The sequence below is a fragment of the Novosphingobium sp. 18050 genome (assembly GCF_902706195.1).
Lineage (GTDB): Bacteria > Pseudomonadota > Alphaproteobacteria > Sphingomonadales > Sphingomonadaceae > Novosphingobium.
On the sequence record NZ_CACSJO010000004.1, the window covers coordinates 1 to 55459 of the forward strand.

Genomic DNA, 55459 nt, shown 5'->3' on the forward strand with positions numbered 1-55459 from the left:
CTTCAACCCGCAAACCTCAATCACCCTCAAATCCGGCTCATCTCCGGCAATGACGCTACGCGCCCGCCGCCTGCCCAAAATCCAAATCTTGGCCTGCGCTGACCAACACGATGAATTTTCCGGGCTAGGTCGTGGAGCGCACCTTCGGTTGAATGATGCGCTGGAAACGGCTCGTTCGCGATTACGAGCAGCGGATCCATGTCTCCGAGGCCATGAGCCATGTCGCTCTCGGCAGCCTCATGCTCCGCAGAATTGCCCACCCATAAGCATTCTCAAACGGAATTTAGGTAATTACACAGAATTGATAAAAATTTATTCTTCCCACAAAGAATGACGAAGGGAATTTATTTGGGCCCAATGATCAAGATATATTTGAAATTTCTTACAAATTACCCGGAAATTACGATCAATAAATAATAAAATAAAAATCATCATATCATCGAAACGAATATTTGCAGGAGGCAAGTTGAATGGCAATCCGGAATTGGCGCCACAAGATCAACCACCGCCACTACTTGAGTACTGCACCTCTGGCCCTTCTTGCCAATAGCCCGCGAATGACGTCGCGCTGCGCACGATCCGCGATATTTGCTGCTGCAGCCGCCGGCATCGCGGTTGGCGCAAATGTAGCGAGTGCTCATACCGATGCTTTGGGCTATCTCGTATCCGACGGCTCGGCGGCCGGCTTGTTCAATGTCCAGATCATCTATGGGAGCTGGCATTCTGGTATCGTCTCGGCAGAAGGCGCTGTGCAATTAAATCGGGCCGATAGCTCGACAGTCGGTACGCAGGCGTTCTCCATCCTGCTGAGCAACGCTCCCGACGGCGCGCTCCCCGCCGGCCTAACGCCTGGACAGAACTTCTTCTACGTCAGCGCAGACGGCAACTCACTGGTTTCGACTCCAAACAACGCCGTATATAATTTTCAGGCTGCAACCTTCAACGATGTCGTCACTGGCACTTATACGTTCGCTTATGCCAGCACGAGCGGCCTGACCCAAGTCTGGACTCCGGCTGGAAATGCTGTTTCGTCTGGAACTTTTACCGTGACTTCGAACGGCGGTGTGACCGTGCCGGGGCAAGCAAACGATATCGACACTGCAAATTCAAGCTATGGTTCGAGCAACCTCGGCACATCGGTGAACCCGAGTTTCACGGGTGGTACTCTCCTGATCGATCAGGTTGACCAGACCTATTCGAACAATTTCTCTCTGGACAGCACAGCTACAAACACGCTCGACATGAACGGCAACGCGACCGTGCTGTCGGGCGCCTTCTCGGACACTGCAGCGGGAACGCCGGGCGTCATTACCTATGAGGATTCCGGTAGCGGTGGCCAGGTGACACTCACTGGTCCCGGGACGTACACGGGAACCACTACGCTCAACTCCGGCACACTCATACTCGCCGGAACCGCAACGCTTGGCGCAGATGGCGCTTCGACCATAGTGAACGGCGGGACGCTCGACCTCGGTGGAACCAGCCAAGTGCAGGCTTCGGTGACTCAGGCTGGCGGCATTATCGAAAACGGAACATTCACTGTCGGTACTTACACGCTGACGGGCGGCACGCTGGCAAGCGGCGCAGTTATTGATACCGCAGCCACGATTGATGCGCAGGCCGGCGCGGTCGATGGTGCGCTTACCGGAACAGCCGGGCTTACAAAGAGCGGCGACGGCACCGTAACGCTGGCCAGCGCCAACGACTACACCGGCGGCACTGTCGTCGATGCCGGGACATTGGCGCTGAGCGGCACGGGAACGCTGGGTTCGACCAGCGGGACGACAACGCTCAATGGCGGAACGCTTGACCTGGGTAGCACGAGCCAGACCCAGACTTCGCTGACGCAGACCGGCGGAACCGTCCAGAATGGCACTTTCGCAGTAGGCAGCTACACTCTGACCGGGGGCACGCTGGCTAGCAATTCGGTGGTCAATGCCGACAACACAATCGATGTACAGGTGGGGAGGATCAACGGCACGCTGACCGGAACTGCCGGTCTCGCCAAGACAGGCACCGATGGTGTCGAACTGAGCGGCGCCAACAGCTACACCGGCAATACGGTCATCGAAGACGGGACATTAGCGCTGAGCGGCGCAGGTACGCTGGGATCTGCCGATGGCAGCACCACCATCAATCGCGGAACGCTCGACCTTGGAGGAACAAGCCAGATACAGGCATCACTGACGCAAGGCAGTGCAACAATTCTGAACGGAACGCTGACCCTCGATAGCTACACGATGTTGAACGGAACTCTCGCGAATACCGTGGTCGCCGATGTGCGAGATACCATCGACGCGGAGTCGGGGATGATAGCTGGCACACTGACCGGCACGGCCAGCCTCACCAAGACCGGCGGCGGCTTGCTCACGCTGAACAGTGCCAACAACTATAGCGGCGGTACTACCGTGAATGGGGGCAGTTTGGCACTCGGCGGCAGTGGCAGCATCATCTCGTCGGTTGCCGTAGGCACGCAGGGCATATTCGACATCAGTGCCGCGGACGGGGATCGTGCGCTTACAACCATGACGGGCGCGGGCGGGATCGAACTGGGTAGCAATACCCTGACGCTTACGCAGGCCAGCGGCGCCTATGCCGGATTGATTAGCGGCGCAGGCGGGTTGATACTGTCCGCGCAGCAGGGCTACGCACTGGAAGGTGCCAGTACCTATTCCGGCGGCACCTCCCTTCTCGTCGGCACCCTCTCGCTGGGGCACAGCAATGCGCTCGGCACAGGCACACTAGCCATGAGCGAGTTCACCGCGATCAATCTGACCCAGAGCGATATGGTAATCGGCAACGCCATCACCGTGAGCGGCGATCCCACGATCGACGTGGCCACGGGCATCGCCGCAACCGTCGCCGGGACGATCGCCGATGGGAACGAACCGGGCGATATTGTCAAGACAGGCGGCGGTACGCTGATCTTCACCGGCAATAACACCTATTCCGCCGGTACGACTATCTCCGGAGGCACGCTTCAACTCGGCAATGGCGGGACAAGCGGCGCAATTGTCGGTAACGTTCTCAACAACGCGGAACTGGCATTCAACCGCTCCGACGTGGTTACTTTTGCAAGCACGATCTCGGGCACCGGAGCGGTCGCGCAGACCGGCACGGGAACCACGACGTTTACAGGCGTGAACACCTACTCGGGCGGGACAACGATCTCCGAAGGGACCCTGATCGGTTCCGTGACGAGCTTCGGAAGCGGTGCGATCCTCAACAACTCTGTTTTGGCCATAAACCAATCGACCGACGCGAATTTCGCGAACGCGGTAAACGGCACCGGCACTTTCAACAAGCAGGGTGCGGGCGTCGTTACTCTGACAGGGACGAGCGGCCTTTCAGGCGTGACGAACGTCGCGCAGGGTGAACTGAACGTCATGGGTTCCCTCGCGGCATCGCGGGTGACGCTCGCTGGCGGGACCAAGCTTTCCGGCACGGGCATCGTTGGCGGCATCACCGCGTCATCGGGATCCACGATCGCGCCGGGTGGAGCAACCGTCGGTACGCTTGCCGTGAACGGCAACGTCGCGCAGCAGGCGAATTCGACCTACGCCGTCCAAGTGACTGCCGGAACTTCACTTTCGGACCGCATTGCCGTATCGGGCGCCGCCGCTCTGGCTAACGGCGCGGCATTGGTCGTGGTCAGGACGAACCCTGGCACGCGCTACGCACTCGGTACGCGCTATACGGTACTCACCACGGCGAACGGTGTAGCCGGCACATATACGCTGACGGGCGATACGGCGGTATCGGCCTTCTATAATCTCGTCGCCGGTTATGACGCCCGCAACATCTACCTTGATGTGGCGCAGACCAGCAGCTTCGTCTCAGCCGGGACTACGCCCAATGAGCGTAGCGTCGCCGGTGCTCTGGATGCGCTCGACGCGGCAGTCGGCCTGCGCAATGCCTTGGGCTACGTCCAAACCTTCGAAGAAGCACGAGGCGCCTTTCGGCAGCTATCGGGTGAAATTCACTCCTCCGCCAAGAGCGCTTTGATCCAGGATAGCCAGTATCTGCGTGATGCAGTATCGGCACGGCTACTGTCCGAAATCGATGGGAAGAAAGCCGAACGTCCCGGCGTCTCCATCTGGGGCAATGGTTACGGCTCGTGGGGCTCCCTCGCGGGTAACGGCAACGCTGGCGTCCTGCATCGCTCGGCCCGAGGCTTGCTGGCCGGCGCGGACATATCGCTCGGCGATACGGCGCGAGGCGGCGTGATGGGCGGCTACAGTCGCTCGAAGTTCAATACAGCGCAGCACCGGGATTCCGGCGAGAGCGACAATTACCATCTCGGGGCCTATGCCGGGGCCAATGTCGGGCCGTTGAACCTGCAGATCGGCGCAGCCTATACCTGGCACAAACTCAATATCGATCGCTCGGTTCTGTTCGCCGGCTTCAGCGATGATCTGGCATCACGGTACAATGGTAATACCGCGCAGGTGTTCGGCGAGGCGGGGTACCGCATCAGCGTAAATAGCGGTTACTTTGAGCCGTTCGCACAGGTCAGCCACGTGAGCCTTCATACCGATGCCTTTACCGAAAGAGGCGGAGACGCAGCACTGGCTGGGCGGTCCAGGAAGACCCAAGTCACCTTCTCGACCCTGGGCCTGCGCGGCAATGTCGATGTAGCGAATGAAGGAGCGCTTCGACTGTTCTGGTCGACCGGGTGGCGCCGCGCCTTCGGCAACCGGACGCCGTTCACCGACATGCACTTCGACGCAGGTACGCAGGTCTTCGGGATTGCGGGCGCGCCGTTAGCAAAGAACGCAGCCGCACTGCAGGCGGGGATTGAAGCCTCGGTGGCATCGGGCATCAGCATCAGCGCGTCGTATTCCGGCCAGACCGGGCGCAATGTGCAGGATCATGGGGTGAAGGGTAACCTGACGTGGCGCTTCTGACGATGCATGTGCTGAATATCCGCGAAGGCCTTTGTGCGTGAAGGTTGAATTTGGCGGAGCCGTACACTTCGTGCGCGTCGGCGGAGGGATAGTGGCCGGGTTTCTGGCCGCTGGAGCAGCCGCGGCAACGAACAGTCCCACGCCAGCACTGCATGAGCGCTTCGGCGATTGGGAAGTGACCTGTGTTCAGGTGGAAAAGGCGACAAAATGCTCGATCCTCCAGCAACAGGGTACAAGATCTGCGTCAGGCGAAGGTATCCAGCGAACGATTGCCGTCGAAATCCAGGCTGTACCGGACGGCGCCGTCGGCACGCTGCTGACGCCGTTCGGCGTGGATCTAGCCAAAGGCGTCGTTCTACGTCTCGACAGGGCCGGACCGCCGCTGCCTTTCAAGACGTGCCTGCCGTCTGGATGCGTGGTGCCACTGCAGTTCGGCAAAGAGGCAATTCAGGCTCTCCGCAGCGCAGCCCTGCTTCACATCTCCTTCGCAACCGCAGGGGACGGGCGGACGATTGACTTTCCGATTTCGCTTGGCGGGTTCGGACAGGCCTTGGATCGGATTGCAGTGCTGCAAAGCACGAAGAAAGTATCTCAGTTTGGGAATCAAAACTGACGGCAACAAAGATTTTCGGGAAGGCGGATTTCACGGCTCAGATCAACCCGCCTCCATCGGTCAGGGCAGAAGCAGTGACGAATCGCCGTAAGAGTAGAAACGGTAGCCATTTTCGATGGCGTAGGCGTAAACCGCCTGCATCCGTTCCAGCCCCATCAGTGCCGACACCAGCATAAACAGGGTAGACTTGGGCAGATGGAAATTCGTCATCAGCCCGTCGATCGCCTTGAAGCGGTAACCGGGGGTGATGAAGATCGAGGTGTCGCCCTCGAAGGGCTGGATCACGCCGTCCTCGCCGGTCGCGCTTTCGAGTGCGCGGAGGGAGGTGGTTCCTACCGCGATCAGCCGTCCACCAGCTGCGCGCACGGCGTTGAGGCGGTCGGCGGTGGCGGCGTCGATACGCCCCCATTCGGCATGCATCCGGTGTTCTGCGGTGTCATCGGCCTTGACCGGCAGGAATGTGCCCGCACCGACATGGAGGGTCAGCGTCTCGCTTCCGATCCCGGCGTTGGTTAGTGCCTCCATCAGCTCCGGCGTGAAGTGCAGCGCGGCTGTGGGCGCGGCTACGGCACCTTTTTCCCGGGCGAACATGGTCTGGTAATCGCTGGCGTCCGCCTCGTCGGTGGGTCGTTTACCGGCGATGTAAGGGGGCAGCGGCATCCGGCCCGCGCGTTCAAGCAGCACTTCGACGGGCTCGTCCCCCTGGAAAGCGAGGGTCCAGCTGCCGTCGTCATGGCGCTCCTCGGCCACAGCGGTGACCTCGGCCGGAAAGGCCACGACGTCGCCTGCCTTCAGGCGCTTGCCATTGCGCACGAAGGCCTGCCAGCGGCGCAAGTCGATGCGCTTGTGCAGGGTGGCGCCGATCTTTGCCTCGCCCCGAATGCCTTCGAGCTGGGCCGGGATGACACGGGTGTCGTTGAACACCAGCACGTCGCCCGCGCGCAAGGCGCCCGGCAGATCGCGTACATGGCGGTCGGAGAAAGGACCCTGCCCGTCCACCACCAGCATCTGCGCCGCATCGCGCGGACGCGCCGGGCGCAGGGCTATGCTTTCAGGGGGAAGGTCGAAGTCGAAAAGGTCAACGCGCATGGCGCGGCGGGCTAGACCAGTGCGGGCCCTTCGACAAGCTCGGGGTGAGCAGACGGCGAGAATCCCGCCCTGCTCACCGCGAAACTAACGAAGTTCAGTTCGACTTGGAGTTGTTAAGCTGCGCTGCCGTCGGCACCGGCGCTACAGGAGCGACCGCAGGTGTCGGGGCGGGGGCCGGCTTGTTCTCCGAAGCCAGCGAGGCCTGGATCACCTTTGTCGGGTTCTCGGGCGGTTCACCGCGCTGGATCGCATCGACATAGTTCATGCCCGCGATCACGCGGCCGAACACGGTGTACTTATGGTCCAGCGCAAAGCGCGGGTAGAACACGATGAAGAATTGGCTGTTCGCGCTGTTCGGCTCGTTGGTGCGGGCCATCGACACCGTGCCGCGCAGGTGCGGCATCGAATTGAACTCGGCTTCGAGGTCAGGGAGGTCGGAACCGCCCTGCCCGGTACCGGTCGGATCACCGGTCTGCGCCATGAAGCCGTCGATCACGCGGTGGAAGATGACGCCGTTGTAGAAGCCGCGCTTGGCCAGCGTCTTGATCCGCTCGATGTGGTGGGGAGCCCACTGCGGCATCAGGCGAATGGCAACGCGGCCGCCGTCCGACAGGTCCAGCAGGAGGACATCGTCGGGATCGTGGGTGATGTCGGTATCGATCAGGGTGGGCAGCGCGGCAGGTGCCGGGGTGACCGGCTCCTTGTCCTTGGCGAACGCCGGCGCAGCCACGAGCGCAGCGCCAAACATCAACGCAGTCAGGGGGAGGCGAAACTTCATGGATTACTCACAGGCCAATTATTTCTGGATCCGGCCGATCCCAGGCTTTGCGCGATAGAGCGCGGCCGCTGTCGACACAATGAACGAATTTCCGGTCGGCCCGCCAGCCCGCACAGATCAGTAGTCTCCCAGAAGACCGTTCTGGGCAATCCGTGCGACCACGTCCTCGCGCGCTGCAGGACTGACGAACTTCGCGATATCCCCCCCGAACATCGCAATTTCCTTCACCAGCTTGGAAGCAATCGGCTGCAGGCCCACGTCCGCCATCAGGAACACCGTCTCGATGGTGGAATTGAGCTGCTGGTTCATGCCGGCCATCTGGTATTCGTATTCGAAGTCCGCAACAGCGCGCAGGCCGCGCACTATCACGCTAGCGCCCTGCACTTGCGCGAATTTCATCAGCAGCGCGTTGAAGCCGACTACTGACACGTTGTCGATCCCCATCGTCGCCACTTCGCGCGTGACCATGGCCATGCGCTCGTCCGGCGTGAACAACGGGTTCTTCGACGGATTGGTGGTCACGCCGATAATCAGCTTGTCGACCAGCTTGGCGCCGCGCCGGATGATATCGGCATGCCCCAGGGTGATCGGGTCGAACGTGCCGGGGTAAACGCCGATGCGTTCTACAGCCATCAGTGATCCCTCTCGATGATATAGCGCGCAAGGCTGCGCAGCAGGTCTGCCTCGCGCCCGTGCTGGGCAAGGTGGCCAACAGCCTGCTCGACGAGCATTCGGGCCTGGTCGCGCGCGCGGTCCGGGCCGAGCAGCGAAACGAAAGTTTCCTTGCCGGCCTTCGCATCCTTGCCCACCGCCTTGCCGGCGACCGAAGCATCGCCTTCGTGGTCGATAAGGTCGTCGGCGATCTGGAAGGCCAGGCCGATATCGCGCGCGTAGCCGCGTAGATGGCCCCGCCCTTCCGGCTGCACACGGCCCAGAATAGCGCCCATTTCCACCGCCGCGCCCAGCAAGGCGCCGGTCTTGAGCTGCTGGAGCCGGGTGACGGTCTGCAGGTCGAACTCGCTGGTTTCGGCGACGAGGTCCATCATCTGGCCGCCCGCCATCCCCTGTGCGCCGCTGGCAGCGCCAAGCGTGCGCACCAGTTCGATGGCGGTGAAAGGGTCCGGGCTGGTGACCGGGTCCGACAGAACTTCGAAAGCGAAAGCGTGGAGAGAATCGCCCGCCAGTACCGCGGTCGCCTCGTCGAAGGCGATATGCAGCGTCGGCTTGCCATGGCGCAGGGCATCATTGTCCATGCACGGCAGGTCGTCGTGGATCAGGGAATAGACATGGATCGATTCGATGGCGACAGCGGCGCGGATCGCCGCCTCGCGCTGGACGCCGTACATCTCTGCGACGGATGCCAGCAGCAACGGCCGCAGCCGCTTGCCGCCGCCGATCGCGGCATAGCGCATCGCCTCGATCAAGCGCGCGCGGGCATCGTCAGGAACGGGAAGCAGCGCATCGAACGCGCTGTCGATCTCTTCGGCGATGCGCGAAAGGCCGTCAGCCAGCAGCGAATCGGGGACGCCCACGGCGCTCATGCGTCAGCGATCCGGCGCATCGAAAGGCTGGGTGCCGACGGCAGCGCCGTCGGGCCCGGCAACGATCTTCTCGATCCGGGCCTGCGCCGCATCAAGGCGTTTCTGGCAATGCTGGCGCAGCTTCTCACCCTTTTCGTAGAGCGAGATCGAGTCCTCCAGCGGCACGTCGCCGCTTTCCAACTGGCGCACGATGGTTTCCAGCGCGCGCAGGGCGTCTTCAAAGCTGAGGGGATCGATGATTTGCGTCTCGGAAGCCATGCCGCAGCAATGGCGGGCCGGATTGGGCCGGTCAAGGTGGCGCCCGCGAAATTACGGTGTGATCGCCCGGCCGGACCGCCACCCGCACAATCGCGCAACAAGCCATCTAGCGCGCGCGCATCGACATGGCTAAGGCGCGTGCCATGAGCACGATCACCGCAGAAGTCGTCGAGGCGCATGGCCTCAACCCCGAGGAATACGCGCGCGTCCTGAGCGCGCTGGGTCGAGAGCCGAACCTCGTCGAACTCGGCATCTTCTCGGTCATGTGGTCCGAGCACTGCTCGTACAAGTCGAGCCGCTTCCACCTGAAGAAGCTTCCTACCGAAGCGCCCTGGGTGATTTGTGGCCCTGGCGAGAACGCCGGCATCATCGACATCGGCGACGGACAGGCCGCCATCTTCAAGATGGAAAGCCACAACCACCCGAGCTACATCGAGCCCTACCAGGGCGCGGCGACGGGCGTTGGCGGCATCCTGCGCGACGTGTTCACGATGGGCGCGCGCCCGGTTGCCAACATGAACGCGCTGCGCTTCGGCCGGCCCGATCACCCCAAGATGAAGCATCTGGTCAAGGGCGTGGTCGCGGGCATCGGCGGCTACGGCAACTGCGTGGGCGTGCCCACCGTCGGCGGTGAGACCAATTTCCACAAGGCCTACGACGGCAACATCCTCGTCAACGCGATGACCGTGGGCGTGGCCGATACCAACAAGATCTTCTACTCTGCCGCCACCGGCCTAGGTAACCCGATCGTCTACGTCGGATCGAAGACCGGCCGCGACGGCATCCACGGCGCGACCATGGCAAGTGCCGACTTCGGTGACGACATCGACGAAAAGCGCCCGACCGTGCAGGTCGGCGATCCGTTCGTCGAGAAGCTGCTGATCGAGGCCTGCCTCGAACTGATGGCGACCGATGCCATCGTCGCGATCCAAGACATGGGCGCAGCGGGCCTGACATCCTCGTCGGTCGAAATGGCCAGCAAGGGCGGCGCCGGCATTCGCCTGAACATGAACATGGTGCCCTGCCGCGAAGAGGCGATGACGCCTTACGAGATGATGCTCAGCGAGTCGCAGGAGCGCATGCTGATGGTCCTCCAGCCCGGCAAGGAGCCGATGGCGGAGGCTATCTTCAAAAAGTGGGAACTGGACTTTGCTGTGATCGGCGAAGTCACCGACACCGGCCATATGGTGCTGGAATTTGACGGCGAAGTCGTTTGCGACATCCCGCTTGGTCCGCTGGCCGACGATGCGCCGGAATACGAACGTCCTTACGTCACGGCTGAGGAATACAAAGCGTGGGCCGCCGTTCCGGCGTTGGGCGATGTGCCTGCAACGACTGACATCGGCGCGGACCTGCTCAAACTGATGGGCGGCGCGGACCTCGCATCTCGCAAGTGGATCTGGGAGCAGTACGACAGCCAGGTCGGCGCCGACACGATGCAGAAGTCCGGCGGTGACGCTGCGGTGGTGCGCGTGCACGGGACGCAAAAGGCGCTGGCGATCAGCACCGACTGTAGCCCGCGTTATTGCTACGCCGACCCTTATGAGGGCGGCAAGCAGGCCGTTGCCGAGACGTATCGCAACATCAGCGCCGTTGGCGGTCTGCCGCTGGCGATCACCAACTGCCTCAACTTCGCGAACCCGCAGCGTCCCCAGATCATGGCGCAGATCGTCGGCTGCCTGAACGGCATGGGCGATGCGTGCCGCGCGCTCGATTATCCGATCGTCTCGGGCAACGTGTCGCTCTACAACGAATCGAAGGCCACCGGCGGCGGCTCGGCGATCCTGCCGACCCCGGCGATCGGCGGCGTCGGCCTGCTGGCGGACCACGACAAGATGGCCACCGTTGCGTTCAAGGCAGAGGGTGAAGACATCTTCCTGCTCGGCGGCGAGGGCACGCACCTTGGTCAGTCCCTCTGGCTCAAGGACATCGGCGAGCGTGAGGGCGGCGATGCGCCGGTGGTCGACCTCAATGCTGAAGCCGCCAATGGTGCGACTGTGCGCGGCTGGATCGGCGAGGGCAAGGTGACGGCCGTCCACGACGTGAGCGACGGCGGCCTCATCGTCGCGCTTGCTGAAATGGCGCTGGCGAGCGGCCTTGGCTGCATCCTCGATGGTGATCTCACCACGGCGCAGGCATTTGGTGAAGACCAGTCGCGCTACGTGCTGACGGCGGCTGCGGGCACCGTGCTTCCAGGCGCAGTGAAGATCGGTTCTGTCAACGGCACCACCGTTGCAGGAGTCGAAATCGCGGTGCTGCGCGAAGCCAACGAAGCCTTTTTCAGGGATTGGATGGAAGCCTGATCTTTCGCCGCCCTGAACCAAATTCGGGGCGGCGTTACCCCGGTCCGGCGCCCGCCAGCACGTTCACGCTCAGCGCCAGGATGCCGAGGTTAAAGGCAAAAGCGAACAGGCCGTGAAAGGTCGAGACGCGGCGCATCGAGGTCTTCGTGATCGCGATGTCCGCGGTCTGGCACGTCATTCCGATGACCAAGCCAAAGTTCACAAAATCTGAGAAGTCCGGCGTGCAATCACCCGGAAAATCAAGACCTTCATGATCCCCTCCGGAGCGCGGCGAGTAATATAACCGCGCATAGTGGAACGCGAAGATCAGGTTGGTGAAAGTCCAGCTTGCCACCAGCGTGAGCACCAGCAGGGCGATCCCGCCCGCGCTCAGCGCGCCCTTGTCGAGTATCAGCAGGCTCAGCGCGACCAGCACCACACTGCTGATGACGCCGCTGAGGATAAGAACCAGGAACTGTCCGGCATCGTCCCGCAGCGACTGGCACCGCATGATTTCGGGGGTGCCCCTGATCCAGAGCGGGACGCACGACGCAGCGAAAGCGAAGACCGCAAGGTCGAAACCGGCGATCACCGCTTCTGCACCGCGCAGAAGCAGGGTGAAGGCAGGCGCCGCCAGCGCGAATACGGCAAGGAATAGCAGGTAACGAGGGTGGCTGAGGCGTACCGACATCTCTGCTCCTGCATTGGTCTCGGTGGACTAACGCATGGAACATAATGCGGTTCGACAAAAACGTCGTCCCGAATCAAGTCCGGGACGAAGGGATCACATGACCCACTGGCTCTCCGGGATTCCCAGGAGGCGCAGCACACTTGTCAGGTCGCCGCGGTCGATCCAGCCATTGGCAGCGATGCGCGCCTTGGGCTTGGCATGATAGGCGATACCGTAAGTCGCCGCTTCCAGCATCGGAATGTCGTTGGCGCCGTCGCCGGTGGCGAGGCAGGTGGCGCCCTCGCCCAGTTTCGCCATTTCGGCAAGCAGCGTGGCCTTCTTGACCGCCGAGTCGACGATCCCGCCCTCAAGCCCGCCGGTGAGCTTGCCGTTCGCGACTTCGAGGCGGTTACCCACGACGCGCTCGAAACCAAGCTGCGCAGCAACGGGATCGGCGAAGTGGTGGAAGCCGCCAGTGACCAGCACGGTACGACAGCCCAGCTTCTTCAGCGTCTCGACCAGGGTTTTGGCCCCCGGCATAGGGCGGATACGGGCGGCCAGGCATTCGTCTATAGCGCTGGTGGACAGGCCCTCCAGCAGGCCGACGCGCTCGTACAGGGCCTGCTCAAAGTCCAGTTCGCCCTGCATGGCCCGCTCGGTGATCGCAGCAATGCGCTCCTTGAGGCCGGCGAAATCGCCCAGTTCGTCGATGCATTCCTGCCCGATCATGGTCGAATCCATGTCCGAGATGAACAGGCGCGGCACGATCGGCTCCTCTGCGGTCACAAGGCCGTCGGTGGGCTGGAAGTGCGCGTCGAGCGCCTCGCGCATGGCCGCAGCATCATCGTCAGGCGAGTCGATCTGCATGGTCTGGCCGCAGAAATCGAGCATGGAAGCATCGGCAATCCGCACCCCTGCCTGCTGCATCTGGGCCTTCGCGGCTTCGAGTCTTGCCGAAAGGTGGTCCGGTTCTGCTATCAGCCGCGCTATGAGCACTGCGAATTCCCTTGATACGCCATACGATATCGACGCCGGAGACCGGCCGCCGCTGGCGCTCATTGCAGGGCCGACCGCCAGCGGCAAGAGCGATTGTGCCGTCGCGCTGGGTCAGGAACTGGAAAGACGCGGGCGCCGCGCAGTAGTCATCAATGCCGACAGTTCCCAGGTCTACAGCGATCTTACCGTACTGAGCGCCCGCCCGACCCGTGAAGAAATGGGCGGAATCGATCATCGTCTGTTCGGCGCCTGGGACGGTACTCAAGGTTGCTCCGCCGCCGATTGGGCGAAGGCCGCACGCGAGACCATCGCCGACGTTCACGCCTCCGGCGCGGTCCCGATCCTCGTCGGCGGCACCGGACTTTATATCCGCACGCTGCTGGACGGCATTGCCCCGGTCCCGCCGATCGATCCCGAGATACGCGAGGCCGTGCGCGCCCTGCCCGTGGACCGGGCCTACTCCGCGCTTCAGGTCGAAGACCCGGAACGCGCGGGCCGCCTCGCCCCCGCCGACACCACTCGCGTGGCGCGCGCGCTGGAAGTCGTTCGCTCCACCGGGCACGGACTTGCCCATTGGCAGGCGCAGACCAGCGGCGGCATCGGCCACGCCTTGGCTATCCACCCAGCCATCCTGCTGCCCGAGCGTCAGATGCTGTTCGCCCGCTGTGACCTGCGCTTTCAGCGCATGATCGAGCGCGGTGCGCTGGCCGAGGTCGAGGCGTTGATGGCGCGCGGCCTCGATCCCGACATGCCGGTGATGCGCGCCATCGGCGTACCCGAACTCGCCGGAGTGGTGGTCGGAAACTGGACCATGGAGGAAGCCGCCGCGCGCGGAGCGCAGGCCACCCGCAATTACGCCAAGCGGCAATTCACATGGCTCAGGCACCAGCCACCTGCCGAATGGACTCGAGTCTCGTTTCAAAATTACAATGCAGAGACTTTGAATGACATTTTATTTCGCGTGATGGGGTTGACCTGACATATCCGCTTGCCTAGAGCGCCCTTCTACCTTGCTGATTGGAAGTATGCAGGGAGGAGAGGGACGGCCCGGTACGCCATTGTCGTGCCGGGTCGGTTTCATTAGAGAGCGCACCGGGGTTTTCCGGTCTGCGAAATCCGCCGGAATCAATGATTCCAGACGGAAGAAGCGCTCTCAGGACAAACGGCCGCCACCGCTTCGGATACGTATTCGATGGCTGCCGACGGAATTGAGAAGGAACGTGGTGTGAGTGAAGAGCGCAGCGGCGCGAACATCCTGGTCGAAAGCCTGGTCCGACAGGGGGTCGAATTCGTATTCGGCTATCCCGGCGGTGCCGTGCTCCCGATCTATGACGCCCTGTTCGGCGACGAGCGCCTGCGCCACATCCTCGTGCGCCATGAAGCCGGAGCGGGCCATGCCGCCGAAGGCTATGCGCGTTCCACCGGCAAGCCCGGCGTCGTGCTCGTTACGTCCGGCCCAGGTGCGACCAACGTCATTACCGCCATCGCCGACGCGTTCCTCGACTCGATTCCGCTCGTCGTCATCACCGGGCAGGTTCCGACCGCACTGATCGGCTCGGACGGGTTCCAGGAAGCTGATACCGTCGGCATCTCGCGCCACTGCACCAAGCACAACTACCTCGTGAAGGACCCGGCCGAGCTGGCTGCGGTCATCGACGAGGCGTTCCAGATCGCCACCACCGGCCGCCCCGGCCCGGTTCTGATCGACATCCCCAAGGACGTCCAGATCGCATCCGCCGCGTGGACCGACGGCCCGACCCAGCGCCGCCAGCGTTACGCGCCGCGCACACAGGGCACGAGCCAGGAGATCGCGCAGGCCGTCGAGATGATCGCGGCTGCCAAGGCTCCGGTGTTCTATACCGGCGGCGGCGTCATCAACGCAGGGCCCCGCGCCACGCAGTTGCTGCGCGAGCTTCAGGCCAAGACCGGCGCACCGGTCACCTCGACCCTGATGGGTCTGGGCGCCTTCCCGGCCGACCACGCCGACTGGCTGGGCATGCTGGGCATGCACGGCACGTACGAGGCCAACCTGGCGATGAACCAAGCCGACCTGATCGTCTGCGTCGGTGCCCGCTTCGATGACCGCGTGACCGGGCGCCTCGACGCCTTCGCGCCCAATTCGAAGAAGATCCACATCGACATCGACCGTTCCTCGATCAACAAGATCGTGCGCGTCGAACTGCCGATCGTGGGCGACTGCGCTGTCGTTCTGGAACAGATGCTCGCCGAGTGGGGCAGCCGCAAGGGCCAGGATCTGACCGAATGGAAGGCCCGCGTCGACACCTGGCGCGAGAAGAAGAGCCTCTCCTTCCCGCTCAACGACGATGCGATCATGCCGCAGCTGGCGATCCAGCGTCTGTTCGAACTGTCGAAGGACAAGGACCCGATCATCTCGACCGAGGTCGGCCAGCATCAGATGTGGGCCGCGCAGCACTTCCCGTTCTTCAGCCCGAACAAGTGGCTGACGTCGGGCGGTCTGGGCACCATGGGTTATGGTCTGCCTGCCGCCATAGGCGCGCAGTGCGGCAACCCGGATAGCCTCGTCATCGACATCGCCGGCGACGCCTCGATCCAGATGAACATCCAGGAACTGGGCACTGCCACGCAGTACCGCCTCCCGGTCAAGGTCTTCATCCTCAACAACGAGTGGATGGGCATGGTCCGTCAGTGGCAGGAACTGACCTATGAGAGCCGCTTCTCGAACTCGTACTCGGACAGCCTGCCGGACTTCGTGAAGCTGGCTGAGGCTTACGGCTGGAAGGGCATTCGCATCGAGAACGAAAGCGAACTCGACGCGGGTATCCAGGCGATGATCGACCATCCGGGTCCGGTGATCGTCGACTGCCTGGTCCACAAGGAATCGAACTGCTTCCCGATGATCCCCTCGGGCGCATCGCATGTCGACATGATCCTTTACGGCGACAACGTCGCCGGGACCATGGACGACGAAGCCAAGGCGCTGGTCTGAGAGGCACGAAGACAATGATGCACATCCATCAAGAGGCCGAGGAACGCCACGTCCTGACCGTCACGGTCGACAACGAGGCGGGCATTCTCGCCAAGATCGCCGGGCTGTTCACCGCGCGCGGCTACAACATCGACAGCCTGACCGTGGCTGACATCACCGACAATCACGAGGTGAGCCGGATCACGATCGTGACGCATGGTCCGCCCAGCCAGATCGACCAGATCCACGCCCAGCTCGAGCGACTGGTCCCGGTGCACAAGGTCGTCGACCTTACCGAACTGGGGCCGCACGTCGCGCGTGAACTGGCGCTGGTGAAGGTGGCCGGCGTCGGCGACAAGCGTGTCGAGGCGCTGCGCATCGCGGAAGTGTTCCGCGCCCGCCCGGTCGACACCACGACCGAGAGCTTCATTTTCGAGATGACCGGCGCACCGGACAAGATCGACAGCTTCGTGGCGCTGATGCGCGACCTCGGCCTTGTCGAAGTTGGTCGCACCGGGATCGTTGCAATGGCGCGGGGCCCCGAAGAAGCCTGAGTTTTTAAGTTTGCCCTCCCACGGATCGCCGGGCGGGGCATGATCGACAGCGGTCCCGGATGACCTCCGAGACGACCAGAAGGAAGACCGATGAAAGTCTATTACGACGCCGACAGCGACATCAACCTGATCACCGACAAGAAGATTGTCGTGCTCGGTTACGGCAGCCAGGGCCACGCCCATGCTCAGAACCTGCGCGATTCGGGTGTCAAGGAAGTCGCCATCGCGCTCCGCGAAGGCTCTGCCACTGCCAAGAAGGCTGAGGGCGCAGGCTTCAAGGTCATGTCGAACAAGGACGCGGCTGCCTGGGCCGACATCATCATGATCCTTGCTCCCGATGAGCATCAGGCTGCCATCTACGCCGAAGACCTGCACGCCAACATGAAGCCCGGCGCCGCGCTTGCCTTCGCCCACGGCCTCAACGTGCACTTCGGCCTGATCGAGCCGCGCACCGACATCGACGTGATCATGATCGCGCCCAAGGGTCCGGGCCACACCGTCCGCAGCGAATACCAGCGTGGCGGCGGCGTGCCCTGCCTCGTCGCGATCCACCAGGACGTGACCGGCAATGCGCATGACGTCGCCCTTGCCTACGCTTCGGGCGTCGGTGGCGGCCGTTCGGGCATCATCGAGACCAACTTCCGTGAGGAATGCGAAACCGACCTGTTCGGCGAGCAGGCCGTGCTCTGCGGCGGCGCCACCGCGCTGGTTCAGGCTGGCTTCGAGACGCTGGTGGAAGCCGGTTACGCTCCCGAGATGGCCTACTTCGAGTGCCTCCACGAGCTGAAGCTGATCGTCGACCTGATGTATGAAGGCGGCATTGCCAACATGCGTTACTCGATCTCGAACACCGCCGAATACGGCGATATCAAGACCGGTCCGCGCATCATCACCGAAGAGACCAAGAAGGAAATGAAGCGCGTTCTGGAGGACATCCAGTCGGGCCGTTTCGTCAAGGACTTCGTCATGGACAACCGCGCCGGCCAGCCCGAACTGAAGGCATCGCGCAAGGCTGCCCTGCGTCACCCGATCGAGGAAACCGGCGCCAAGCTGCGCGCCATGATGCCCTGGATCGCGGCGAACGCTCTGGTCGACAAGGCCAAGAACTGATCCAGTTCTGACAGTGTGGGCGGGCGCCGTCGCGGCGTTCGCCCACATTCCACTTTTTGCACACCCTATGCGCCAGCTACCTGCGAGTACGGGTTGGCGCGTGGAAGTCGGGCGGCTTGCCCGAGACCCAGCGCACGAAGCGCCCCACTTCCTCCACCGCCAGCAGCGCCTCAGCATTCGGCGCCATCTTCGCCAGTTGCGCGTTGGTGAGGCTGGCATGGATCGCCCGGTGACAGATCGGGTGAAGCGGCACCGTCTCGCGCCCTCCCCGGCTTTTCGGCACCGGATGATGCCATTCGGTCCGCCGTCCCAATGGCCGGGCGCATAGCCAGCATGCATCACCTTCCCCGCTCATCGGCCTCTCTATCCTGCAATCGTGCGCCATTAGTAAGTTATCAAAGTTTCAACCTTAATCATCACCGCATTCGCAGTGTTTCACGCCCGCGATCATACCGGGCGGCTGAAGGGTTGAAAGTTTCATGACGGCATTCGGTCGGCGTAATTCGGTAGGCGGCATGGGCCAGAGCGCCCGGCCTGCATTCGGCGTGGCAAAACCGCTCAAGGGCGGCGGCGACAAGCCTGCGGCTTCCGGTACCAACGGCGCAGCGCCGATGCCCGGCGGAGACCAGTTCCCCCCCATGCCCGGCAACGACGGCGCCCCCACCACGGCAGCCGCGATGCGCGAGGACGCAATGTCGCGCCTGGCGGACCGCGCCAATGCCGTCCACGAACAGGGCGAGCAGAACGGTTTCGAAGCCTCGATCCACAAGATCAAGGAACAGGTGCTGCCGCGCCTGCTCGAGCGCGTCGACCCCGAAGCCGCAGCCACCCTGACCAAGGACGAGCTGTCCGAGGAATTCCGCCCCATCATCATCGAGGTGCTGGCAGAGCTGAAGATCACCTTCAATCGCCGCGAGCAGTTCGCGCTGGAAAAGGTGCTGATCGACGAGCTGCTCGGCTTCGGCCCGCTGGAGGAACTCCTCAACGACCCCGATATCTCGGACATCATGGTCAACGGCCCGAACCAGACCTACATCGAAAAGAAGGGCAAGCTCCAACTCGCCCCCACCAAGTTCCGCGACGAACAGCATCTGTTCCAGATCGCCCAGCGCATCGTCAACCAGGTCGGCCGCCGCGTCGACCAGACCACGCCGCTGGCCGACGCCCGCCTCAAGGATGGCAGCCGCGTCAACGTCATCGTCCCGCCGCTGAGCCTTCGCGGCACCGCGATCTCGATTCGTAAGTTTTCCGAAAAGCCGATCACCATCGACATGCTCAAGGACTTCGGTTCGATGAGCGAGAAGATGGCCACCGCGCTGAAAATCGCCGGCGCCTGCCGGATGAACGTGGTCATCTCGGGCGGTACGGGGTCGGGCAAGACGACCATGCTCAACGCCCTGTCGAAGATGATCGATCCGGGCGAGCGCGTGCTGACGATCGAGGACGCCGCCGAACTTCGCCTGCAGCAGCCGCACTGGCTGCCGCTGGAAACCCGCCCGCCCAACCTCGAAGGCCAGGGCGCGATCACCATCGGCGACCTTGTGAAGAACGCCCTCCGTATGCGTCCCGACCGGATCATCCTGGGCGAAATCCGCGGCGCCGAGTGCTTCGACTTGCTGGCAGCCATGAACACTGGCCACGACGGCTCGATGTGCACGCTCCACGCCAACTCCCCGCGCGAATGTCTGGGCCGTATGGAAAACATGATCCTGATGGGCGACATCAAGATCCCCAAGGAAGCCATCAGCCGCCAGATCGCCGAATCGGTCGACCTCATCGTCCAGGTAAAGCGCCTGCGCGACGGTTCGCGCCGCACCACCAACATCACCGAAGTGATCGGCATGGAAGGCGATGTCATCGTCACCCAGGAACTGTTCAAGTTCGAATACCTGGACGAGACCGACGACGGCAAGATCATCGGCGAATTCCGCCCCTCGGGCCTGCGCCCCTACACGCTGGAGAAGGCCCGCCAGTTCGGCTTCGACCAGGCGTTTCTGGAAGCCTGCCTCTGAATATCCTGCGGACTGCCATCTCCCCGGATCGGGGAGGAGGTTGAAACAAAAACGGGGTCGAAACTCCATCACCTTCGCCCGCCGCCGCCCCTGCCCCGTGCCGATCGGCAGAGATGCGCCAACTGGGCAAGAAGCGCGCGATTGTCGGCTTTATGCTCGGTCGCGACGTGCCTGCCGCCGTACATCCGCACTTTCAGCACGCCCTGAAATGCGCGCTGCACGCGCTCGTCCACTGTGACCTTCCGTTTTGCGCCGCCGCGCTTGCCGGTGATCGCATCCCAGGCGGCCGCAAAACTGCCCGCTCCGAGTCGGCGCCGCAGCCTATAGGCGGTCTCGCGCGCCATGCCCACCTTGCGCGCCGCCGCCTCCACCGAGCCGCTCTCGGCCAGTGCGCCGAGGAACGCCGCCTGCCGCGCCGGGGTCCACCCATCGGCGCGCACGCGCAGCGCAACGGGCGCGAAAGCGGGAACCCGAACATGGCGGGCACGGCGAGGTGCGTGGGCAGCTGTCTTCATCCACCAGCTTAAACGCGATCTTTCCGATGTAGGAAAGCGAACGGCAAAACGCCGCCCCGGATCATGTCCGGGGCGGCGCCGCGCATGTTCAGACCATCACAGCAGGCGGATGCCCGCTGCCCGCCGGATTAGTTCGCCTGCTTCTCGAAAGCGGCGGTGATGGCGATCGTGGTGTCGTCGCTCACCATCGGCGCGTACTTGCTGACGCCGAACTCGGTGCGCTTGATGACGCCGGTGGCGTTGAAGCCCAGCGTGTAGGCCTTGTTCATCGGGTTCACCGCAGCGGCCTTGAAGGTGGCCTTGAGGGTGACGGGCTTGGTCACGCCGTGCAGCGTCAGGTTGCCGGTGATGTCGGCAGTGCTCTTGCCGGTCTTCACGACCTTGGTCGAAACGAAGCGCATCGTCGGGAACTTGGCTGCGTCGAACCACTCGTCGCCAACCAGTTCCTCGTCGAGCACCTTGTTGGTGGTCGAGACGGTCGCCACTGGCACCGAGACGTCGAGCTTGGCCGAAGCGACGTTCTTGGGATCGACCGACAGGGTGCCGCTAGCGCCCGGCAGCGTGCCGAAGAAGTCGCTGATGCCGAAGTGGACGACGCTGAAGCGCACCAGCGTGTGATTGCTGTCGAGCGCATAGTTCCCCGCCTGGACTGTGGCGGCATTCTGGTTGGCCTGCTGCGCCACGATCGGCGCGGCCACGACGAGAGAGGCGGCCACGAAGGCCGATGCGAAGATACGCTTCATTGAATTCTCCGGGGGTGTGAGTGACTTGCCGCCTGTTCCCACTTAGCCCGCAATCTGCCCAGCCGGATAAATTCGACCGGCTTGTTCAACTTTCTTGAACATCGCCTTGTTCAAGAAAGTTGAACCCCTCCGACGAGCGATTTCAGCCGTTCTCTAGCCCCCCAGCACCTTGCGCGCCGACAGCCCGAGCAGCAGAACCGCTGCGAGCAGCGACCAGAAGAAGATGGGCGTCCAGGGCATGAAGCCCACGCGGTCGATGTCCTTACGGTGATGGCGCCGACGGTCCCCCAGCCATGCCACGGCCGCCAGCACCGCCGACAGGCTTCCGAAAATCGTCATGATCTTGGTCGAATCGTCCATCCGCCGCCCTTGCCTCCAAGCGAGGGCAAGTTAAAGCCCCGGGAGTGACTTCCTCCTCCCGCCAAGAAAGCGCTGCGCCGCCTGCCCGCGCCGACCGTCCGATGTTCGCCATCGCACTGCGCCTGGCGGCGATGGCGATGCTCTCGACGATGTTCATGCTGGCCAAGCTCGCTGGGGAAGCGGGTGTCGCGGTGCCCGAACTGATATTCTGGCGACAGGCGATGAGCCTTCCGCTGATTGCCGGCGTACTGCTGGCAACCGGACGGATCCACCTCCTGCGCACCAACCGCATGGCCAGCCATGCCAAGCGCGCCACCACCGGAACCGTGGGCCTGTGCTGCAATCTGAGCGCTGCCACCCTGCTGCCGCTGCCGGTCGCGACTACGCTGGGCTTCACCACGCCGCTTTTCGCCGTCCTGATCACTGCGCTGGTCCTGCGCGAGATGGTGGGCAAGTGGCGCTGGACCGCCGTCGTGCTGGGCTTCGTCGGTGTCCTCGTGATCTCCCGTCCCGGCGATGCGCCGGTCCCCGCGCTGGGCCTGGCAGCCGGGCTGGGCGCCGGGGTGATCGTCGCCATAGTCAGCTTCCAGATCCGCGATCTTGCCCGCACCGAAGCGCCGATCGCCTGCGTGTTCTGGTTCGCCTTCTATGGCTCGCTGTTCACTGCCATCCTGCTGCCTTTTTATGCCCAGCCCCACGGGGCCCGCGAATGGCTGCTGCTGGGTGCGATTGGCCTGAGCGGCGCGCTCGCCCAGTTCCTCATCACCGCCGCGCTGCGCTTCGGGCAGGTCGCTACGGTGGTGGTCATGGATTATACCGCACTGATCTGGTCCACACTCTACGGCTGGGTCATCTGGGATCACCTGCCCGCCGCGACGATGTGGCTGGGCGCGCCGCTCATAGTCGTGGCCGGCCTGATAATCACCTCGCGCGAGCATTTCCTGTCGCGGCGTATCTCGCCCACGTCCGCGCTGGACGAGGCCGCCACCGAAGAAGCGCAGCCAGAGAAAATGCCTGTGGGAACCTGACCCACACCCATGTGTTTTTCCGAGGCGCGGACCGGGCCTTCCTGGACCGCACCGCAAAAAGGAATATGGACATGGTCAAGAAGCTTGTTCTCGCGCTCGTCGCTGGCGGTATCGTTTTCTCCGCCGCTGCCTGCAACACAGTCAAGGGCGCAGGCCGTGACGTTTCGTCGGTCGGCCAGGCTGGCGAAGACGCGATCAACAAATAAGCCGGCAACGGCTTGCAGGCGGGTCAGGATATTCGGCGCCACCGAGTTTCCCGGCCCGCCGGCAGAAATCTTGAAGGGCGCTTCCCTGCGTCGTGCGGATCGGATAATCGGGCGAAACTTTACGGAACGCTCGATAGATGATCAAAAGACTGCTGATTGCCCTCACGGCCGGGGGCATTTTATTTTCGGCTTCTGCCTGCAACACCGTCAAGGGCGTGGGCCGCGATATTGAGTCTGTCGGCAAGGCCGGCGAGCGCGCCATCAACTGAACTCAAAGCGATGAAATAAAAGGTCGTCAGGCGTCGAAGACGTGATTGGCGACCATTTCGCGCGCCCGCATCCAAAGAACCAGACGGCTGAACACCACCATGCCGAGCGCGAACCCAAGCATCGCGTCCGTGATCAGCAGGGCATGGGCCGAAGGATGGCCCTCGCCTATCGTCATGCTGGTCGGCAGCAGAACCCGCCGCGCTACGAAAACACCGATGATGAGCATCAGGGCCAGCGGCGACTGACGCACCATGACCCGCGCCTCGCTGCCTTCACCCTCGACATGCAGGCGCATCAGCCTTGAGCGCTGCGCACCGATCGCGCCGCCGATCGCCAGGCCCGCCGCAAGGGCAAGCCAACCCAGACCGGCGGGCGGTAAAGCGGCGAGTGCAAAGCACACCGCCGCCATAACGATCAGCGGCATGAGCCACAGCAGGGGGAGACGCAGCGGCCGCGCCTTCTGCAGGTTGCGCAGTCGCCAGGCCATGATCCCGGCGATGATGAACAACGGCAGATAGGCCGAAAGCCCGCTCCCCCCGCCTGACATAGCTTAGCTCCCGCCGATTTCGCTGAGCGAGGGCGTGCCGGGAATGCCCGGCTCACCCTTCCACACCAGCACGGGCTTGCGCGCGGCCAGCGTTTCATCAAGTCGTCTGCGCGGCGCGAAGTGCGGCGCGGAGTGCAGGCTCTGGTCGCCGGCCTTGGCGCGCTGGGCCAGGCTGCGCAGCGAGCCGATGAAGCGGTCGAGGCCAGCCTTGCTCTCGGTCTCGGTCGGCTCGACCAGCATGGCGCCCTTGACCACCAGCGGGAAGTAGACCGTCATCGGGTGGAAGCCCTCGTCGATCAGCCCCTTGGCGATATCCAGCGTGGAGAACCCTTCGGCCAGCCCAGCGTCGCTGAATAGCGCTTCGTGCATGCAGGGGCCGCTGTCCGCGAAGGGGGCGGGCAACAGGTCCTCGCAAGAACGCAGCACGTAGTTGGCGTTGAGCACCGCGTCCTCGGCAACCTGGCGCAGGCCGTCGGCGCCGTGGCTGAGGATGTAGGTCAGCGCGCGGGTGAACATGCCCATCTGGCCGTGGAAGGCGACCATGCGGCCGAACGCCTGTGCGTGGCCCTCGCTCGCATTCTCCTCCTCGACGAGGTGGATCGCGCCATCAGCCCCACGCGTCACGAAAGGCAGCGGCGCGAACGGCGCCAGCGCTTCGGACAGGACCACCGGACCCGCACCGGGACCGCCGCCGCCGTGGGGGGTGGAGAAGGTCTTGTGCAGGTTAATGTGCATGGCATCGACGCCCAGGTCGCCGGGGCGCACCTTGCCGACAATCGCGTTGAAGTTCGCGCCGTCGCAATAGACGTAGCCGCCGGCTGCGTGAACCGCGTCGCCGATTTCCTTCATCTCCGGCTCGAACAGCCCGCAGGTGTTGGGGTTGGTGATCATTACCCCCGCCACGTTCGGACCCAGCTTCGCCTTGAGCGCAGCCACGTCGACCCGGCCTTCCGGCGTCGCGGGGATCGATTCCACCTTGAAGCCGGCGAAAGCCGCCGTCGCCGGGTTGGTGCCATGGGCGCTTTCGGGCACCAGCACGACATCGCGCTTCTCACCGCGCGCGTCGAGCGCGGCGCGGATGCACAGCAGACCGCACAGTTCGCCATGCGCGCCCGCCTTGGGCGACATCGCCACCGACGCCATGCCGGTCAGCGTGATAAGCCAGTCGGCCAGCTGCTCGATCACTTCGAGCGCGCCTTCGATGGTCTTCTGCGGCTGCATCGGGTGCACGTCGGCGAAGCCCGGCAGGCGCGCCATCTTCTCGTTCAGGCGCGGATTGTGCTTCATCGTGCACGAACCCAGCGGGAACGGCCCGAGGTCGATCGCATAGTTCTGGCGCGACAGGCGCGTGTAGTGGCGCACCGTCTCCGGCTCGGTCAGGCCCGGAAGACCCGGCGCCGCCTTGCGCAGGAACTTGTTCAGCCCTGCCACCGGCGCACGGTCCGCCGGATCGAGATCGACGCCGCACTTGTCGGCCGAGCCGAGTTCGAAGCTCAGGGCTTCTTCGAGCATAAGCCCGTAATCGCCGCTAAACGTTGTGAATTTTGCGTCTCCGGCTTCACCCATAGAGGGGCGCCATCCGCCTGCGTTGATGTCGCTCATGCCGAAGCTCCTTCCAGCACTGCTTCCAGTTCGAGAGCGAATGCCTCGATATCCTCGTCCGTGGTCGTCTCGGTCGCCGCGACCAGCAGGCCGTTGCGCAGCCCTTCCCCTTGCGGGAACAGGCGGCCCAGCGAAACGCCGCCCAGCACCTTGCGCTCGGCCAGTTCACGCACGACCTCACGAGCATCGCGCGGCAGGATCAGCGTGGCCTCGTTGAAGTAGGCGTCGTTCATCAGCGAGACGCCGGGAATGCGGGTCAGTCGCTCGAACGTTGCCTGTGCGCGGGCGTGATTGGTGCCGGCCAGACGGGCCAGCCCCTCACCGCCCAGCAAGGTCAGGTGAATACTGAAGGCCAGTGCGCAAAGTCCTGAATTGGTGCAGATATTGCTCGTCGCCTTCTCGCGGCGGATATGCTGCTCGCGGGTCGAGAGGGTGAGCACGAAACCGCGCTTGCCCTCGACGTCGACAGTCTCGCCGCACAGGCGCCCCGGCATCTGGCGCACGAACTTCTCGCGGCAGCCGAACAGGCCGAGGTAAGGGCCGCCGAACTGCAGCCCCACACCGATCGACTGGCCCTCGCCCACAACGATATCAGCGCCCAGAACGCCCGGCGCCTCGATCAGGCCCAGCGCGACCGGCTCGGTGACGACCGCCACCAGCAGCGCGCCCTTGGCGTGGGCGGCTTCAGCGATGGCGGCAAGATCAGGGATGCGGCCCATGACGTCGGGGTACTGGACCACGACGCAGGAGGTCTTGTCGTCGATCGCGGCGATCACGGCGGCGTCATCGGCTTCCGCGACCATTTTCGGGGGAAGGCTGACGATGTCGTCCTGAGTGAACTTCGCCATCGTGCGCACCACTTCGCCGTAGTGCGGGTGCAGACCGCCCGACAGCACGCTGCGGCCCTTGCGGGTAACGCGCGCAGCCATCAGAATCGCTTCCCAGCACGCAGTCGAGCCGTCGTACATCGAGGCATTGGCGATATCTGTGCCAAACAGGCGCGCAACCTGGGTCTGGAACTCGAACAGCACCTGCAGCGTGCCCTGCGCAATTTCCGGCTGGTAGGGCGTGTAGGCGGTGAGGAACTCGCCGCGCTGGATCAGGTGATCGACCGAGGCCGGGACGTGATGGCGGTAGGCGCCCGCGCCCAGGAAGAACGGCGCGGAACCGGCGCTCACGTTCTTGGCGGCCAGCGCGCTCATGTGGCGCTCGACGGCCATTTCGCTGGCGTGGGCGGGCAGGCCTTCGATCGGGCCGGCGAGGCGGGCGGCTTCGGGCACGTCGATGAACAGGTCGTCGACCGTGTCGGCGCCGATCTTCGCCAGCATGGCGATGCGGTCGGCGGGAGTCAGGGGAAGGTAGCGCATCAGGGGCGGGTTCCTGAGTGAAAGTCTTCAAAATTCCTCCCCGATCTTGCTCGGGGAAGTGGCAGCGCGAAGCGCTGACGGAGGGGGATTGTGCGCCCCCCTCCACCACCCGCTTGCCGCGGGCGGCCCCCTCCCCGAGCAAGCTCGGGGAGGAACTGGGGGTCAGAGGCTTTCGACGTAGCTCTTGTAGGCGGCCTCATCCATCAGCCCGCCCAGTTCGGCGGCGTCGGAAAGGGTCACGCGGAACAGCCATCCACCGGTATCGGCTTCGGTGTTCACCAGTTCCGGCGTATCGGCGAGAGCGCCGTTCACTTCGGTGACCGTGCCCGAAACAGGCGTGTAGACGTCCGATGCGGCCTTGACGGAATCGACCACCGAAACGGAATCGCCCTTGCCGACGGTGCTGCCCTCGGCGGGGAGTTCAACGAAAGTGATGTCGCCAAGCTGGCCCTGGGCATAGTCGGTAATGCCGACAGTGCCGAGGTCGCCTTCGACTTCGATCCACTCGTGGTCTTCGGAGAAATAGCGGGTCATGGAAAGCTCCTCAGCGGTGATAGCGATGGGGGACGAAGGGCATCGCGGCGACTTTCGCGTCGAGCCGCTTACCGCGCATTTCGATAGTGAGGGCGGTGCCCTCTGCGACCAGTGCCGCATCGACGTAGGCCATGGCGATCGGATGCTGTAGTGAAGGTGAGAAACCACCCGAAGTCACGATACCAACCTCCTGATCATTATTGAAAACCTTGGCGCCTTCACGTGCTGCCATGCGGCCTTCGAGAGTCAGACCGATCCGGCGGCGCGCGGTGCCATCGGCAAAATCGCGGATCACGCGGTCAGAGCCGGGAAAGCCGCCTTCGGTGCGACGGCGCTTGTTGATGGCGAACTTCAGATCCGCGTCGACAGCGCTGGTTTCCGGCGAAAGATCGTGGCCGTAGAGCGGCAGACCTGCCTCAAGACGTAGCGAGTCCCGCGCGCCAAGGCCAATTGGCTTGACCTCAGGTTCGCCGCAAAGAAGCTGCGCGACTGCTTCGACGTCATCGGCCGGGATCGAGATTTCGAAGCCGTCCTCGCCAGTGTAACCAGAACGGCTGATCCAGGCATCGACGCCGCCCAGCGTGAACTGGCCGCCCTTCATGAAGGTAAGTGCGGAGAGCGGATATTCGCCGCTCGCATGGCGTTCCAGTGCGGCAAAGGCCTTGGGGCCCTGCAACGCCAGCAACGCGCGGTCGTCGAGGTGGTTCAAGGTCACATCGTCGGGCAGCAGTTCGCGCAGGGTGCCGATGTCGTCCCACTTGGTGGCGCCATTGACGACAACATAGAGCCCGCCGGGCCAGCGCGCGACCATGAGGTCGTCGAGAATGCCGCCCTCGTCGTCCAGCAGCAGCGAGTAGCGCACCGTACCGAGCTTGAGTGTCGACAGGTCGATCGGCAGCGCCGTTTCGAGCGCGGCTTCCACGCCCTCGCCGGAAACGAGCAACTGGCCCATGTGGCTGACGTCGAACAGGCCGGCGTTCTCGCGCGTCCACAGGTGCTCGGCCATGATGCCCTCATATTGGACGGGCATCATGTAGCCGGCGAATTCGACCATGCGGCCGCCCTGCGTCTGGTGCCAGGCATCGAGAGGCAGGGTCAGCGGGGCGAGATCCTCCGCTTCGTCTTCATCGGGGGTAACAGGGTATTCGCTCAAGACATGACTCCGCGACTAGCATGGCACACCATTTCCGGTGCCCCCTCTGTCACGGAAACCTGAGAGCTTCCCCGGCGTCATCCCTTATGGGACGGGCCGGGTTACACCGTCGGCGGCCACGACCCTAAGGGCACGGGGCACTTTCCAGAGTGTCGCTGTAGACGCCGCGCGGTCCTTTTGCCTGAGAGATTCCGGGGCGGTTGCTCCTTCGGCGCCTTGTCCCATTTGCCATACGGCGAATCGGCAAGGTCTCTCCCGCGCGTGTCAGCGAGTTGACCAAGCCTTGGTGGAGCGCCCTGCGCAAGTCAACGCCCGCCTTGTGCAAGTGCGAGCTAATCCACGGGGTTGGGTGTTGGGGCTTCAACAGGCGCAGCTTGAACTTGTGGAAGTGTGCGCCCCTACCCCCGCGCCCGGGCAAGCCGCTGCAAGGCATCATGCTCCTGCACGAAGCGTCCCTGCGCCGTTTCGCGGGTAAGGCCGATGATGGCACGGGCTACGTCTCGCGCCCGGATCGAACGGAAGCGGCGCCACTGCCCGTATAGTACGAGGTAATCTGCTGCCGGGGCCAGTACTTGCCCTGCCCGTTCCAGCCCTCGGCGTTCTTCGCGCTGCCCGCGCAGCAGGCCGGGGCGGAGCATGTCCAGGCGCCGGAAGCCGAGCTTGTCCAGGGCTGACTCCATCTCGCCCTTGACGCTGAGGTAGAAGTTCTTCGCCCCCCGCTCGGCGCCGACCGACGAGACGACGATCATATGCTCGATCCCCGCCTCGCGCGCAGCCTCGGCGGCAAAGCGCACAAGGTCGTAGTCGATGGCGCGGAACTGCTCCTTGCTGCCCGCGACCTTGATCGTAGTGCCCAGCGCGCAGACAAGCACGTTGGCGCGGGCAGCCTTGATGAGCTGCGGCCAGTCGATCGGCTCGCCCACCAGCATTTCCATACGCGCGCCCGGCGGCAGCACCGCCTCGCGCCGACCGACGCCGATCACGCGCACATCCTCGCGCCCGACGGCCTCGGCCATCAGCGCAGACCCTATCAGCCCGGTCGCTCCGACCAGGCATATCCTGACAGCCCCCTGTTCCATCGTCAGCGCCTAGACATTGCTCAGGCCCTCAGGCGTGCGGCCGTAGATGTCAGCGTGACGGGCTATGGCGAAGCGGTCGGTCATGCCGGCGATATAGTCAGCGATGTGGCGGCTGCGGTCCGGCTCGAAGCGCGGCATGTTGTCGATCCAGCTTTCCTCCATCAGCACCGGCTCCTGCGAGTAGGCGGCATAGAGTTCGGCCAGCAGCGCGCGGGCGCGCCGCGCGGTTTCGAGCTGCTCGGGGTGGTAGTAGAGCTTGTCGTACATGAAGCGCTTGAAGGTGCGCTCGGCCTCGGCCATTTCCGGCGAGAAGGCGACCAGCGTGCGGCCCGCATGGCGCACTTCATCGACGCTGCCCACGCCGACGAGGTTGGCCTGGGTCTGCGCGACGAGGTCGTTGACCATGACGCCGATCTGGCTGCGGATCAGTTCGGCCAGTTGCCGGTCGAGCGGGGCATCGGGATAGCGGCGCTCCACCTCGCTCCAGCGCGAGGCGATGAAGGGCTGGGCCAGCAATTCGTCGAGATCGAGGAAACCGGCGCGCAGGCCGTCGTCGATATCGTGGTTGTCATAAGCGATGTCGTCGGACAGCGCCGCCACCTGTGCTTCCAGCGAGGCGTGGGTGGTGAGGTCAAAGTGATAGGCCGCGTCGAGTTCCTGAAGCGCCCATGTGGGCTCGGCCACGGGACCGTTGTGCTTGGCCAGCCCCTCCAGCGTCTCCCACGTCAGGTTGAGGCCGTCGTGCTCGCAATAAGGACTGTCGAGCCGCATCAGCGTGCGCAGGGTGTGAGCGTTGTGGTCGAAGCCGCCCGCCTTATGGAGCGCGGCGTCGAGCGCATCCTCTCCGGCGTGGCCGAACGGCGGGTGGCCGATGTCGTGGGCCAGTGCGAGGGCTTCGGTCAGATCCTCGTCCAAGGCGAGAATACGGGCGATGACGCGGGCGATCTGCGCCACTTCCAGGCTGTGCGTCAGGCGCACTCGGTAGTGATCGCCGTCCGGCGCGACGAAGACCTGGGTTTTGTAACGCAGGCGGCGGAACGCGATCGAGTGGATAATGCGGTCACGGTCGCGCTGGTAGGGGCTGCGGGCGCCTCGGGCGAGGCCGTTCTCGGTCGAGAATTCACGCCCGCGCGAACGGGCGGGATCGGAAGCGTAGGGAGCTAGTGTCAAGCGCGCGATCTCCGCGTGGGTGCGACGAGTTGCCTTGCCCTAGCGGGCAAATCCGGTTGTGCACAAGAGCGCGGAGGAGCCTGTCACCTTGGCTATGCGCAGATCATCCATCCGCCGCACCGCTTTCACCAGCCCGTGAACAGAGCGATGCTCCCCTTGCAACGCCTCAAGTTTGCGCAGTTGCAGGAGCGAGAGGCGCTGCACCAGACGGCGGCCCATGCAGGCAGCGGCCTCGTCGCTCATGCCCGCTTCAGCGAAAGCGGTGCGCAGGCGCTGCTCGGCATACCAGTGCGTACCGTACCAGAGCGCGGCGGCCAGGACGGCGAGCGCCGCGATGATCTTGATGAGGCGGGTCATGGCAACGCCATAGGTCCCACGGCCAGTCCGTGTCGAGCGGAGTGGCGCAGGAAACTCAATCCGCCAATGCCTTGTTGATATCCTCGACCATCTTCTTGGCATCGGCGAGCAGCATCATCGTCTGGTCCATGTAGAACACGTCGTTGTCGACGCCGGCATAGCCCTGCCCGCCCATCGAGCGCTTGATGAAGAAGATCGTCTTGGCCTTGTCCACGTCGAACACCGGCATGCCGTAAATGGGGGAGGACTTGTCGGTCTTGGCGGCCGGGTTCACGACGTCGTTGGCGCCGATGATGAACGCGACGTCGGCCTGCGCGAACTCGCCGTTGATATCCTCCAGTTCGAAGACCTCGTCGTAAGGGACGTTGGCTTCGGCCAGAAGGACGTTCATGTGGCCGGGCATGCGGCCCGCGACCGGGTGGATCGCGTATTTCACGCTGACGCCGTGAGCCTTGAGCTGGTCGCCCATCTCGCGAAGGACGTGCTGGGCCTGCGCCACCGCCATGCCGTAGCCGGGGATGATGATGACGCTTTCGGCCTCCTTCATGAGGAAGGCCGCATCCTCCGCCGAACCGCGCTTCCACGGGCGCTGCTCACGCGCTTCGCCGCTGCCCGCGCTGCTTTCCGCGCCGAATCCGCCCGCGATCACGGAAAGGAAGCTGCGGTTCATCGCCTTGCACATGATGTACGAAAGGATCGCGCCGGAGGAGCCGACCAGCGCTCCGGTGATGATCATCGCGGTGTTGTGCAGCGTGAAACCCATCGCCGCGGCCGCCCAGCCAGAGTAGCTGTTGAGCATGGAGACGACGACCGGCATGTCGGCGCCCCCGATGGGAATGATGAGCAGAAATCCGATCGCGAAGGCCAGCCCGACCAGGACCCAGAACAGCGGATTTTCCCCCGGCCCGGCCGCTCCCGAATGGGCGAACAGCGTAGTCAGCACGAGGATCGCCGCGAGCGTGGCGAGGTTGATGACGTGCCGCCCGGGCAGCAGGATCGGCGAGCCGGACATGTTACCATTCAGCTTGGCGAAGGCGATCACCGACCCGGAGAAGGTAATCGCGCCTATGGCCGCGCCCAGTGCCATCTCGACACGGCTGACAGGCGGGATGCTCCCGCCCGCGCCGAGAATCCCGAAAGCCTCCGGGTTGAGGAAGGCGGCGATCGCTACCAGCACCGCCGCCAGCCCGACCAGCGAGTGGAACGCGGCGACTAGCTGCGGCATCGCGGTCATCTGGATGCGCCGGGCGATGACGAAGCCGATCCCCCCGCCAATCGCGATGGCAACGAGGATTTCGGGGAGGCTGGCGATCTCATGCGTCACCAGCGTGGTGACTACCGCGATGCCCATCCCGATCATGCCATAGCGGTTGCCCTTCCGGCTCGTCGCCGGTGAGGACAGCCCGCGCAGGGCGAGGATGAAACAAACGCCGGCGACAAGATAGAGGACGGCGACCCAGGGGTTTACGGCATGGGCCTCCATCAGTGCTTGCCTCTCTTCGCCGACGATTTGTCCTTCTTCTTGTACATTGCAAGCATGCGCTCGGTGACGGCAAAGCCGCCGAAGATATTGACGCTGGCCAGCACCACCGCGCCAAGGCCCAGCCACTTGGCCACAGGGCTGCCCGAAGCCGCACTCGCCACCAGCGCCCCGACCACGATGACCGAGGAAATTGCGTTGGTCACAGCCATCAGCGGCGTATGCAGCGCTGGCGTGACGGACCAGACGACGTAATAGCCCACGAAGCAAGCCATCACGAAGATCGAGAGGATCGAGACGAAGTCCATTATTTCCTGCCCTCCCCGGTACGCGCAATGGGGCCGCCCACAGGGCGCTGCAGGAGATCCCCCCGCCCCGCCTCAAGCAAAGCGGCGGCACCCCTCTGATCCGCCAGAACGCGTGAAGCCGAGATCCTCAAATCCCAGAACCCGTTTTCCGAAATGAAGCGATCACGTTCGATGTCTCGTGCAGGACGATCGCCAATGCCATGCACGAAGCCGTTCATTTCGATGACGAAATTTGCGGTCAGACAAGAGAACTCGGCGATGTAGGGGCCGATGGGATGCCGTCGGCGAAACTTGCATCCGCGGCGCTGGCTCAGTTCGCGCGAGCGGGATACTGGCGGGCGCGGTGTAAAACGGGAATCCCCTCCACCGCCCTTCGGGCGTCCCCTCTCCCCGTGCCAGGGAGCATAGGGGAACTTGGCATTCACCCCAGTAGTCTCGCATTCACCACCTGGCCGCCTCGGGTCAGCCGCACCGCATCGCCGATTTCCTCGTCCAGAACCGGGCCGCCGTGCTCCTTATCCCAAAATGCCGAGACGAAGTTGAACAGGTTGCGGGAATAAAGCGCCGAAGTGTCCGCCGGTAAGTGCGCAGGGGTGTTGGAGTAGGCGATAATCTTCACCCCGTGCCGCTCGACGACCTGATCCGCCGCGCTGCCTTCGACGTTACCGCCCTGCGCGGCGGCAAGGTCGAAGATCACGCTGCCCGGCTTCATCGACGCGATCTGTACGTCGGTGACGAGGCGCGGCGCGGTGCGGCCGGGGATCAGCGCGGTGGTGATGACGATATCTTGTTTGGCGATATGATCGGAGACCAGCTGCGCCTGCGCGCGCTGGTATTCCTCGCTCATTTCGGTGGCATAGCCACCCGAGCCTTCGCCTTCAATACCCGCCACGTTCTCCACAAAGATCGGCTTGGCGCCCAGCGACTGGATTTGCTCTTTCGTGGCCGAACGCACGTCTGTAGCGGAAACCTGCGCGCCGAGACGCCGGGCGGTGGCGATGGCCTGAAGCCCGGCAACACCCACGCCCATGACGAAGCATTTGGCCGCACTCACCGTACCTGCCGCCGTCATCATCATCGGAAATGCCCGGCCATAGGCGTCGGCAGCGGCCAGCACTGCCTTGTAGCCGGAAAGGTTAGACTGGCTGGAAAGCACGTCCATCGACTGTGCGCGGGTGATGCGCGGCATGAACTCCATCGCCAGCGCTTCCAGACCTGCGGCAGCATAAGCGTCGATCCGGGCGCGCTGGCCGAAAGGGTCGAGAATCGCGATGACCCATGCACCGGGCCTCACGCCGGAAAGCAAATCCGGCTCAGGCCCCTGGACAGCGAAGACGATATCCGCCCCCGCTACAACGGCCTGCGCCGAACCGACTTCGGCACCGGCGGCGCGGTAATCCTCGTCGGAGATGCTGGCGGCCATGCCGGCCCCGTTCTCCACCGCAACCACCGCGCCCAGCGCGGTCAGCTTCCTGACCGTCTCGGGGCTGGCCGAAACGCGTGTTTCTCCCGAAGCGCGCTCCTTGAGGACCGCGATCCGTTGCCCCTGCGGTGCAGGCAATTCAGCGGGTCCGGGTCAGGATGAAATCAGAGCGACGACGCCCGCCACTACCACGACGCAGAAGATCGTGCTCCAGGTGGTGGCCTTGATAAAGCCATTATACGTTTCGGTGGCAGCCTTGATGTCGTTACCCGAAGCCATAAAGTTCATCCCCTGTCTATTTGACTTTGCTCACTCCGCTCTAGCCGGACCGGGACGCCCGCTCAAGCAAAGAAGGCTAATCCTGAATGAAGGATCAGGTCCGCTTGCCCCAAGCTCACGCTTAATTCGCTATTTACCGATTTGCTATAACTCTGCTTGCTCAATCCGGTAAGGCGAAGCAAAGCAGCGACAATGGCGGAACTCGATCAACGCCTCCTCATGCTCATCGATGATGAACCGGCGCAAAGCCGGCTCATCTCCGCGCTTGCATCGCGCGAAGGCTGGCGCACGCTTATCGTGCGCGATGCCGAGACAGCGATCGCGACGCTGGGCACGCGGCAGGGCATGCAGCTTTCGGCAATCGTATTGGACCAGTGGGTGCCCGGAGACGACGCCTGCGCGCTGATCGCCGAACTCAAGTCCCGCCGCCCGGCCCTGCCGATCCTGATGCTGACCGCCAGCACTTCCCCCCTGCTCGCGGTCGAAGCAATGCGGGCGGGCGCCACCGACTATCTCGTCAAGCCGGTCGCGCCGGACCGTCTGATGCACGCCCTGCGTGCTGCCACGACTCGCGAAGCCCCGCGCGACGAACTCGCGCCGCTGACCGAAAAGATGACCGCCAACCCCGATTTCGAATCGATGATCGGGGCGTCGCCCAATTTCCGCAAGGCGCTCGCTGTCGCCGCGAAGGCAGCCCGTGGGCACTCTCCCGTGCTGATCGAAGGGGAGAGTGGTTCGGGCAAGGAAATGCTGATCCGGGCGATGCATGCAGCGTCCCCGCGCACACGCTTGCCGCTGCGTATCGTCAATGTCGGCGGGATGCCGGCCAATTCGATCGAGTCGGTTCTGTTCGGCCACGAGAAGGGCGCCTTCCCCGGTGCTTTCGACCGCCAGATCGGCGCCCTGCAGCACTGCGATGGCGCAACCCTCGCCCTCGACGAAATCGACAGCCTGCCGCTTTCTGTCCAGGAGCGCCTGCTCGAAGCCGTCCGCAAGGGCGATTGCCGCCCGATCGGCGCGCGTCATTCGTTCCGTGTCGACGTGCGCATTATCGCCGCCAGCAACCTGCCGCTCGCCGACATGGTGAGCCAGGGCCACTTCATGCCCGAGCTTCTGGAAGCGCTGTCGGCCACCAAGGTCCACCTCCCGGCGCTGCGTGAGCGGTCCGGCGACCTGCCCGCCCTCACACGCTATTTCCTCGCCCGCATCGGCGAGCAGCCGGGCCTGCGCGAACTGGGCGTGACCGACGGCGCACTCTCGCTGCTGGCCGCTTACGACTGGCCGGGCAATGTGCGCCAGCTTCAGGCCGTGCTGTTCCGAGCGGCGGTGTTCTGCGATGGCGATGCCCTGACGGCGGAAGATTTTCCACAGCTTCTCAACATCATTGGCACAGGTTCATCCACAGTCGCGGGCAACCCGATGCAGGAGAGTTCCGGGGTCATGCTCTACACGCCCGACGGCCACCTTCGACCGCTCGAAGAAATCGAGGCGGACGTCATCCGTCTCGCCATCGGCCTCTACCGTGGCCGCATGACCGAAGTGGCGCGCCGCCTCGGGATCGGCCGCTCGACGCTCTATCGCAAGCTGAGCGAACTGGGCATCGACAACGCCGCCTGAGCCATGCCAGTCTCTTTCGCAAAGGGAGAGACGGGCATGGACACTACCGCGCGGCTGGCGGCCACCGAAGCTATCAGGCAATTGAAAGCGCGGTATTTTCGCGGCGTCGACGATGGCAATTCCGATCTTGTGCGCTCGATCCTGGCGGAGGATTGCGTGCTAGACTATCGCGGTTGCTGCACCGATCCGGTGACCGGGATCGACCACATGCCGGCGATGAACATGGTCCTCGAAGGGCGGAACAACTGGCCCCAGACCAAGAGCCCGGTTGGCCCGCGCATCGTCACGGTCCATCAGGGCAACGACCCCGATATCACCATCGAAAGCGAAAGCGCCGCAAGCGGCATCTGGTCTTTCACCGATCGCTTCTTCATGCCGCCGGGCTCCCCGTTCGCCAGGCTGACCGGCTGGGGGCGCTACCACGAAACATACGTGAACCGCGGTGACGGATGGAAGCTGCAGACCACCCGCATCGAGCGCCTGCGCGTTGAGAAAGAATGATTACTGTAGCGACTGAATTCACCGGCCGCCGCGCTCTGGTGACCGGCGCGCCGCCGGTATGCGGCAGTTATCCGCTCTGAATGTGCGAAGGCCGGGCTGCGCGCCTGCACAACCCGGCCTTCAAACCGAAACTTACGAGGGGTTCAAATACCCTCGATGTATACGCTCGGGACGCGGTAGCCCTTCTTGGCCATGGCCTTGACGTAAGTGCCGCGCTCGGTGCGCAGTTCAGAGCCATATTCCTCCCAGGCATCGCGCTGGTCCTCGATGTCGCTGGCGCGGCGCAGGTCGCTTGCAAGCTCCTTCTGGGTCTCGTTCACATTGGCGCGATAGTTGAACCAGTGCTTGGCCTGGATGCCGCCGATGGGCGACTGAATGATGCGGTCTTCCTCGGCGCGGGCGACGCGCTCCTCATACATCGCTGGCACGACGGCCATGGCGACAGTGGGAACGGCGGTGGCGGCCAGAACGGCGGCGGCGATGATCTTGGTCTGCTTCACGGGTGAATCCCCTTTTCGCTTTCCAGTGCCGGGGCGGGATTGCCTCGGCGGTCGAAGGGGAAACGGGCGCAACGGAAAATGGCCGCAGCGCGGGGGACGAACCGAGCCTCAGACGGGACGTGGCGGCGTTATGACGTCTGGGTCACACAGCTTCCCCACCGTCATTCATCCGGCGGAAATCCGGGGTTCATCCCGCGTCCAGATTTGTATCAGGAGGGAAGCTGGGAAAAGTCCGTCAGCGCGGCATCGCGCAGGCCGCGCCATACCCGAACGGCCTGTACGGTTTCGGGCACGTCATGAACGCGCAGAATGTGTGCGCCGGCTTCCATCGCCTTTAAAGCCAGCGCGATTGACCCTCCAAGCCGCTGGTGCGCGGGTGCCTCATTGGAAAGCGCGCCGATCATGCGCTTACGGCTAACGCCGACCAGAAGCGGGTGCCCGAGGGCGTGGAACATCGGCAGCGCGTTGAATAGAGTCAGGTTCTGCGCCAGCGTCAGGCCGAAACCGAAGCCGGGGTCGAGAATGATCCGGTCGGCCGTGATACCTGCCGCAATGGCCGCATCCCGGCTCGCCTCCAGCCAGTCGAACACGCCCAGCGCAATGTCGTCATAATTCGCGGCCGAATGCAGGTCGTCGGCCTTGCCCGGCGCATGCATCAGCACCACCGGCGCTTTGCTGGCGGCGGCAAGGTTTAGACTGCGCGGGTCGTGGCGCAGTGCTGAGACATCGTTGATGATATGTGCGCCCGCCGCAAGTCCGGCCTCCATCACTGCGGGCCGCCGCGTATCGAGGCTGATCGCCGCGCCCATCGCGGAGAGCTTCTCTACCATCGGCACCACGCGCCTGACCTCGTCGCCTTCCCAGACGGCAGCGGCGCCGGGGCGCGTGGACTCGCCCCCCACGTCGATGATCGCGGCACCCGCCGCCAGCATGGCCGAAGCATGGGCGGAGGCTTCCGCCTCATCGTCGAGGAACTGGCCGCCGTCAGAGAAACTGTCCGGCGTCATGTTGAGGATGCCCATGACCTGCGGCTGGTCTAGCCGGATCGTGCGGACGCCGCCGCCTTTCAATTCCAGATGAATAGGAGCGTGAACCTTGCGTAAGCTGGCCCACTGCGCTTCCGCCGCCGCGCCAAGATCGGCAGGCAAGGCGTCAAGCGCCGAATTCATCCGTGATGCAGACACCCGGTCGCGTGACAGGATACGCCCGCCCTCACGCACGATCAAAGCAAAGCGGCTGGCCCAGACCATCGCCCCGCCCAGACGCACCGCCTCGCCCTCCTCGCTCTGCGGACTGTCGGCAAGGGCGATCGGGCGAATATAGAGCTTGCGGGTCATGGCGCGGCCTTAGCGCCTCTCGCGGTCATACTAAACTGGTTTTGGCAGGGAGTTCGTCGCCCCGACCCGATCGGGCACTTTGAGCCTGTTCAGAGGCCATAGCGCCGACGGCTCGCGAAACACGAAAGCGGCCTTTACCCATGAAAACACCGGTAAAGGCCGCCTGAATGACGAATAGGAAAAACGAAGCGCAAGCGGCGCTCCGGCCGTTCTCACGGCTCCGTGGCGAGCAGGTACAGCTGGCGAATAGCGTCGATCGGCTTGACCACGCCCTCGTGCTCCAGATGCCAGAACGTCCAGCCGTTGCACGAAGCCGCGCCCTGCACGGTCGAACCGACGCCGTGGATCGAACCGGTGAGATCACCCGTCGCCAGCGAACCGTCGGCCCGCACGGTCGCGACGTGGGCGCGCTTCTTGTCCCAAACCTGCGTACCGGGCTCGATCCAGCCGGTTTCCACCAGCGTACCGAAGGCAACCTTGGGTGCGGAGCGTTTGGACTGCATCGTCTTCAATGCGCTTTCGTCCAGCGGCAGTGCCATCTCGATGCGCTCCATCGCGGCTTCGCGGTAGTCGCTCTCGCGCTCGCAGCCGATCCAGTCGCGGCCAAGGCGCTTGGCGACAGCGCCGGTGGTGCCGGTGCCGAAGAACGGGTCGAGCACGACGTCACCCTTGTTGGTCGTCGCCAGCATCACACGGTAGAGCAGAGCCTCGGGCTTCTGCGTCGGGTGAACCTTGCGGCCATCCTTCTTGAGACGCTCGGCGCCATTGCAGATCGGGAGGACCCAGTCGGAGCGCATCTGCAGTTCGTCATTGAGGGTCTTCATCGCGCGGTAGTTGAAGGTGTACTTCGACTTCTCGCCCATAGAGGCCCAGATCAGCGTCTCGTGCGCATTGGTGAAGCGGGTGCCCTTGAAGTTCGGCATCGGATTGGCCTTGCGCCACACGATGTCGTTCAGGATCCAGAATCCCATGTCCTGCATGATCGCGCCGAGACGGAAGACGTTGTGGTACGAACCGATCACCCACAGCGAACCCTCGGGCTTCAGCACGCGGCGCGCTTCGGTCAGCCAGTCACGGGTGAACTGATCGTAGGCGGCAAAGCTGGAGAACTTGTCCCAATCGTTGGTCACGGCGTCGACGTGGCTGCCGTCCGGGCGCGAAAGGTCGCCGCCCAACTGCAGGTTGTACGGCGGATCGGCGAATACCATGTCGACGCTGGCGTCGGGAATGGTGCGCATCGCCTCGATGCAATCGCCGGGAATAATGTGGCCGAGCGGAAGCAGTTCCTTCGGGGTCCGCGCCGGTGCGCATGCCCGAATCCGTTCCTTGACCAGTATCTGCCCCATGACCGCTCCGAAAATAAGAATAACTGTGGATAGGCCGCTAAGGTGATTCATTCAGGACTCTGCGTCAAGCCGCGACTCGCCGAGATTCCTTGTGATTCAGGTGTTCAGCACGAGGAACAAAAGGAATCCGACACAACATGTCGAGTCAGGACGAATCGCATAGACTCAATATGTGGTGGGTGTGGCCCATGCGACTCGTGGATAACTTTTTATCCCGTCGCGCCATTGGGAAATGCGGCCGGTGGCGTTTTGTGCAACTGCGGTAAACTTGGTTGCATTTGCGGCAAGTGTCCCGGCAACCCAAATGGGACGCGATGCTGCTATGCAGCAATTACTCTCTGCTCAAGGTTTGCCATGTTCTCGATGATCTCGCTCTATTTCGCCTATCGCCGCGATGTCGTGCTCGCAGAGCGCTACGTCGCCGGCCTTGCCGAAGCGCCCGCGGCGACCGCCGCGCAAACGCCCGCCGAAATGGCCGTCTCCGATCAGGCTGCCCCCGAGAAGATCAAGCTCGCCGCCTGAGCGAGATTGAGCTGGGCCAGCACAGCCTGGCCTAGACCAGCAGTTCCAACTGGGCGACCGGCGCGAAGCTGCGCCGATGATGCGGAGTCGCCCCGTGCAGCCGCAGCGCCGTCAGGTGCTGGGCCGTGCCGTAGCCCGCGTTGCGCTCCCAGCCATAGTGCGGATGGGCCAGCGCGAGATCCCGCATGATCCGGTCGCGGTGTTCCTTGGCGATGATCGAAGCCGCCGAGATGCACGGCTCGATCGCATCGCCCCCAACGATCGCGCGCGCGTCCCAGCGCCACTCCACGCGTCGTCCGAAGGGCGTCATATTGCCGTCCACCAGCACTTCGCCCGGCTCCTCGCCGATGATTTCGCATAACGCCTGAACAGCGCGGGTCATCGCCAGCATCGTCGCTCCGAAGATGTTGAGACGGTCGATCTCCTCGACATCGACCACGCCCACCGCCCATCGGCAGCGCCGCTTGATCACGGTTTCCAGCTCGCCCCTGCGCTTGGCCGACAGCTTCTTGGAATCGTCGAGGCCGGACGGTCGCGGCTTGCACAGCACGACGGCCCCGGCCACAACCGGTCCTGCCAGCGGCCCACGGCCTGCCTCGTCGACACCGATGACAAGGCTGCCTCTAAGGGAACCCGACACTTCGCTGGTCATTGGAGTGGCCATGAACGCAAGAAATCTCCTCACCGCCCTATCGCCCCTCGTGGTGACCCTCGCAAGCTGCGGCAACGCTGCTACGGGGGAAAAGGCAGCGACAGGCGGTGAGTCCTTCGCGGTCGAAACCTACGCCCAGTTCGACGAGCCCTGGGCCATGGCCTTCGACGAAGGCACCGGCACCCTGTTTGTCACCGAGCGCAAGGGCGCCATCCGCTTCATGACGCCCGACCGCAAAATCGGCGAAGTTAGCGGCGTACCCAAGGTCGACTACGGCGGCCAGGGCGGCCTGGGCGATATCCTCTTTGCGCCCGGCCAGCGCAGCACGAAACTCGATTCCCGCACAGTGTACCTCAGTTGGGTGGAAGCGGGCAGCAGCGACACGCGCGGCGCGGTGGTCGGCAAGGCGGACCTCGTTTGCCCCGCCCCGCTGAGATGCCAGCTGGACGGCCTCAAGGTGATCTGGCGCCAGGATCCCAAGGTCACCGGACGCGGCCACTTCTCGCACCGCCTGGCCTTCTCGCCAGATGGCAAGTACCTGTTCGTCAGCTCGGGCGAGCGGCAGAAGTTCACCCCTGCGCAGGATCTCAACGTCAATCTCGGCAAGATCGTGCGGCTGCTGCCCGATGGCACCCCAGCCCCCGGAAACCCCTTCGCCGACAAGCCTTCGCCCACGAACCAGATCTGGTCCTACGGCCACCGCAATGTCCTGGGCCTCGCCTTCGACGAACAGGGCCGGCTGTGGGATCTCGAACACGGACCTGCTGGCGGCGACGAGCTGAACCTCGTAAAACCGGGCGCCAACTACGGCTGGCCGCTGGTTTCGGATGGCGACCACTACGACGGCAAGCCGATCCCCCGCAATTCCACCCGTCCCGACCTTGCCGCGCCCGCGATCAGCTGGAACCCGGTGATCGCGCCGGGTGATTTCATCTTCTACACCGGCGACAAGTTCTCTGCTTGGAAGGGCCACGCCCTGATCACCGGCCTCGTCGCCACGGGCCTTGTCCGCGTGCGCATCGATGGCGAGAAGGCTACCGAAGAGGCACGCTATCCCATGGATAACCGCATCCGTGACATCAGCCAGGGCCCGGACGGCACGATCTGGCTGATCGAGGACGGCGAAGGCCCCGGCAGCGGCCATCTGCTTCACCTCACCCCTGCAGCTACTGCGGCCAAATCGGCGAATTGAATCGACATTGGCGCGTTGCCACCCTATCGGGCGCGCGCAATGACCGCATCTCAAACAGCCACCGTAATCCCGCTCGACAACGTCGATCCGGCACTCGTCGAAGCCCTGCTCGACAGCGCGTTCGAGCCCGAACGCCATAAGCGTACCGCCTACAAGGTGCGCGAAGGCACCGACTGGTTGCCCGGCCTCAGCTTCGCCGTGCTCGACGCGGACGAAATGCTGGTCGGTTCGATCCAGTGCTGGCCGGTGGCTCTGAACGATCCGACGGGCCGGGCCCATCCGATGATCATGGTCGGCCCCGTCGCCGTTATGCCTGAGCATCAGGGCTCGGGTTACGGCCAGGCACTGGTTTCCGCCATCGTTGCCGGGATCGACGAGCGCGCCCCGTTGCCGCAGGTCATGATCGGCGATCCCGAATACTACGGCCGCTTCTGGGGCTTCTCCAACGAGCGCACCGGCGGCTGGAACCTTCCCGGTCCCTTCGAGAAGCACCGCCTGCTAGTTCGCTGCGCCAACCCTGCCGTCCTGCCCGAGGCTGGCATGCTGGGACCGTGGTTGCGGTAAACCGAAGTCCCGCGCCGCTGCCAGGCATAATGTCGGGCTTGGCGCGGGAAGGCCGATCTGGCATCGCCGGACAATGCCCTACGAACCGCCTCCCGAACTCGCCGGCCTCTCGCTAGGCGAAGTGGCCGAACTCGTGGCAGCCCGCAAGCTGCCCCCGGTCGACCAATGGTCGCCGCCCGAACAGGGCGATAGCGAGATGCGCATCGCCGCCAATGGCCGCTGGTTCCATCAGGACGGCGAAATCCGCCGCCCCGCCATGGTCCGCGCCTTCGCCTCGCTGCTGCTTTGCGACGAAGCGGGCCAGCACTGGCTGGTGACCCCCACTCAGAAGCTGTCGATCGAGGTGGAGGATGCCGCCTTCATCGCCATCGACGTGAAGCGCGAAGCCGGCAAACTGGCCTTCCGCCTGAACAGCGACGATCTCGTCATCGCCGGACCGGAACACCCGATATCCGCCGAGGGCGATCCCGATACGCCCGCGCTCTACCTCACTGTGCGTCATGGGACCCGGGCCAGACTCAATCGCAGTACTTACTCCCAACTTGTTGAAATTGCTATCGATCAGAACGATGGCCTCGCCGTAACAAGCGACAACGCCCGCTTCCCGCTGATCCCCGCATGAGTGCGCTGTTCAACGACGTCTCCCGCCGGTTTGCGGCAGGCCACGCAGCATCGCCGCCAGATATGTGGATCGACCCACGCATCCACGATATCGAGCGCTTCACACCGGCAGCGGTCCTCATTGCCATCACCGAGCGCGAGCGCCCCGGCATACTCCTGCTGCACCGGCCCTCGACGATGCGCGCCCATCCTGGCCAGATCGCCTTCCCCGGCGGGCGCATAGACTCGGGCGAAAACCCGGTCCAAGCCGCCTTGCGCGAAGCCAACGAGGAACTCGGCATCCGTAGCGAAGACGTTCGCGTCATCGGCTCCAGCGATCTCTATCGCACCGGCAGCGGCTACGAGATCACCCCTGTGGTCGCGGTGATCCCCGCCAATATCGATATCCATCCCAATCCGGCCGAAGTGGCGCAGTGGTTCGAGGTGCCGGTCGATTTCGTCCTGAATCCGGCCAACCAGCACACGCGCACACTCGACTACGAGGACCGCAAGATAAGTTTTGTCGAGATCATCTGGAACGATACGCGGCAGGACCACATCATCTGGGGCGTTACCGGCGCGATCCTGCGCAATCTGGCGAACCGGCTGAACTGGCATGACTGACACGCTCGACGCTCCCTGGATGCACCGCGAGGATATCGCCGCCATGGTCGCCGCGCTGGGCCATGACAACGTCCGCTACGTCGGCGGCGCGGTGCGTGACACCCTGCTAAGGCTGCCGGTCAAGGACATCGACATGGCAACCGTGCTGCACCCGCAGGCCGTCATCGAACGCCTGGCCGCTGCCGCCATCCGCAGCGTTCCCACCGGCATCGAACACGGCACCGTCACCGCGGTCCTTCCCGGCGGCCCGGTCGAGATCACCACCTTGCGACAGGACGTGTCCACCGACGGTCGCCGCGCGACCGTCGCCTTCGCCAGCGACTGGCGCGAGGACGCCGAGCGGCGCGATTTCACGATCAACGCGCTCTACGCCGACCCGCTCACGGGCGAAATCTTTGACTGGTTCGGTGGCCGTAACGACCTCGCAATCCACCACGTGCGCTTTATCGGCAATGCCCGCCAGCGCATCCGCGAAGACCACTTGCGCATCCTGCGCTACTTCCGCTTCCAGGCCCGCTTCGGTGGCTCGCCGGCCGACGATGAGGCGGAAAGCGCCTGCGCCGAACTGGCCGCGACGCTCAAGGGCCTCTCTCGCGAGCGGGTCGGCATGGAGACGATGAACCTCCTCGGCCTGCCCGACCCCGCGCCCACGGTACGCCGTATGGCGCAGTTGGGCGTTCTGGCGGTGATCCTGCCCGAAGCCGATCCCGAAAGGCTCACTGCACTGGTGGCCACCGAAACCGCGCAGGGCCACGCCCCCGATCCGGTCCGGCGCCTCGCCGCCCTGCTTCCCGCGCAGCCCGCGCTGGCCGAGCAGGTCGCCGCCCGTTTCCGCCTTTCCGCCGCGCAGAAAAAGCGGCTCTCGCTGGCGGCAGCGCGTGACGGCAGCCCCGGCGATGCGCGCGCCCTCGCCTTCCGGCTGGGCCGCGAATCCGCGCTCGACAGGCTGCTGATCGCCGGTGCGGACACCTCCTCGCTCACCGACTGGGAGATCCCGCGAATGCCGCTCAAGGGCGGCCAGATCGTGGCGCGGGGGGTCGGCGCAGGGCCAGATGTCGCGCGCATCCTGAACCGCGTTCAGGAATGCTGGATCGCTGAAGGCTTTCCCGATGCCGCCCGCGTCGAGGCGCTTCTGACGGACGTCCTGGCGGAGCGCCCCGCATGAACCTTGGCGAGCTGGGAGAATTCCTGTTCGACCAGCCCCTGCTGACACTGACGATCGCGGCGATCCTCCTTGCCGTCGGCGCCGGCATGCTTGCAGCCTCGCGCCCGCGCATCGGCCATGCCTTGCGCAACACCGCCTACCTCGGCCTTGTCGCCGCGTTGCTGCTGACGGTGGCGCAGCTTGCCGGCCACAACAATCGTTCGGAAGCCGCGCTCTGGCTCGACCGGACCCGACCCGCCGAGATCGTCGGCAAGGAAACCGTCATCGCCATGCGCGCCGACGGGCACTTCTGGGTCGAGGCGCAGCTCAACGGCGAGCCAGTCGATTTCCTGATCGACACCGGCGCCACCTATACCGGCGTCTCGAAGCGGGTCGCCCAGCGCGTAGGCCTGCAACCCGACGCGGACGACGACGGTGTCCTGCTGGATACCGCCAACGGCACCATCGTCGCGCGCATGGCATCGGCAAACTCGCTGCGCTTCGGCGGGATCGAGGCCAATTCCCTGCCCGTCGCCATCGGTCCGGATGGCGAGGTCGACACCAATGTAATCGGCATGAACCTGCTCTCGCAGCTGGCCTCATGGCGGGTGGAGAGTAGTCGCCTGATCCTGGTTCCGAAGGGACGCTGACAGTCAGCCCTGCGAAAGCTGCAATATGCTATGAATACACATATGGACCTTTCGCAAATTCTCAGCTTTCTTGCCGGACAACCTCTGCTCCTACTCGCCTGCATCGGCATAACCGTAAGCCTGCTTGGCGGAATGCTGCGCCGCGCGGCCCCGGTTCTGGGCGGCTTCGTGCGCGGGATCGGCAATCTCGGCCTGCTCGCGGCGATGCTGCTGACGATCGCGCAAGTCACCCGGCTGACCACCGGCGCTGATTTCGCAATACCGCAACTGGGCCTGACCCGTCAGAGCGTCGAGGGCGGGGAGACCCGCGTGCCGATGAATCCCGACGGCCACTTCTGGATTACCGCGACGGTGAACGGCGTAAAGCGCGACTTCCTCGTCGATACCGGCGCCACGCTCACCGCGATTTCGCCGGCGACCGCGCAGGCAGCCGAGCTGAAGGCCAATCCCCTCAACCGCTCGGTACTGATGCATACGGCCAACGGAACCATCGAAGCACAACTGGCGACGATCGACGAACTGCGCATCGGCAACGTGGTAGCCCGAGAACTCGACGCGGTCGTCGCGCCCGGCATCGGCGATACCAACGTCATCGGCATGAACGTACTATCACGCCTGGCCAGTTGGCGGGTGGAAGGCAGGACGCTGATCCTTGTGCCCCATCACCCGCAGGCGGTGAAGGAAATCTGAGGCTGGCGGTCCCGGACCACGCCCGGGACGTACGTCAGCTCTGGAACTTGTTGTCCCGCGGGAAGCCCACCGGCGGCAGACGCCCGGCAGCGCCGCGCGCCACTTTCCAGAGCGTCATGTCCTTTTCGGTACGGGTACGGGCGCTTTCGCCCCCCATCGTCCACGACAGCCCTTCTTCCAGCTTTAGCGTGATGACATCCGACATGCCGCCGTCGCGGTAGCGCTGCAGGGTGACCCCCTGGCCCTTGGCCATCACCGGAAGTTCCTCAAGGCTGAAGATCACCAGCTTGCGGTTGTCACCCACGACTGCAACGTGGTCATGCTCTGCCGGGATCTCGCGCACGGTGACGAGATTGACGCCCTGTTTGGTCGACATGACCGCGCGGCCCTTGCGGGTTTCCGCCAGCAATTCATCCATCTCCGCCGCGAACCCGCGCCCGATGTTCGAAGCGAGCAGAAGCTGCGCCTTGGGCTTGTAGACCATGGCCGCGACGATATGCGCCTCGGTATCGATATCTACCATCGTACGGATCGGCTCGCCGAACCCGCGCGCCCCGGGCAGCTTGTCCGCGCCCAGCGTATAAAAGCGACCATTGTCGAGTGCGATCAGCACCTTGTCGGTGGTCTGCGCGTGGAAAGCATAGCCGGGGCCATCACCTTCCTTGAACTTGAAATCGCCGTCCAGCGGCACATGTCCACGCGCCGCCTTGATCCAGCCCCTCGCCGAGAGGATCACCGTCACCGGCTCCTTCTCGATCATCGCGTCCATGCTGAATTCGACGGTCTTGGTCGCCTGCGCAATCGTGGTGCGGCGGCGTCCGAGTTCGGTGTCTTCGGCGTAATCCTTGCGCAAGTTGGCAAGGTCGCGCTTGATCCGGGTGCGCTGGCGGGCCGGGCTTTCGAGCAGCCGGTTGAGTTCCTCCTGCTCTTTGAGCAGCTCGGCATGCTCCTTGCGAAGCTCCATTTCCTCAAGCTTGCGCAAGGACCGCAGGCGCATGTTGAGGATCGCCTCGGCCTGACGGTCGGTCAGTTCGAACTCCGCCATCATCACCACCTTGGGCTCATCCTCGGTACGGATGATCTCGATGATCCGGTCAAGGTTGAGGTAGGCGATAATATAGCCGGCAACGAGTTCCAGCCTCGAGGCGATCTTCTCGAGCCGGTGGTTGGTCCGGCGCAGCAGGATGTCGATCTGGCTATAGACCCATTCCTGCAGCAACAACTTCAACCCGAGGACGCCTGGAGTTCTATGCGAATCCAGTACGTTGAGGTTCAGACTGAACCTGCTTTCGAGGTCTGTCAGCCGGTATAGGCTTTCCTTGAGCAGCTCGGGATCGACATTGCGGCTCTTGGGGACGAGGACGAGGCGGATTTCCTCGTCGCTCTCGTCGCGCACGTCTTCCAGGATCGGCAGCTTGCGGTCGCCGATGAGCGCCGCGATCTGTTCGATCAGCTTGCCCTTCTGGAGCATGTACGGAATTTCAGTGACGACGAGCTGCCACTGGCCCGCGCCCAGCTTCTCGATGCCGGTTTCTTCCCACGAGCCATCGGAATTGCGCCCGGTGGAAAAACGCCCGCGCACGCGAAACCCGCCCTTGCCGGTGGCATAAGCGTGACTGATCGCCTCAGGGCTATCGACCACGAGGCCGCCGGTCGCGAAGTCCGGGCCGTGGAACACTTCCATCAACTGCGAATGCTCGACGTGGGGATTATCGATCAGCAGAAGCGTCGCGTCGATGATTTCGGCTACGTTGTGACTGGGGATCGATGTCGCCATGCCTACCGCGATCCCAACGGCGCCGTTGGCCAGCAGGTTCGGGAACATGCCGGGGAAGATTTCCGGCTCGTTTTCCTCACCATTGTAGGTGGGGATAAGGTCGACAGTGCCTTCGTCCAGCCCGGACATGAGCTGGATCGCGGTCTTCGTCAGGCGCGCTTCGGTGTAACGATAGGCGGCGGCGTTATCGCCGTCGATGTTACCGAAATTGCCCTGCCCCTGCACCAACGGATAGCGCAGCGAAAAGTCCTGCGCGAGGCGGACCATCGCGTCATAGACCGAGGCGTCGCCATGCGGGTGATACTTACCGATCACGTCACCGACTACGCGCGCGGATTTCTTATAGGCATTGCCCGGATCGAGCTTGAGCTGCCGCATTGCCCAAAGCAGACGGCGGTGGACCGGCTTCAACCCATCGCGAAGGTCGGGCAGCGAGCGCGCCGTGATCGTCGACAGCGCATAGACGAGATAACGCTCCGACAGCGCCGCATCGAAGGGAGCGTCGACGATGGCGTCGAACGGGTCGGAGTCGTCGTCAGTCGTGTTCACCATTGCAGGAACGCACTAGCAACATCGGCCCCGGAGAGGAACCGCCGGATACGAAGTTTTCCGCCGATCATATGCTTATACGTAGTCGCTCAGCCGATCTGCATATCCCGAACCACGCCGGGGATGCGCACCGCGAGGCCGTCCAGTTCGTCGGTCAGTTCGATCTGGCAGGACAGGCGGCTAGTGCGACCCACTCCGGCAGCGAGGTCGAGCATGTCCTCCTCCTCGTTTGAAGCGGGTGGCAGCTTGTCGAACCAGTCGGGCGAGACGATGACGTGGCAGGTGGAGCAGGCCATCTGCCCCTCACACGTTCCTTCGAGCGGCATGCCCGCGTTCTGGCCCACTTCAAGCAGCCGGGATCCCGGCTCGGCCTGCGCCGAAACCCTGGACCCGTCGACGGTAACGAACATCACGTTAACCAAGTCATACTCCCTGCACCGCAGCGGCGGCTTCGATTTTGGCGCAGGCATCCTCAAGTTCCCGGATCTGAGTATATCTCCCAAATCCCAGACGGATAGAGGCTTTGGCTTGCTTATCCGAAAGGCCCAAAGCCCGCAGGACATGACTCGGCCGGCCAGATCCGCTTGCACAGGCCGATCCTGCCGAAAAAGCGAGATCGCGCAACTCTGACATTAGACGGGCCACGTCGAGGCCATCGAGGCGCAAGTTGAGGTTCCCGTGCCAGCGCTGCGTGGCCGAACCGTTCAGTTCCCAGCGCGAAAGGATGGCCCGCGCGTGCTGCCACAGATGCGCGACATGGGCGCAATCCTCGTCCATCCGGGCCACCGCAAGCGCCGCCGCCGCGCCAAATCCAGCGCAGAGCATCGGGCTGAGGGTGCCGGAACGCAGCCCCTGTTCCTGCCCGCCGCCGCGGATCAACGGCGCGAGATCCAGCCCGTCCCGCAGCCACAGGGCGCCGATGCCTTTGGGGCCATAGAGCTTGTGGGCGCTGACTGCGATGAGGTCGGCATTGGTCGGCGGGGCGATCTTGCCCGCGCCCTGCACCGCGTCGCACAAAAATAACGCCCCGACGGCATGGGCCTGCTCCGCCAGCAACTGGACAGGCTGAACCGTGCCGATCTCATTGTTGACCTGCATAACGGCGACAAGGCCGGTGCCCGGGGCAAGCGGAGCATCACCGTCGACAAGTCCTTCGGCATCGACCGGCAGGACCACAAGTGCTGGATCGACCGCCCGCGCAGTATCGAGCACGGCGGCATGCTCGATTGCCGAAACCGCCAGCTTTCGCGTGCCGCTGCCCATAATGGCGAGATTGATCGCTTCCGTAGCGCCGGACGTGAAGATCACCCGCCCGCCCGGCGGCATGAGCGCGGCGACCTGCGCGCGCGCCACCTCTACCGCTGCTGCTGCTGCGCGTCCGGGTCGATGCGGGCTGTGCGGATTGGCGAACCCGCTGGTTTCCGGTCCGCCAAGCCATGGCAGCATCGCCTCGCGCGCTTCGGGCGCGAGCGGCGTGGTCGCCTGATAGTCGAGGTAGATCATGCGTTTACCTTCGCCCATGCATCGGTGAAGGCGTCAAGGTCCTGCGGCGTCGTACTCCAGCCCATGGATACGCGGACAGTTCGCTTCGCCAGATCCGCGTCGATGCCGAAGCCCTGCAACACGCGGCTCTGCTTGAGCGTACCCGAAGAACAGGCGCTCCCCGCCGAGATCGCAAAACCCATCGCGTCCATGCGGATCAGCATCGCCGTGGCGGACATTTTGGGCGCCGCAACAGCAAAGATGTGAGAACACTGCGCCCCTGGCTGCAGCACCTCGCCATGCTCGTAAAGCCTGTTTCTGAAGTCAAAGCGCTGCTCGGCGCTGGTTGCCCAACTCTCGATCCCGCCTTCCTCCACCGCGGCGGCGAAAGCGAGGACGGCGGGCAGGTTCTCGGTCCCCGCGCGGTAGCCGCGCTCCTGCCCCCCGCTCGGCTCCAGCATGGCAAAGTCGCGCACCAGCAGCGCGCCGATGCCGACCGGGCCGCCCAGCTTGTGGGCAGAGACCACGACCAAGTCCGCATCAGGCAAGGGCGTTTTCCCGGCCGACTGCGAACAGTCGGCGAGCAGCAGGCCACCTGCCTCGCGGACCTGCACTGCCACGGGATTTGTCCCGTAAGGAAGCAGGACAGTGCCGGTTTCGGAATTGACCGACTGCAGCGCGACCACTGCCCTGCCCGACTGCGCCAGAGCATCGGCAAGCGCCTGCGGATCGACTTCACCGCCGACTACCGGCAGCACTTCGGCATCGGGCGCAGCGCGGAACACCGCATCGTGCTCCACCGCCGAGACCAGTCGCCGTTGCGTTTTTGCCCGCCCCAGCCCGATCGCCAGCGCCTCGCTAGCCCCGGACGTGAACAGCATTTCGCCCTCCCAACCCAGCGCGGTCTTCACCCTTGCCCGCGCATCTTCCAGCGCCGCACGGGCAGCGCGGCCAGGCGCGTGGGGGCTGGACGGATTGGCCCAGATCGCAGCGCCTTCCAGCCAGGCCTCGCGCGCAGAGGCAAGCATCGGTGTAGTCGCGGCATGGTCGAGATAAATGATAGGAACTGCCCTTGCTTGCGAAGTTGTTTTCGGACGCAATGTTTCTATATAGCGAACCTTTCCCATTTCCACTCCCGCGATGGCCGGCGCTGCCGTGCACGCGTGAGGTTCAACAAGTCAGGCCGCAAACAGACATGCCCGCAGTCATCTTTCCCGGTCCCGAAGGTCGTCTCGAAGGTCGTTTCCAGCCCGCTCCGCGTCCGCGCGCGCCGGTGGCGATGATCCTCCACCCGCACCCGCAGGCGGGCGGCACGATGAACGACCGCATCACCCAGCACCTCTACAAGACCTTCGTGGCGCGCGGTTTTGCAACGCTGCGCTTCAACTTCCGCGGCGTGGGCCGCAGCCAGGGCAGCTTCGACAACGGCATCGGCGAACTGTCCGATGCCGCCGCTGCGCTCGACTGGGTCCAGTCGATCCATCCCGAGGCTTCGACCACCTGGATCGCCGGCTACTCGTTCGGCGCGCTGATCGGCATGCAGTTGCTTATGCGCCGCCCGGAGATTCGCGGCTTCATCTCGGTTGCCCCGCCGGCCAACATGTACGACTTCAGCTTCCTGGCGCCGTGCCCGGCCTCGGGCATCATCGTGCAGGGGACCGGCGATACGGTGGTCACGCCCAACGCCGTGCAGAAGCTGGTCGACAAGCTGCGCACGCAGAAGCACATCACCATCCACCACGATGAAATTCCGCGGGCCAACCACTTCTTCGAAAATGAAGTGCCGGACCTGATGAAGTCGGTCGACAACTACCTCGACATGCGCCTCTCGCCGGATTGCCCGATCAAGTAATCCTTCGGTTCAATGGGTTAAGGCAGGCGTCGGAGCATCACTCCGGCGCCTGTTCCTTTTGAGCCTCGCCCGAGAGTGACAGGCCTTCAGGCGTTGGCAGGGTCCAGATGGCGATGTTCATTACCATCACCGCCGCCAGCACCAGCATCAGCACCGCCTGCTTGCGATGGCCTCCACGCCGAAACAGCACGGCGGCGCCCAGTACGAGCGCGATGACGGTGAGCACGAGAAGCGAAAGCGCGATGTTCATGGCGCCCTCCTAGCGCAGCCTGCGCCGAGGCCCAAGATGGTTTGCCGGGCTGTTTGCCAAGCTGGTTTGACAGCATCAGCAGGCGCGGCCATCGTTCTGGCCATGCACGATACTTCCTTTCCCGAACTCGATCCGCGCGGCCCGCTCTCGCGGCGCAGCGCCCTCCATCTGCTGGCGGCCGGAACCGCCGCCATCGCCCTGCCCGGCTGTGCTGCGGCCGGTGGCCCCGCCCCCCTGCCCGCAACCCCGACGACCACACCGCCAAACGCGGCTGCATTGCTCGACAGCATCGCCTGGAACCTGCTCGATCACGTCCCCGAAGGCGCAACCGGCCTTGGCGTGGACATCGGCGAACATGCAGCGCTGCGCTCGCGCCTGGAGGATCGTTCGCAGGCCGGCCGCAATGCCTATGCCGCCAGCCTGAAGCAGGGCCTCGCCTCGGTCGAAGCCTTCGATGCCAGCGGGCTGGACCATTCCACCCGCACCAGCCTCGCCGTGGTCAAAAGCGCCTTCTCCACCGCGCTCGACGGTTTCGCGCTGCCTTACGGCGATGTCGCCGTCGGCGGTTGGCGCAACGCGCCCTACGTCGTGATCCAGAACGTGGGCGCCTACCTCGACCTGCCGCGCTTCCTCGATGCAGATCATCCGGTGAAGACGCGCGAGGACGCCGACGCCTATATCGCCCGCCTCGGCCAGTTCGATGCGCAGCTGGACGGGGAACTCGACCGGATCAAGGCCGCCACCGCCATGGGCCTCGTGCCGCCGGACTTCCTGCTCGACCGCGCCATCGCGCAGATGACCAGCACCATCGCCGACGCACGCGCCGATGGCGGCGGCCTCGTCACCTCGATCGCCGCCCGTACCAAGAACATGAGCGGCACCTGGGCGTCCGATGCGAAGCGGATAGTCGCTGGCGAAGTCGTGCCCGCGCTGGAGCGGCAACTGGTCGAACTCAAGCATCAGCGCACGCTCGCCAAGAGCGATCCGGGAATGCGCGAACGCCCGCAAGGCGCCGAGTATTACGCGTGGGCTCTGCGCGCGAGCACGACCACTCCGGCCCCCCCCGAGGAAATCCACCAGCGCGGCTTGCAGGAACTGGCGGCGCTCCACGCCCGTATGGACCCGATCCTGAAGTCGCTCGGCTATACCACCGGCACCGTCGGAGCGCGCATGACGGCGCTGGGTGAAGACAAGCGCTTCATGTTCCCTGCAGGCGATCCCGGCCGTGCCGAAATCCTCGCCTTTATCCGTACCCGCATCGATTGGATCCGCGCGCAAATGCCGCGTGCTTTCCGCGAGCTGGTTCCCGGCAATGTCGAGGTTCGCCGCCTGCCGCTATCCGAAGAACCCGGCGCACCGACCGCATATGGCGGGGCTGGATCCAAGGACGGGACCGTCCCCGGCAAGATGTGGATCAACCTGCGTACCACCGACCTGCACCGCAAGTACGACCTGCCCACACTGGTGCACCATGAAGCGATCCCCGGCCACGTCTGGCAGGGCGAATATGCCAATCGCTTGCCGCTGATCCGCTCTATCCTGGCGTTCAACGCCTATTCCGAAGGCTGGGCGCTGTACGGCGAGCAGCTGGCGGACGAACTGGGCGCCTATGACGACGACGCAGTGGGCCGCCTTGGCTATCTGCAATCGCTGGCGTTCCGCGCCTGCCGCATGGTGGTCGACACGGGGCTGCATTCCAAGGGGTGGAGCCGCGATGCAGCCGTCCGCTTCTTCATGGAGCAGAACGGCAACAAGCGCGAGGAAGTGGTCAACGAGGTGGACCGCTACTGCTCATGGCCCGGCCAGGCCTGTGGCTACAAGATGGGCCACTCGCAGATACTCAGCCAGCGCACGCGGGCGCAGCAGGCGCTCGGTGCGGCCTACGACCTGCGCGACTTCGACCAGACAGTGGTCAACGGCGGCAATGTACCGCTGGACGTGCTGGCGCTCAACGTCGAGGCCTATATCGCTGGCAAAAAGGGCTAAATGGCGCGCCATCCCGGGCCTGTCGGCCCGGGATGGCGCGAATTTCAATCTCAGCTCTTGCCGCCAAAAAAGCCCTTGGCCATGGCGGTCAGATCGTCGATGACGCTGCCGTCGCCGTCCTTGTCGAAGAAGCTGGCGATCTTGCCGGGATCGGACGCGATAACGCTGGCGAACTGGGTCAGCGAACCTTCGCCGCCGATCGAGGCGATAACCTGCTGCATCGTACCCACGTCAAGCCCGGTGCGCTCCGCCGCAAGCTGCGCGGTATCACCTTCCTGCTGATGCGCCATGCCCAGAGCGGCAATGGCTTTTTCAGCCACCTCGGGAGAAAGGCCCAGCTTGCTTGCGAGGTTGGCCACGTCTGCGTGTTCGCTCACTTGTCCAAGGATACCGTCGAAAAGTCCCATAACCATTCTCCTTCGGGGGTAGTCATGCACATTGCACCCAAACCGTGACGAACGAAAGGCTTGGAAAACACCCTCAAGCCGGGCTTTGACGCAGCAGCCCTCGCCGCTCGCTGCGTCGGACTGGCGCCGCAAACGAACAAGGCCCCGAAACCGAAGTTCCGGGGCCCCTCATGTTCACTTCAGGTCGTAAAGGTCAGGCCGAAACCGGCGCCGCCTTGCGCACGCCTTCATCGACATGGTCTTCGAACTGCTCGAAGTTGTCGATGAACTGCTTGACCAGGGTCTGCGCGGTCCGGTCATATTCCGCAGGATCGGCCCAGGCACCGCGCGGGTCGAGAAGCTTGGTGTCAACACCTGCAACCTCTACCGGCACTTCGAAGCCGAAGTTCGGGTCTTCCTTGAACTCGGCAGCGTTGAGGCTGCCGTCGAGCGCGGCGTTCAGCAGAGCGCGGGTCGCCTTGATGGGCATGCGCTTGATGCCTTCCATCGTCGCCTTGCCGCCGGACCAGCCGGTGTTGACCAGCCAGCACTTCACGCCGCCCTTGGCGATGCGCTCCTTCAGGAGGTTGCCGTAGATCGACGGGTGACGCGGCATGAACGGCGCGCCGAAGCAGGTCGAGAACGTCGCTTCAGGTTCAGTCACGCCGATCTCGGTGCCGGCAACGCGCGCGGTATAGCCCGAGAGGAAGTGGTACATCGCCTGATCCGGGGTCAGCCGCGCGATCGGAGGCAGGACGCCGTAAGCGTCGGCAGTGAGGAAGATGATGTTCTTCGGCACCGGCCCGAGGTTCTTCTCCGAGCAGTTCGGAATGAAGTCGATCGGGTAGGAACCACGGCTGTTCTCGGCCAGCGAATTGTCGTCGAGGTCGATCAGCCTTGTGACCGGATCAATCACGACGTTTTCAAGCACTGTGCCGAAGCGGCGGGTGGTCGCGTAGATTTCCGGCTCGGCTTCTTCCGAAAGCCGGATCATCTTGGCGTAGCAGCCGCCTTCGAAGTTGAACACGGCAGTGTCCGACCAGCCATGCTCGTCATCGCC

The 55459-nt window shown here is 64.1% G+C and carries 58 protein-coding genes, 1 pseudogene and 2 riboswitches (1 of these 61 cut by a window edge); of the genes and pseudogenes, 24 read left to right on the forward strand and 35 right to left on the reverse strand.

Annotation, left to right across the window (positions count from 1 at the left end):
* Positions 1–128: 128 nt before the first annotated feature.
* From GVL61_RS05740 to GVL61_RS05750, 3 genes and pseudogenes are all read left to right on the forward strand, one after another.
* Positions 129–266 (forward strand): annotated as a pseudogene (locus tag GVL61_RS05740) (IS5/IS1182 family transposase); the annotation flags it as partial.
* Between the two features lie 204 nt (positions 267–470).
* Complete coding sequence (locus GVL61_RS05745) at positions 471–4907, forward strand: autotransporter domain-containing protein (RefSeq protein WP_159977930.1); 4437 nt, start codon at positions 471–473, stop codon at positions 4905–4907.
* Between the two features lie 37 nt (positions 4908–4944).
* Positions 4945–5520, forward strand: a complete 576-nt coding sequence (locus GVL61_RS05750; protein WP_159977932.1) for an invasion associated locus B family protein — start codon at positions 4945–4947, stop codon at positions 5518–5520.
* 60 nt (positions 5521–5580) lie between these two features.
* Here the strand turns inward: GVL61_RS05750 and queA are convergent, their stop codons facing one another.
* From queA to GVL61_RS05775, 5 genes are all read right to left on the reverse strand, one after another.
* Positions 5581–6609 (reverse strand): tRNA preQ1(34) S-adenosylmethionine ribosyltransferase-isomerase QueA, encoded by a 1029-nt coding sequence (queA, locus tag GVL61_RS05755; protein ID WP_159977934.1) that lies wholly within the window; start codon positions 6607–6609, stop codon positions 5581–5583.
* A gap of 94 nt (positions 6610–6703) precedes the next feature.
* Positions 6704–7387 carry a peptidylprolyl isomerase gene (locus tag GVL61_RS05760; protein WP_159977936.1) on the reverse strand — a complete coding sequence of 228 codons (684 nt, stop codon included), beginning with the start codon at positions 7385–7387 and terminating at the stop codon, positions 6704–6706.
* Positions 7388–7504: 117 nt separating this feature from the next.
* Positions 7505–8020 (reverse strand): pantetheine-phosphate adenylyltransferase, encoded by a 516-nt coding sequence (gene coaD / locus GVL61_RS05765; RefSeq protein ID WP_159977938.1) that lies wholly within the window; start codon positions 8018–8020, stop codon positions 7505–7507.
* The gene (locus GVL61_RS05770; RefSeq protein ID WP_043972933.1) at positions 8020–8928 is read right to left on the reverse strand and encodes a polyprenyl synthetase family protein; all 909 of its coding nucleotides are present in this window, start codon (positions 8926–8928) and stop codon (positions 8020–8022) included. The genes coaD and GVL61_RS05770 overlap by 1 nt, the downstream gene beginning before the upstream one ends.
* 3 nt (positions 8929–8931) lie before the next feature.
* Positions 8932–9186 (reverse strand): exodeoxyribonuclease VII small subunit, encoded by a 255-nt coding sequence (locus GVL61_RS05775; RefSeq protein ID WP_159977940.1) that lies wholly within the window; start codon positions 9184–9186, stop codon positions 8932–8934.
* Between the two features lie 143 nt (positions 9187–9329).
* On the opposite strand from GVL61_RS05775, the gene purL reads away from it, so the two are divergent.
* Positions 9330–11489: a phosphoribosylformylglycinamidine synthase subunit PurL gene (purL, locus tag GVL61_RS05780; protein WP_159977942.1), complete on the forward strand. Its 2160-nt coding sequence runs from the start codon at positions 9330–9332 to the stop codon at positions 11487–11489.
* A gap of 34 nt (positions 11490–11523) precedes the next feature.
* Here the strand turns inward: purL and GVL61_RS05785 are convergent, their stop codons facing one another.
* Both GVL61_RS05785 and serB read right to left on the reverse strand, forming a co-directional pair.
* A complete protein-coding gene (locus GVL61_RS05785) occupies positions 11524–12159 on the reverse strand; it encodes a DUF1345 domain-containing protein (RefSeq protein ID WP_159977944.1) in 636 nt (211 codons plus the stop codon).
* A gap of 93 nt (positions 12160–12252) precedes the next feature.
* Positions 12253–13134, reverse strand: coding sequence for a phosphoserine phosphatase SerB (gene serB / locus GVL61_RS05790; protein ID WP_159977946.1), 882 nt, complete (start codon positions 13132–13134; stop codon positions 12253–12255).
* Here serB and miaA point away from each other — a divergent pair.
* From miaA to ilvC, 4 genes are all read left to right on the forward strand, one after another.
* A complete protein-coding gene (gene miaA, locus GVL61_RS05795) occupies positions 13127–14113 on the forward strand; it encodes a tRNA (adenosine(37)-N6)-dimethylallyltransferase MiaA (protein ID WP_159977948.1) in 987 nt (328 codons plus the stop codon). The two genes, serB and miaA, sit on opposite strands and share 8 nt — an antisense overlap.
* 246 nt (positions 14114–14359) lie before the next feature.
* Positions 14360–16102 carry a biosynthetic-type acetolactate synthase large subunit gene (ilvB, locus tag GVL61_RS05800; protein ID WP_159977950.1) on the forward strand — a complete coding sequence of 581 codons (1743 nt, stop codon included), beginning with the start codon at positions 14360–14362 and terminating at the stop codon, positions 16100–16102.
* 14 nt (positions 16103–16116) lie between these two features.
* Positions 16117–16635: an acetolactate synthase small subunit gene (gene ilvN / locus GVL61_RS05805; RefSeq protein ID WP_043972923.1), complete on the forward strand. Its 519-nt coding sequence runs from the start codon at positions 16117–16119 to the stop codon at positions 16633–16635.
* A 90-nt stretch (positions 16636–16725) separates the two neighbouring features.
* Positions 16726–17745 (forward strand): ketol-acid reductoisomerase, encoded by a 1020-nt coding sequence (ilvC, locus tag GVL61_RS05810; protein ID WP_059150279.1) that lies wholly within the window; start codon positions 16726–16728, stop codon positions 17743–17745.
* Positions 17746–17821: 76 nt separating this feature from the next.
* Here ilvC and GVL61_RS05815 read toward each other — a convergent pair whose 3' ends face one another.
* On the reverse strand, positions 17822–18100 hold the full coding sequence (locus GVL61_RS05815) for an HNH endonuclease (RefSeq protein ID WP_159977952.1): 279 nt from the start codon (positions 18098–18100) through the stop codon (positions 17822–17824).
* Positions 18101–18224: 124 nt separating this feature from the next.
* Between GVL61_RS05815 and GVL61_RS05820 the strand changes: the two genes are divergently transcribed.
* Positions 18225–19757, forward strand: coding sequence for a CpaF family protein (locus GVL61_RS05820; protein WP_159977954.1), 1533 nt, complete (start codon positions 18225–18227; stop codon positions 19755–19757).
* Positions 19758–19825: 68 nt separating this feature from the next.
* On the opposite strand, the gene GVL61_RS05825 is transcribed toward GVL61_RS05820, so the two are convergent.
* The 3 genes from GVL61_RS05825 to GVL61_RS05835 all read right to left on the reverse strand — a co-directional run bounded on the left by GVL61_RS05825 (position 19826) and on the right by GVL61_RS05835 (position 21375).
* Entirely contained in the window at positions 19826–20272 is a 447-nt protein-coding gene (locus tag GVL61_RS05825) for a hypothetical protein (RefSeq protein WP_159977956.1), read from the reverse strand.
* A 128-nt stretch (positions 20273–20400) separates the two neighbouring features.
* Complete coding sequence (locus GVL61_RS05830; RefSeq protein ID WP_200844890.1) at positions 20401–21015, reverse strand: YceI family protein; 615 nt, start codon at positions 21013–21015, stop codon at positions 20401–20403.
* A 153-nt stretch (positions 21016–21168) separates the two neighbouring features.
* Entirely contained in the window at positions 21169–21375 is a 207-nt protein-coding gene (locus GVL61_RS05835; RefSeq protein ID WP_159977958.1) for a hypothetical protein, read from the reverse strand.
* 44 nt (positions 21376–21419) lie between these two features.
* Between GVL61_RS05835 and GVL61_RS05840 the strand changes: the two genes are divergently transcribed.
* From GVL61_RS05840 to GVL61_RS05850, 3 genes are all read left to right on the forward strand, one after another.
* Positions 21420–22403, forward strand: coding sequence for a DMT family transporter (locus tag GVL61_RS05840; RefSeq protein ID WP_235037543.1), 984 nt, complete (start codon positions 21420–21422; stop codon positions 22401–22403).
* A gap of 71 nt (positions 22404–22474) precedes the next feature.
* The gene (locus tag GVL61_RS05845) at positions 22475–22609 is read left to right on the forward strand and encodes an entericidin A/B family lipoprotein (protein ID WP_159977960.1); all 135 of its coding nucleotides are present in this window, start codon (positions 22475–22477) and stop codon (positions 22607–22609) included.
* A 137-nt stretch (positions 22610–22746) separates the two neighbouring features.
* Complete coding sequence (locus GVL61_RS05850) at positions 22747–22878, forward strand: entericidin A/B family lipoprotein (RefSeq protein WP_159977962.1); 132 nt, start codon at positions 22747–22749, stop codon at positions 22876–22878.
* 26 nt (positions 22879–22904) lie between these two features.
* Here the strand turns inward: GVL61_RS05850 and GVL61_RS05855 are convergent, their stop codons facing one another.
* The 13 genes from GVL61_RS05855 to GVL61_RS05915 all read right to left on the reverse strand — a co-directional run bounded on the left by GVL61_RS05855 (position 22905) and on the right by GVL61_RS05915 (position 34178).
* Complete coding sequence (locus GVL61_RS05855; RefSeq protein WP_159977964.1) at positions 22905–23426, reverse strand: CcdC protein domain-containing protein; 522 nt, start codon at positions 23424–23426, stop codon at positions 22905–22907.
* A gap of 3 nt (positions 23427–23429) precedes the next feature.
* Positions 23430–25028 (reverse strand): aminomethyl-transferring glycine dehydrogenase subunit GcvPB, encoded by a 1599-nt coding sequence (gene gcvPB / locus GVL61_RS05860; RefSeq protein WP_159977966.1) that lies wholly within the window; start codon positions 25026–25028, stop codon positions 23430–23432.
* Positions 25025–26395: an aminomethyl-transferring glycine dehydrogenase subunit GcvPA gene (gene gcvPA / locus GVL61_RS05865; protein WP_159977968.1), complete on the reverse strand. Its 1371-nt coding sequence runs from the start codon at positions 26393–26395 to the stop codon at positions 25025–25027. The genes gcvPB and gcvPA overlap by 4 nt, the downstream gene beginning before the upstream one ends.
* Positions 26396–26557: 162 nt before the next feature.
* Positions 26558–26929 (reverse strand): glycine cleavage system protein GcvH, encoded by a 372-nt coding sequence (gcvH, locus tag GVL61_RS05870; protein ID WP_159977970.1) that lies wholly within the window; start codon positions 26927–26929, stop codon positions 26558–26560.
* A 10-nt stretch (positions 26930–26939) separates the two neighbouring features.
* Positions 26940–28082, reverse strand: a complete 1143-nt coding sequence (gene gcvT / locus GVL61_RS05875; RefSeq protein ID WP_159977972.1) for a glycine cleavage system aminomethyltransferase GcvT — start codon at positions 28080–28082, stop codon at positions 26940–26942.
* A gap of 36 nt (positions 28083–28118) precedes the next feature.
* A riboswitch (glycine riboswitch) is annotated at positions 28119–28240 on the reverse strand.
* Between the two features lies 1 nt (position 28241).
* Positions 28242–28350, reverse strand: a riboswitch (glycine riboswitch).
* A 130-nt stretch (positions 28351–28480) separates the two neighbouring features.
* The gene (locus GVL61_RS05880) at positions 28481–29161 is read right to left on the reverse strand and encodes an NAD(P)H-binding protein (RefSeq protein ID WP_159977974.1); all 681 of its coding nucleotides are present in this window, start codon (positions 29159–29161) and stop codon (positions 28481–28483) included.
* Between the two features lie 9 nt (positions 29162–29170).
* Positions 29171–30331: a deoxyguanosinetriphosphate triphosphohydrolase gene (locus GVL61_RS05885; RefSeq protein ID WP_159977976.1), complete on the reverse strand. Its 1161-nt coding sequence runs from the start codon at positions 30329–30331 to the stop codon at positions 29171–29173.
* 39 nt (positions 30332–30370) lie between these two features.
* Positions 30371–30688, reverse strand: coding sequence for a hypothetical protein (locus GVL61_RS05890; RefSeq protein WP_159977978.1), 318 nt, complete (start codon positions 30686–30688; stop codon positions 30371–30373).
* Positions 30689–30743: 55 nt separating this feature from the next.
* Entirely contained in the window at positions 30744–32171 is a 1428-nt protein-coding gene (locus GVL61_RS05895) for an NAD(P)(+) transhydrogenase (Re/Si-specific) subunit beta (protein WP_159977980.1), read from the reverse strand.
* Complete coding sequence (locus tag GVL61_RS05900; protein WP_159977982.1) at positions 32171–32476, reverse strand: NAD(P) transhydrogenase subunit alpha; 306 nt, start codon at positions 32474–32476, stop codon at positions 32171–32173. The genes GVL61_RS05895 and GVL61_RS05900 overlap by 1 nt, the downstream gene beginning before the upstream one ends.
* On the reverse strand, positions 32476–32901 hold the full coding sequence (locus GVL61_RS25380; RefSeq protein WP_159977984.1) for a DUF559 domain-containing protein: 426 nt from the start codon (positions 32899–32901) through the stop codon (positions 32476–32478). Before GVL61_RS25380 ends, GVL61_RS05900 begins: the two co-directional genes overlap by 1 nt.
* Positions 32898–34037 carry an NAD(P) transhydrogenase subunit alpha gene (locus tag GVL61_RS05910; protein ID WP_159977986.1) on the reverse strand — a complete coding sequence of 380 codons (1140 nt, stop codon included), beginning with the start codon at positions 34035–34037 and terminating at the stop codon, positions 32898–32900. Before GVL61_RS05910 ends, GVL61_RS25380 begins: the two co-directional genes overlap by 4 nt.
* Before the next feature lie 15 nt (positions 34038–34052).
* On the reverse strand, positions 34053–34178 hold the full coding sequence (locus GVL61_RS05915) for an aa3-type cytochrome c oxidase subunit IV (RefSeq protein ID WP_159977988.1): 126 nt from the start codon (positions 34176–34178) through the stop codon (positions 34053–34055).
* A 192-nt stretch (positions 34179–34370) separates the two neighbouring features.
* On the opposite strand from GVL61_RS05915, the gene GVL61_RS05920 reads away from it, so the two are divergent.
* Together GVL61_RS05920 and GVL61_RS05925 are read left to right on the forward strand one after the other, a co-directional pair.
* Positions 34371–35795, forward strand: a complete 1425-nt coding sequence (locus GVL61_RS05920) for a sigma-54 dependent transcriptional regulator (protein ID WP_159977990.1) — start codon at positions 34371–34373, stop codon at positions 35793–35795.
* Positions 35796–35831: 36 nt separating this feature from the next.
* Positions 35832–36296 carry a nuclear transport factor 2 family protein gene (locus GVL61_RS05925; protein WP_159977992.1) on the forward strand — a complete coding sequence of 155 codons (465 nt, stop codon included), beginning with the start codon at positions 35832–35834 and terminating at the stop codon, positions 36294–36296.
* 143 nt (positions 36297–36439) lie between these two features.
* On the opposite strand, the gene GVL61_RS05930 is transcribed toward GVL61_RS05925, so the two are convergent.
* From GVL61_RS05930 to GVL61_RS05940, 3 genes are all read right to left on the reverse strand, one after another.
* Positions 36440–36796, reverse strand: coding sequence for a hypothetical protein (locus GVL61_RS05930; RefSeq protein WP_159977994.1), 357 nt, complete (start codon positions 36794–36796; stop codon positions 36440–36442).
* A gap of 209 nt (positions 36797–37005) precedes the next feature.
* Positions 37006–38133, reverse strand: coding sequence for a dihydropteroate synthase (gene folP / locus GVL61_RS05935; RefSeq protein WP_159977996.1), 1128 nt, complete (start codon positions 38131–38133; stop codon positions 37006–37008).
* Between the two features lie 212 nt (positions 38134–38345).
* On the reverse strand, positions 38346–39479 hold the full coding sequence (locus GVL61_RS05940) for a site-specific DNA-methyltransferase (RefSeq protein ID WP_159977997.1): 1134 nt from the start codon (positions 39477–39479) through the stop codon (positions 38346–38348).
* Between the two features lie 354 nt (positions 39480–39833).
* On the opposite strand from GVL61_RS05940, the gene GVL61_RS05945 reads away from it, so the two are divergent.
* Entirely contained in the window at positions 39834–40001 is a 168-nt protein-coding gene (locus GVL61_RS05945; RefSeq protein ID WP_159977998.1) for a hypothetical protein, read from the forward strand.
* A 31-nt stretch (positions 40002–40032) separates the two neighbouring features.
* On the opposite strand, the gene GVL61_RS05950 is transcribed toward GVL61_RS05945, so the two are convergent.
* Positions 40033–40665: a ribonuclease HII gene (locus GVL61_RS05950; RefSeq protein ID WP_159978000.1), complete on the reverse strand. Its 633-nt coding sequence runs from the start codon at positions 40663–40665 to the stop codon at positions 40033–40035.
* On the opposite strand from GVL61_RS05950, the gene GVL61_RS05955 reads away from it, so the two are divergent.
* From GVL61_RS05955 to GVL61_RS05985, 7 genes are all read left to right on the forward strand, one after another.
* Entirely contained in the window at positions 40664–41845 is a 1182-nt protein-coding gene (locus GVL61_RS05955) for a PQQ-dependent sugar dehydrogenase (protein WP_159978002.1), read from the forward strand. The two genes, GVL61_RS05950 and GVL61_RS05955, sit on opposite strands and share 2 nt — an antisense overlap.
* Positions 41846–41884: 39 nt before the next feature.
* Positions 41885–42409 carry a GNAT family N-acetyltransferase gene (locus GVL61_RS05960; protein WP_159978004.1) on the forward strand — a complete coding sequence of 175 codons (525 nt, stop codon included), beginning with the start codon at positions 41885–41887 and terminating at the stop codon, positions 42407–42409.
* A gap of 73 nt (positions 42410–42482) precedes the next feature.
* Positions 42483–43031, forward strand: a complete 549-nt coding sequence (locus GVL61_RS05965) for a DUF1285 domain-containing protein (RefSeq protein ID WP_159978006.1) — start codon at positions 42483–42485, stop codon at positions 43029–43031.
* Positions 43028–43633 (forward strand): CoA pyrophosphatase, encoded by a 606-nt coding sequence (locus GVL61_RS05970; protein WP_159978008.1) that lies wholly within the window; start codon positions 43028–43030, stop codon positions 43631–43633. The genes GVL61_RS05965 and GVL61_RS05970 overlap by 4 nt, the downstream gene beginning before the upstream one ends.
* On the forward strand, positions 43626–44798 hold the full coding sequence (locus GVL61_RS05975; protein WP_159978010.1) for a CCA tRNA nucleotidyltransferase: 1173 nt from the start codon (positions 43626–43628) through the stop codon (positions 44796–44798). The genes GVL61_RS05970 and GVL61_RS05975 overlap by 8 nt, the downstream gene beginning before the upstream one ends.
* The gene (locus tag GVL61_RS05980; RefSeq protein ID WP_159978012.1) at positions 44795–45427 is read left to right on the forward strand and encodes a TIGR02281 family clan AA aspartic protease; all 633 of its coding nucleotides are present in this window, start codon (positions 44795–44797) and stop codon (positions 45425–45427) included. Before GVL61_RS05975 ends, GVL61_RS05980 begins: the two co-directional genes overlap by 4 nt.
* Positions 45428–45469: 42 nt before the next feature.
* A complete protein-coding gene (locus GVL61_RS05985) occupies positions 45470–46117 on the forward strand; it encodes a TIGR02281 family clan AA aspartic protease (protein WP_159978014.1) in 648 nt (215 codons plus the stop codon).
* A 34-nt stretch (positions 46118–46151) separates the two neighbouring features.
* Here the strand turns inward: GVL61_RS05985 and parC are convergent, their stop codons facing one another.
* The 4 genes from parC to GVL61_RS06005 all read right to left on the reverse strand — a co-directional run bounded on the left by parC (position 46152) and on the right by GVL61_RS06005 (position 51052).
* Entirely contained in the window at positions 46152–48446 is a 2295-nt protein-coding gene (gene parC, locus GVL61_RS05990; protein WP_159978016.1) for a DNA topoisomerase IV subunit A, read from the reverse strand.
* An 86-nt stretch (positions 48447–48532) separates the two neighbouring features.
* Positions 48533–48865: a 2Fe-2S iron-sulfur cluster-binding protein gene (locus tag GVL61_RS05995; RefSeq protein ID WP_159978018.1), complete on the reverse strand. Its 333-nt coding sequence runs from the start codon at positions 48863–48865 to the stop codon at positions 48533–48535.
* Between the two features lies 1 nt (position 48866).
* Positions 48867–49946, reverse strand: a complete 1080-nt coding sequence (locus tag GVL61_RS06000; protein ID WP_159978020.1) for a cysteine desulfurase family protein — start codon at positions 49944–49946, stop codon at positions 48867–48869.
* Positions 49943–51052 (reverse strand): cysteine desulfurase family protein, encoded by a 1110-nt coding sequence (locus GVL61_RS06005; protein WP_159978022.1) that lies wholly within the window; start codon positions 51050–51052, stop codon positions 49943–49945. The genes GVL61_RS06000 and GVL61_RS06005 overlap by 4 nt, the downstream gene beginning before the upstream one ends.
* Before the next feature lie 68 nt (positions 51053–51120).
* Between GVL61_RS06005 and GVL61_RS06010 the strand changes: the two genes are divergently transcribed.
* Complete coding sequence (locus GVL61_RS06010; RefSeq protein WP_159978024.1) at positions 51121–51777, forward strand: alpha/beta hydrolase; 657 nt, start codon at positions 51121–51123, stop codon at positions 51775–51777.
* Positions 51778–51814: 37 nt separating this feature from the next.
* Here GVL61_RS06010 and GVL61_RS06015 read toward each other — a convergent pair whose 3' ends face one another.
* Positions 51815–52027: a hypothetical protein gene (locus GVL61_RS06015; protein WP_159978026.1), complete on the reverse strand. Its 213-nt coding sequence runs from the start codon at positions 52025–52027 to the stop codon at positions 51815–51817.
* Positions 52028–52129: 102 nt separating this feature from the next.
* On the opposite strand from GVL61_RS06015, the gene GVL61_RS06020 reads away from it, so the two are divergent.
* Positions 52130–54013 carry a DUF885 family protein gene (locus GVL61_RS06020; protein WP_159978028.1) on the forward strand — a complete coding sequence of 628 codons (1884 nt, stop codon included), beginning with the start codon at positions 52130–52132 and terminating at the stop codon, positions 54011–54013.
* 50 nt (positions 54014–54063) lie between these two features.
* On the opposite strand, the gene GVL61_RS06025 is transcribed toward GVL61_RS06020, so the two are convergent.
* Together GVL61_RS06025 and GVL61_RS06030 are read right to left on the reverse strand one after the other, a co-directional pair.
* A complete protein-coding gene (locus tag GVL61_RS06025; RefSeq protein ID WP_159978030.1) occupies positions 54064–54420 on the reverse strand; it encodes a hypothetical protein in 357 nt (118 codons plus the stop codon).
* Between the two features lie 193 nt (positions 54421–54613).
* Positions 54614–55459: the 3' portion of a phosphoenolpyruvate carboxykinase gene (locus GVL61_RS06030; protein ID WP_159978032.1), read on the reverse strand. The gene runs 756 nt beyond the window's last position; 846 of the gene's 1602 nt are visible here — the last part of the coding sequence; its start codon lies beyond the right edge, outside the window; its stop codon occupies positions 54614–54616.

Coding starts and splice junctions, on each gene's coding strand:
- GVL61_RS05830 (WP_200844890.1), bottom strand. CDS start 21,015: ATGAAGCGTATCTTCGCATCGGCCTTCGTGGCCGCCTCTCTCGTCGTG.
- GVL61_RS05815 (WP_159977952.1), bottom strand. CDS start 18,100: ATGAGCGGGGAAGGTGATGCATGCTGGCTATGCGCCCGGCCATTGGGA.
- ilvC (WP_059150279.1), top strand. CDS start 16,726: ATGAAAGTCTATTACGACGCCGACAGCGACATCAACCTGATCACCGAC.
- GVL61_RS05945 (WP_159977998.1), top strand. CDS start 39,834: ATGTTCTCGATGATCTCGCTCTATTTCGCCTATCGCCGCGATGTCGTG.
- GVL61_RS06025 (WP_159978030.1), bottom strand. CDS start 54,420: ATGGGACTTTTCGACGGTATCCTTGGACAAGTGAGCGAACACGCAGAC.
- gcvPA (WP_159977968.1), bottom strand. CDS start 26,395: ATGCGCTACCTTCCCCTGACTCCCGCCGACCGCATCGCCATGCTGGCG.
- ilvN (WP_043972923.1), top strand. CDS start 16,117: ATGATGCACATCCATCAAGAGGCCGAGGAACGCCACGTCCTGACCGTC.
- GVL61_RS05835 (WP_159977958.1), bottom strand. CDS start 21,375: ATGGACGATTCGACCAAGATCATGACGATTTTCGGAAGCCTGTCGGCG.
- GVL61_RS05940 (WP_159977997.1), bottom strand. CDS start 39,479: ATGGGGCAGATACTGGTCAAGGAACGGATTCGGGCATGCGCACCGGCG.
- GVL61_RS05980 (WP_159978012.1), top strand. CDS start 44,795: ATGAACCTTGGCGAGCTGGGAGAATTCCTGTTCGACCAGCCCCTGCTG.
- GVL61_RS05880 (WP_159977974.1), bottom strand. CDS start 29,161: ATGGAACAGGGGGCTGTCAGGATATGCCTGGTCGGAGCGACCGGGCTG.
- coaD (WP_159977938.1), bottom strand. CDS start 8,020: ATGGCTGTAGAACGCATCGGCGTTTACCCCGGCACGTTCGACCCGATC.
- gcvH (WP_159977970.1), bottom strand. CDS start 26,929: ATGACCCGCTATTTCTCCGAAGACCACGAGTGGATCGAAGTCGAAGGC.
- GVL61_RS05915 (WP_159977988.1), bottom strand. CDS start 34,178: ATGGCTTCGGGTAACGACATCAAGGCTGCCACCGAAACGTATAATGGC.
- GVL61_RS05950 (WP_159978000.1), bottom strand. CDS start 40,665: ATGGCCACTCCAATGACCAGCGAAGTGTCGGGTTCCCTTAGAGGCAGC.
- GVL61_RS05925 (WP_159977992.1), top strand. CDS start 35,832: ATGGACACTACCGCGCGGCTGGCGGCCACCGAAGCTATCAGGCAATTG.
- GVL61_RS05845 (WP_159977960.1), top strand. CDS start 22,475: ATGGTCAAGAAGCTTGTTCTCGCGCTCGTCGCTGGCGGTATCGTTTTC.
- GVL61_RS05985 (WP_159978014.1), top strand. CDS start 45,470: ATGGACCTTTCGCAAATTCTCAGCTTTCTTGCCGGACAACCTCTGCTC.
- GVL61_RS05965 (WP_159978006.1), top strand. CDS start 42,483: ATGCCCTACGAACCGCCTCCCGAACTCGCCGGCCTCTCGCTAGGCGAA.
- GVL61_RS05855 (WP_159977964.1), bottom strand. CDS start 23,426: ATGTCAGGCGGGGGGAGCGGGCTTTCGGCCTATCTGCCGTTGTTCATC.
- gcvPB (WP_159977966.1), bottom strand. CDS start 25,028: ATGAGCGACATCAACGCAGGCGGATGGCGCCCCTCTATGGGTGAAGCC.
- GVL61_RS05895 (WP_159977980.1), bottom strand. CDS start 32,171: ATGGAGGCCCATGCCGTAAACCCCTGGGTCGCCGTCCTCTATCTTGTC.
- GVL61_RS05970 (WP_159978008.1), top strand. CDS start 43,028: ATGAGTGCGCTGTTCAACGACGTCTCCCGCCGGTTTGCGGCAGGCCAC.
- GVL61_RS05900 (WP_159977982.1), bottom strand. CDS start 32,476: ATGGACTTCGTCTCGATCCTCTCGATCTTCGTGATGGCTTGCTTCGTG.
- GVL61_RS05825 (WP_159977956.1), bottom strand. CDS start 20,272: ATGAAGACAGCTGCCCACGCACCTCGCCGTGCCCGCCATGTTCGGGTT.
- GVL61_RS05785 (WP_159977944.1), bottom strand. CDS start 12,159: ATGTCGGTACGCCTCAGCCACCCTCGTTACCTGCTATTCCTTGCCGTA.
- purL (WP_159977942.1), top strand. CDS start 9,330: ATGAGCACGATCACCGCAGAAGTCGTCGAGGCGCATGGCCTCAACCCC.
- GVL61_RS05890 (WP_159977978.1), bottom strand. CDS start 30,688: ATGACCCGCCTCATCAAGATCATCGCGGCGCTCGCCGTCCTGGCCGCC.
- GVL61_RS06015 (WP_159978026.1), bottom strand. CDS start 52,027: ATGAACATCGCGCTTTCGCTTCTCGTGCTCACCGTCATCGCGCTCGTA.
- GVL61_RS05960 (WP_159978004.1), top strand. CDS start 41,885: ATGACCGCATCTCAAACAGCCACCGTAATCCCGCTCGACAACGTCGAT.
- GVL61_RS05920 (WP_159977990.1), top strand. CDS start 34,371: ATGGCGGAACTCGATCAACGCCTCCTCATGCTCATCGATGATGAACCG.
- GVL61_RS05760 (WP_159977936.1), bottom strand. CDS start 7,387: ATGAAGTTTCGCCTCCCCCTGACTGCGTTGATGTTTGGCGCTGCGCTC.
- GVL61_RS05745 (WP_159977930.1), top strand. CDS start 471: ATGGCAATCCGGAATTGGCGCCACAAGATCAACCACCGCCACTACTTG.
- GVL61_RS06010 (WP_159978024.1), top strand. CDS start 51,121: ATGCCCGCAGTCATCTTTCCCGGTCCCGAAGGTCGTCTCGAAGGTCGT.
- GVL61_RS06020 (WP_159978028.1), top strand. CDS start 52,130: ATGCACGATACTTCCTTTCCCGAACTCGATCCGCGCGGCCCGCTCTCG.
- GVL61_RS05955 (WP_159978002.1), top strand. CDS start 40,664: ATGAACGCAAGAAATCTCCTCACCGCCCTATCGCCCCTCGTGGTGACC.
- parC (WP_159978016.1), bottom strand. CDS start 48,446: ATGGTGAACACGACTGACGACGACTCCGACCCGTTCGACGCCATCGTC.
- GVL61_RS05820 (WP_159977954.1), top strand. CDS start 18,225: ATGACGGCATTCGGTCGGCGTAATTCGGTAGGCGGCATGGGCCAGAGC.
- GVL61_RS05775 (WP_159977940.1), bottom strand. CDS start 9,186: ATGGCTTCCGAGACGCAAATCATCGATCCCCTCAGCTTTGAAGACGCC.
- GVL61_RS06005 (WP_159978022.1), bottom strand. CDS start 51,052: ATGGGAAAGGTTCGCTATATAGAAACATTGCGTCCGAAAACAACTTCG.
- GVL61_RS05975 (WP_159978010.1), top strand. CDS start 43,626: ATGACTGACACGCTCGACGCTCCCTGGATGCACCGCGAGGATATCGCC.
- miaA (WP_159977948.1), top strand. CDS start 13,127: ATGAGCACTGCGAATTCCCTTGATACGCCATACGATATCGACGCCGGA.
- GVL61_RS05770 (WP_043972933.1), bottom strand. CDS start 8,928: ATGAGCGCCGTGGGCGTCCCCGATTCGCTGCTGGCTGACGGCCTTTCG.
- GVL61_RS06000 (WP_159978020.1), bottom strand. CDS start 49,946: ATGATCTACCTCGACTATCAGGCGACCACGCCGCTCGCGCCCGAAGCG.
- GVL61_RS05850 (WP_159977962.1), top strand. CDS start 22,747: ATGATCAAAAGACTGCTGATTGCCCTCACGGCCGGGGGCATTTTATTT.
- queA (WP_159977934.1), bottom strand. CDS start 6,609: ATGCGCGTTGACCTTTTCGACTTCGACCTTCCCCCTGAAAGCATAGCC.
- folP (WP_159977996.1), bottom strand. CDS start 38,133: ATGACCCGCAAGCTCTATATTCGCCCGATCGCCCTTGCCGACAGTCCG.